Raw genomic sequence first — 57671 nt, forward strand, 5'->3', positions numbered from 1 at the left:
TTAGGCTTTCTTTTTGGCAGCAGCCTTTTTTACCCTTGCAGGGCGGCTTTTTCCGAATGAACCTTTAAAGGTTTTACCTTTTTTCGTTTTTTTATCTCCTCTACCCATGTTATTTGTTTATGAATGTGAATTATTAGTTACGCAAAAATAAAAAAAGCTCCGATACTTCGCATGCAGTAACGGAGCTTTCCTGTGTAAGGCAGTAATTATAATTTAGCCTGCAATTCTTTACCAGCTTTGAAACGGGCAACTTTTTTAGCTTTAATCTTAATCACAGCACCGGTTTGCGGATTACGACCATTGCGAGCTGCTCTTTTTGATACAGAGAAAGTACCAAAACCAACCAGGGTAACTTTACCTCCACCTTTTAATGTTTTGGTAACTGCTTCAATAAAAGAATCGAGCGCAGTGTTAGCCTGTGTTTTAGTGATGCCTGAATCATCGGCAATTTTCGCAATTAATTCAGCTTTGTTCATAGTGTGATTTTTTAAGAATTTATGCAGGGACAAATTTAGCCGGTTTTTGCTTGAAACAAAATTTTTTGGTCGAAAAATTAACATTTGATAAAGTGCTGAAAACCGCTCGGGGCAAGGATTTTAGCAAATTGCAATGTTTTGTAATGTGTTTTGTGAATTGATGTTACACGCTGGAACGCTGTACTGCCTTATGTTTCATGCGATACCGGCTGAAATGCTGATCAGCAAAGGGTTTCATGGAATGCACTATAAGTGTGTGCCGCACGGAATTAAATTTATTATCCACACTCAGTTAACAACCTCCATTACTGTGCGGAATGCTATAAAGCGATCGCCCCACCTGTCAAATGCTTTCTTGTTTAATACAGGTGCAAATTCCTCTATGAATTGATAGTAATTCTCCAATGCAGGTGCAAAAAATTGCATCACAAAGGTCATTCCTTCCGAATCATCCTGCTCCAATAACCTGAACATAGTATGCGCTGTGAACAGTCCCAATGCCATTATCTCGGGTATATGTTGCTGCTGCTGCCATTGCAGCCAGGCTTCTTCTATCGCAGGATCAACCTTATAGGTGATATTATAGGCAATCATGGAAATAGATAAAACAAAAATGAGAAAAAAACGTTGCGTGGAATAAGGTGTAAAATCTACAATTGTCAGGACGGGTGCAGCTCCAGGAAAACCGGGCAGTGATCGCTGTAATTTATGTCATGATATATATCTGCACTTTTTAAACGGCTGCGCAACGGATCTGTAGCGTTAATGTAATCGAGCCGCCACCCTTTGTTTTGCGCCCGTACCGTAGGGAAACGCTGACTCCACCAACTGTACCGGTGCGGTTCGGGATGAAAAGCACGGAAGGTATCGATCCAGCCATTCCGAAAAAATTTGTCCATCCATGCCCTTTCTTCCGGTAAAAAACCAGAACTGTTCTTGTTGCCTTTCGGATCATGGATATCTATATCGGTATGGGCAATGTTATAATCGCCGCACAGGATCAGTTTGGGATGCTTTTTTTTCAGGTCTTGCAGGTACAAATAAAAGTCATCGAGCCATTGGTATTTAAATGTCTGCCGTACATCACCCGATGAGCCCGAGGGGAAATAGGCATTGATCAGCCGGATATCGCCGAAATCGAGCTGAATGATCCTGCCCTCATCATCACTTACGGCGTGTTGATTACCGTATTCCACATGGTCGGGTTTTATTTTGGTAAATACAGCAACTCCGCTGTATCCTTTTTTCGATGCAGAGAACCAGTAATCATGATAGCCGCAATCGGTGACCAATTGGCGGTTCACATTGTCTTTGGTGGCCTTTGTTTCCTGCAGGCAAATGATATCTGCCGGGTCGGTCTTTAACCATTCGCAAAACCCTTTTGTCATGGCTGCTCGGATGCCATTCACATTATAACTTATAATGCGCATGAATTTTTGTTTAATTTGGCTGGCAATTTACATTTTTGATATGGAAGCAGCTTCAGCCAAGAAAAAGATTGAGCCGATAATACCACCCAAGGAACAGGTTTATTTGGAAGGCCCTAAAAGCCGTGGTTATGAACTGGCATTTGCCTGGCGGGTGTTCAAACAATTCATCAAAGGTTTCAGAACCCTTCACTTTGTTGGTCCCTGTATCACCGTGTTTGGCTCTGCCCGGTTTAAAGAAGACCATCCCTATTATGAAAGCGCCCGCGAGTTTGGAAAACGCATTGCCGAGATCGGCTTTACCACGATGACCGGTGGCGGACCTGGCATTATGGAAGCCGCTAACCGCGGCGCCTTTGAAAATGGCGGCGTTTCGGTTGGTTGCAATATTCAGCTGCCATTTGAACAACATGCCAACAAATACCTCAACCGGTCGATTACCTTCGAACATTTTTTCGTTCGCAAGGTGCTGCTGGTTAAATACTCGTATGCGTTCATCATTATGCCAGGCGGTTTTGGCACAATGGATGAATTCTTCGAAACACTTACGCTTGTTCAAACAAAAACCATCACCCAGTTCCCGATCGTATTGTTCGGAAAAGACTATTACAGCAGCTTATGGAACTATGCCGAGTTTATGGCCCAGCAAGGCACCATCAGCCGCGAAGACATGAAACTTGTTTTACTGACCGACAGCATCGATGAGGCGATGGAACATATCCATACGTATATCAATCAAAACTTTAAAGTAAGGCCCCGCAAACGATTCATGTGGTTTGAAAAAAGGTAGGCAAGCAGATCAATGACAATAAGATTCAGCGATCTTGGGATTCAGGGATCTTGAGATTTACCCGGAACTTCGAAATTGAACAAATCACAAGATCGCTAAATCCAAGATCAGCCATTCCGGTTACTTTACCGCTTCTTACCAGGGATCGTAATACCCAGGTTTAAGACAAGCTCGTAGGTACCAAAAGCCTGGCGGGCTCTTCCCTTGTAGATATGCAGGTGAGCATACCTGGCATAATCTACTTTGTGGGCGAATTCGAGATAAACATACCTGAAGAAGGTAGCTCTTACCGCGTTCTCCACACCTGCGTTCCAACCGCCGATCTGAAAATCGGGATCGTTTTTGTCGCCGTCGAAACTGTTCTCGACATGCGGGATCACCGGACCGATACCGGCTTTGCCCAGCAGATCTACCTTGATCTTTTCATTGGGATGCTCGTACAGGTTCCAACGTTTTACAATGTTGAACAATAAGAAGTTGGCGCCGTTGTTCAGGAAATAATAGAAGCCATTGTCTTCAGACCATTCTATCGTTTCATCAACCGGTTTGCCGTCCTTCCTTCCTTTGCGGTGCGCCTGCTGGTGATCGATAATGTACTTGGTGTGATCGAAGTTGATCTCGATGGCGAGATCGTCTTTGAAGAAATAACCAATCCGGTAATTGTACTGGGGAATGGTCATGGCCCGGTCGAAGATCCCTTTATCCCATCCGGGATTATCATGCGCCCGGATGTTTTTAAAGGTGTACTTATTACCAAGCTCGGGTTGATCTACGTGCAGATCGCTCCTGGTGTACCATTCTTTATTATACCCCCAGGAAAAATAAAATTCTCCTTTACGGTTCGAACGGTTGGATTGGGCTGCTACAAATAAGGGCACAAGGGTAACCAAAAATGCTATGGCCGTAATAGCATTTTTACGGGAATTCATCATGACGCTACAGGATTAAAAAGGCATTTTCAAGGGACGAAGCCCAAACGAATATGCTTGTTTTGTTATTGTGAAATCAGGCTTAACAAAAATTATTATGCATCATATTCGAGTACAGGGCGCAGCCAACGCTCAACATCTTCTACGGGCATGTTCTTGCGATTGGCATAATCAATGACCTGGTCTTTCTGGATCTTCCCTAATCCGAAATACTGGCTTTGCGGATGGGCGAAATACCAGCCGCAAATAGAGGAAGCAGGATACATGGCCAGCGATTCTGTTAATGTAATGCCGGTTGCCTGCTCACCACCCAGCAGATTGAACAGTTTATACTTTTCAGTATGGTCCGGACAAGCCGGATAACCGGGTGCGGGCCTGATGCCCGAATATGATTCCTTAATTAATTCTTCATTCGTAAAATGTTCGTCTTTTGCATAGCCCCAGAATTCTTTGCGCACCCGTTCATGCAAGCATTCAGCAAAAGCCTCGGCAAGCCTGTCTGCTAACACCTGCAGCATGATCTTGTTGTAATCGTCGTGATTTTCTATGAATTTCTTTATATGCGGCTCTATGCCCTGTATAGTAACGGCAAAGGCTCCCATGTAATCGGCAGCTTCTTTACTTTTTTCATTGGCAGGTGTTACAGCGGGTTTAACAAAGTCGGCCAAAGAAAAGTTCGGTTGCCCGGCCGCTTTTTTATTCTGCTGGCGTAAATGTTCGAGCCTTACCTTTTCCTGCCCTCTTTCATCATATATAAACACAGAATCTTTTCCGTTGCTGTTAGCCTGCCAGAAACCGATAACGCCCCGGGCCGTTAACCATTTTTCTGCGATGATCTTTTTCAACAGCTCATTGGCATCTTTAAACAATTTCGTAGCTTCTTTACCTACTTTCTCATCCTGTAAGATGGCAGGGAATTTACCGTGTAATTCCCAGGCAATGAAGAAGGGACCCCAGTCGATATAGTTGGTAAGCTCATTCAGATCGTAATTATCAAAAATGCGCGTGCCGGTGAATGATGGAACCGGCGGCGTATAATTCTTCCAGTCGATGGCTACGCGATTCTCCTGCGCCTGTTCAAAAGGCAGGTATTGTTTGGCGGTTTTCTTGCTGCCAAAATCATCGCGTAACTTTTGATATTCCTTACCAATCGTATCCAGGAAACCGGGTTTTTGTTCTTTGCTCAATAAAGAACCGGCTACGGTAACACTGCGGGAAGCATCCAGCACATGCACCACGCCGTTGTCATACTGCGGGGCAATTTTAACCGCTGTATGCATGCGGCTGGTGGTGGCGCCCCCGATCAGCAGGGGCTGGGTCATGTTGCGTCTTTTCATTTCATGGGCCACATGCACCATTTCGTCGAGTGAAGGAGTAATAAGACCACTTAAGCCGATGATGTCTACTTTTTCTTTCTGGGCTGTTTCGAGGATCTTGTCTGCCGGAACCATTACGCCCAGGTCGATAATATCGTAGCCATTACAGCCTAATACCACACCAACAATGTTCTTTCCGATATCATGTACATCGCCTTTTACGGTGGCCAGCAATATTTTGGCGGCGCCCGCACCTTCTTCATTTGTTGTTCCGGCTGCTAAATGCGCCAGGCGTCGTTCTTCTTTTTCCGCTTCAATGTATGGGGTAAGAATGGCCACCGATTTTTTCATTACCCGGGCGCTTTTCACTACCTGCGGCAGGAACATCTTACCGCTGCCGAACAGATCGCCCACTACATTCATACCGTCCATAAGCGGCCCTTCAATGACGTCTAGCGGTTTTGGGTATTTCTGCCTGGCTTCCTCAGTATCCTGGTCTATATAGTCTGTAATGCCGTTTATGAGGGCATGTTTCAGGCGCTCTTCTACTGAATTATTCCGCCAAGCTTCATTCTTTATTTCATTCTTGTCTTTTGCCTTAACTGTTTCCGCAAACTGGATCAGGCGGTCGGTAGCGTCTTCGCGGCGGTTCTGGATCACATCTTCACACAGTTCCCGCAGCTGGGGCTCAATTTCATCGTATACGACAAGCTGGCCGGCGTTTACAATACCCATATCCATACCGGCTTTAATGGCATGGTACAGGAATACGGCATGCATGGCTTCGCGCACCGGTTCATTACCGCGGAAGGAGAAAGAGATATTACTTACCCCGCCGCTTATTTTAGCCAGGGGCATTTTTTGTTTAATGATGCGGGTGGCCTCAATAAAGTCAAGCGCATAATTATTGTGCTCTTCGATACCGGTTGCCACTGCAAATATGTTGGGATCGAAGATGATATCCTGCGGATCGAAGCCTACTTCTTCTGTCAGGATCTTATAGGCCCTTTCGCAGATATCCACCCGGCGTTGCAGGGTATCGGCCTGTCCCTGTTCATCGAAGGCCATTACGACAACCGAAGCGCCATAGAGTTTACAGATCTTTGCCTCGCGAATGAACTTCTCTACTCCTTCTTTCATGGAAATAGAGTTCACGATACACTTGCCCTGCACACATTTCAATCCCGCCTCGATGATCTCGAACTTTGAGCTGTCGATCATGATGGGGATCTTGGCAATATCAGGCTCACTTTGCAACAGGTTCAGATAGGTGGTCATGGCCTTTACGCCGTCGAGCAGGGCATCATCCATGTTCACGTCAAGGACCTGGGCGCCGCTTTCAACCTGTTGGCGGGCTACGCTGAGTGCTTCTTCATACTTGTTCTCGCGGATGAGGCGGGCAAATTTTTTGGAACCGGTCACGTTGGTACGTTCTCCTACGTTCACAAAATTGGTTTCAGGGCGAATGACCAGGGGTTCTAACCCTGCAAGCCGCAAGTATGGTTTTATCGTGTTCGCTGACATATCCTGTTTACATTTTTGGGGGAATTACAAAACCAGCCGGTTCCCGGGCAGGGCAAGTCCTGCACCAGTAATTCCTTTGATATTTTAAAAATTGCCTGTACTCATTATAACGCCGTTTCCAATACCGGTAATGGTCTTGGTTTAAACTGGCGAACATGTTCGGCAATGTGTTTAATATGATCGGGGGTTGTACCGCAGCAGCCGCCTACGATGTTTACAAAACCTTCACGCGCCCATTCTTCGAGGAAGTGAGCGGTTTGTTCGGGTTGTTCATCATACTCACCCATGGCATTGGGTAAGCCCGCGTTGGGATAGGCGGAAGTATAGCAAGCCGCTATCTGGCTTAACTCTTCAATATGCGGCCGCATTTCAGAGGCGCCCAATGCACAGTTCAAACCAATGGAAAGCGGTTTGGCATGCATTACCGAGGTATAGAAAGCTTCGAGGGTTTGTCCGCTCAACGTGCGGCCGGAAGCGTCGGTGATGGTGCCGCTGATCATGATGGGCAGTTCGGCTTTGGCTTCATCACTGAAATATTTCTTAATGGCGTAAATGGCGGCTTTGGCATTGAGGGTATCAAAGATGGTCTCTATCAGCAGCAGATCTACTCCACCTTCCACCAGGCCTTTTACCTGTTCGTAATAGGCACTCATCGCCTCGTCGAATGTTAAGGCCCTGAAGCCGGGGTTGTTTACGTCGGGTGATAAGGAAAGTGTTTTGTTGAGCGGACCGATAGCGCCGGCTACAAAGGCCCGTTCGCGGCCACCTTTATTGGTGGCAGGGTCGGCAAAGAATTCCTGCACGGCTTCCTTGGCGATCCTGGCTGCTGCGAAATTCAGCTCATAGGCCAGCGGTTCCATATGGTAATCGGCCAGCGAAATGCGTTGGGCATTGAATGTATTGGTTTCAATGATATCGGCGCCGGCTTCGAGGTATAATTTGTGAATGCCTTTGATAATATCCGGCTGTGTAAGCACCAAGAGGTCATTATTGCCTTTGAGATCGCTTGCCCAGTCTTTGAACCGATCACCGCGGTAATCAGCTTCTGTAAGTTTGTGCCGCTGGATCATGGTTCCCATAGCGCCATCGATGACAAGGATCCGTTCCTGCAGGCATTGCTGTATTGTTTTCATTCTACCCTCCTTTTGTTTAGCATAGCAAATAAGTAAATGAGCATAACCGGACGTTCCAATGACGATCCAGGACCGCTAAGGCGGACATATACCGCCGGGTGAGAAACCGAACTTGTAAACGTTGGGAAACTGTGAAGAGAGAGTTTCTTATCGTTTATTAGTTCAGTTTTGGCATCTAATGCCTCCCGGTGTCCAGGATCTCAGATGCCGGTTCCTGCTCAGGATGCACAGGCCGAACAATAAACAAATCTGCCTATGCGGGTGCAAATTTACAGCTTGTTATGTTAATTGCAAACTGGGATATTAATAAGGGCTTATAACCGGAGGGAGTTCTGTTACAGGCTGGGGTTTAATGTTGTACATACTTTTCAACCGGCAGGCGATTGGTAATGCTGCGGGCAAGGGTCATTTCATCGGCATATTCCAACTCGCCGCCAAAGGCAATGCCGCGCGCGATGGTGGTGATCTTAACTTGTGATGATTGCAGCTTTTTCTGGATATAGTAGATGGTGGTATCGCCCTGGATCGTAGGGTTCAGGGCAAAGATCAGCTCTTCGGTGTTTTCCTTGTGTACCCGTTGTACCAGGGGTTCAATGGTAAGCTGGTCGGGCCCGATACCATCGAGCGGAGAAATAATGCCGCCCAATACATGGTATACGCCGCTGAATTGCTGGGTGCTTTCGATGGCAATTACATCGCGGATATTTTCAACTATACAAATGATCTCCTGTTTACGAAGGGGATTGGCGCAGATGGCGCAGGTGGTAGTGTCGGCTACATTAAAACAACGTTCACAGAATTTGATCTCCCGGCGCATTTTCAGCACGGCTTCGCCAAATGCATCTACATTACCGGGGTCTTGCTTTAATAAATGCAGCACCAGCCGCAATGCTGTCTTTTTTCCGATCCCGGGCAGTTTGGCAAATTCACTCACCGCATTTTCCAACAAAGAAGAAGAAAATTCCATGGTGCAAAGATACCGAATGGTTTGGGGTTTATGGTTTGTGGTTTGTGGTTATTGCCGCTGATTTTGCTCACTGGCAAATGGCGGCATACATTAATTTCTAATGCTTAATTCCTTACTGGTCACGCCTATTGCCTCGTTGCCTTAACTTTTATGCCTCGTTGCTTCGGGCTTCGCCTCGTTGTCTGGCCTCTTGCCTCGTTTCCTCGGCCCTTGGCCTCGTTACCTCGGGCTTCGCCTTGTTGTCTCAGGCTTCGCCTCGTTGTCTCAGGCTTCGCCTCGTTGTCTCGGGCTTCGCCTTGTTGCCTTGCTTCGCCTCGTTTCCTTGGGCTTGGCTTGTTTCCTTGGTCTTCGCCTCGTTGCCTCAGCCTTTACCTTAATGCCTTCTTCCTCACTTCGTGAGTGTAATGTCTACCAAATTGTCCCAGTTGGCTTTTACGTTCAGTTTACGGTTGATGGGTTGTACTTTTTCGGGCTGGTGACGGTCTTTAAAGAAGGAACCCGGGTCCCAGACGCCGTTCTTATTATCGTCGTATAAAATGCGGAGGTCGTATTCACCGGGCACAAATAATTTGGCATAGAACTCTCTGCCGGTCATGGGATAGGCGAATTTTACATTATCACCCTGTACAAATTGTAGGACGGGGTTTCTGCTGAAATCGAGGCCGATGATACGGAGCCTGAGCAGTCCGTAATCGCTTTGTTTTTTTGAGCGAAAGGCCAGGGTATCGGTACGCGCTATCTTAGCGCCGGCGGTATCCTCGGCAAAATCTTTATCTATGATAAGATTATAGGCGGTGTTTTCGGTCCAGTTATAGGTGAGCGTCACCTTCTTGTTGCTGGTATCTGTGGTGAAGTGATAATTCGGCAGCGGTTCATACTTTTCATTCGTTAGAACAACCTTTGTGCTGTCGAAATATTTGACAGGTGTTTCAAAGCGGAATTCAAATTGGGTTAAGAGGTCCTGCTCATTATTGCTAAGATTGGTCTCGAGTTTCAGCCGGGGTTCCTGTTTGTCATTTTTTCTTGCAGGCCGCACGGCAGGCACTGCCGGTTTTTTCGTTTTGGCCGTATCTTCTTCATCTTTTTCCAGGTAAGCGTACAGCGTAACCGGTTTGGGTGTTGTACTGGGGCTTACCAGCTCATCGGCAAAAGCGAAGAGCTGGGTATTGCTGAGGTAACGGCGCTGTCCGCCTTCATCTTTCAGCGCATACATGGCAAATGAACCGGAAGGCAGGTTGCTGAAGGCGAAATTGCCATCTTTATCGACCCGGGCAATATAGCGGGGCTTTTCTTTGATGACAGCCGAATCATCGGTATTGCTATGCAGCATGACAATCAGGGTGGAATCGGTTTTACCGGTTTCGGCAATGATCACCTTGCCGGTTAGCGCCAGGGAATCGAGGTTTTCACCGGTGGTGAACAGATAGGTAAAATTCTTTAACACATTGCCCTCGTTAATGTCTTTTATGGCGTTGCCAAAATCGATGGAATAGGTGGTGTTGGGTTGCAGGGTATCTTTAACGGTGACGGTCACTGTGCGCAACCTTGAATCAACGATGGGATTTATTTTCGGAACCGGTGAAACCAGCAGATTTTCCTGTACGTTCTCTACCTGAACAAACTCGTCGAATTCGAAGACGATCCTTTTGCCGCTGAAGTTCCTGGCCGAATCGCGGGGATTTACTTTCATAAGCCGGGGCGCCAGGGAGTCGCGGGGGCCGCCCATGGGGGGCACTATATTGGCGCAACCAGTTTGCACCAGGGTAGGCGGAAGCAGCGCAAGGATCAAAAGGAAGGGAGAAACTATCTTTAATATACTAGCATACTTCATAAGGCCGCAAACTTAAGCCGTTTATCGCCAAATGTTGCTTCAAAATCCGTTAAATTAACACCTCTCTTGCCGGTTACCGGTTGCCGGTCACCAGTTGCCGGTTACCAGTTGCCGGTTGCCGGTTACCGGCGTTCCAGGTTCCAGGTTTCAGGTTGCAGGGATTCTGTTCGGCTTATCCTTGTTTCTGCGACCCATCTTCTGGTACCACAAACCCTCTGATGCACTGTTTACAGCTGACATTTAGTTAAGCAGTTTGTGAATAGGGGACCTTGTAACCTGTACCCTGCAACCTGTAACGCAAAGTGTTTAAACGGTATCTTTCAATTGTGAGGTGATACTATTTAAGCCGATCGACACCCTTTAACCTGTACCCTGCAACCTGTAACGCAAAGTGTTTAAACGGTATCTTTCAATTGTGAGGTGATACTATTTAAGCCGATCGACACCCTGTAACCTGTACCCTGCAACCTGTAACACAATCTGTTTAAACGGTAACTTTCAATTGTTGGTTGATCAAGTAATTAAGCCGATCCGTACCCTGCAACCTGTAACGCAACGTTATTAAACGGTATCTTTCAATTGTTGTAATTACTGTAATTGTAAGGCTTACGCTTCCTCTTCAGAAGTCATATCGTGCAGGGCGATCACCAGCTTATTGGTTTTAACAAAATTGCACCAGTGGCAGTCTTCCTTCCCGCAGCCAATGTAAAACTCGCGGTTCTGGATCTTTTCCCATACAGTAACGATCTGCTGGGTAACTGTGGTAATATCTGAAGGTTTTATAATTACTTTTTCCTTGCGGTAGCCCTTCTTTTTATCGGGTTCTATAAAGTCGAATTCGGTACTGATCACCTGCCAGTCACGGCTTTCGTAATTATCGACCAGGATCTTATAAAACACAGCCTGGCGCCAGTAGTCACCACCGTTGGGCTCTTTTTCGCTGGGCGGCTGCAGTTTGGCCTTTGCTTTTTCCGGATCACCGGTCTTATAATCCACGATGTTCACCTGTTTGCCATCGAATTCCAGTTTATCGAGCTTGCCTTTGAGCGGAACGCCGTTCACTTCAATGTTGCGGATATTCCTTTCTACGGTAACAATGCGGTTCCAGGTGAAAATGTATTTGTCGTAATAATTTGACAATACCTCCTGGCCGTATTCCAGCCGGCGATCGAACTGCTCGCGGGTAAAGTTTTCGCGGTGCCGGTGCATGTACCAGTTGAAATCATCCACAAATTCCCGTTTCGACGGAAATACATTGTTGTTCTCCTTCATCTTTTCAAAGAACCGTTGCAGGGCATGGTGAATGGCCGAACCAAATTCGGTGGCTTCGTTCTTAGGGGATGGAATGCGCAGCAGGTTTTTGAAATAGAACTCGAGTGGACATTTCAAATAATTGTTCAACGCCGTTACATTCATCACGAAGCGGTCGAGCAGAGCGGTAATAAAGTCATCTTCTATGCGGCTGATCTCAGGTGCTTCCGTTTCGCCGAACTGAATGATCTGAAAATCGGTAAGCGTTTCATCGCTCATGAATACTTTTTCAACGGGCAACAGGTGTTGTTCCTGTATTTCTGCAAGGAACATGGAAGGTTCCAGTTCTCGGCCATCGTTTTTATACCGGCAATAAGAAATGGTGAGGTATTGTTCAGCGCGGGTGAGTGCCACATAAAACAGGCGGCGCAGTTCCTCAATCTCTGTATCGCTGCGACCGGCTGCATTAACCGGGGCGCCGTCCGCAGCGGAATTGCCCGATGCCAGGGGATAGCTGAAGAACACGTTTTCCGGGATCTTGTAGCCACCGCCGGGTTTGCGTTTCTTTTCCCAGAAAGAAGCATTACAACCGGCAATGAACACATGTTCAAATTCCAGCCCTTTGGAGCCATGGGCCGTCAGGAGGTTTACACCTTTATCGTTACCGCTCACCTGCACCAAAGGCAATGACAAACCTTCTTTCTCCATAAGGTCGAACACTTCAACGAGGTCGTTCAGCTGCAGTAAAGGATTGCGGTGGGTCTCCTCTTTTATAAAATCGAAGAGGGCCGTTAACACCTGCATCATCCAGGCCTTTTCAGGGCTTTGCATGATATTGTTGAGCAGGCCGGTTCGGCGAATGATATTTTCAACAAGCACCAGCAGGGTAACATTGGGAACAATGGCAATTAATTTTTCCAATGCTTTGGTAGCCTGTTGCAGCCCGGGATGTAATCCCCTGCTGAACAGGTCGGCGGGTGGTGTATTGGCTTTGTCGTATAATAAACGGCGCAGGGAGGTTTTGTTATTACCGAACTGGCGGTCGGCCACCTCAATGCTTAGTTTGGCAATTTCCACAGGAGGAACATTGAACCAGTCGAAATGCAGGATCTCAAACAACATTTCATCACCACCGTAGGGTATATCATGTTCGGCGGCGAGGTATTTGATGAGCAGAATGATCTTTTTAGCGAAAGGTTCCTGCAGCAGGTTCAAATGCCGTTTGCTGTATACGGGTATGCCCAGTAGTTTAAAGTACTGGGTCAGTTCCTGGCCATATTTATTTTCTCGGTAAATGATGCTGATCTTTCCCGGTGCTACGCCCTGCGCCAGCAGTTCCTGTACCTGCATGGTGATGCCGATCATTTCATGCCGCTGCGTTTCATATTCTTTGATGACGGGAATAGCGTCGGTAGGTTCCAGCGCAAAAAAGCGCGGGTGCGATGACTTCAGGTTCTTGCTAAGGCCTTCAATTTGTTTCACCAGACGCTCCTGGTTATTGTTGATGAGCGTCATAGATACATCGAGAATGGGTTGGGCCGAACGATAATTGTTGGTCAACACCACGGTGAGCAGGTTTTGCCGGTAAGAATTGGCAAACTGCAACATGTTCTCTACGTTGGCGCCCTGGAAGCGGTAAATACTCTGGTCATCGTCGCCCACTACAAAAATATTGGGCGTTTCCCAGAAGCTGATCAGCAGGTTCACCAGTTGGTTTTGGGTACCGCTGGTATCCTGAAATTCATCTACCAGAATGTATAAAAACTGTTCCTGGTAGCGGTTCAGCAAAGCTGCGTTTTCCTGGAATGCCCTGATCACCCAGTTGATCATGTCGTCGAAGTCGTACCGGTTGCGGTCGCGCATCAACTGCTGAAAGCGGTCGAATTCATTCACCGCTGCCCGCAGTTTTTCCATCTTCTCTTTTTCTTCGTCCAGTTTATCTTTCTTCAGATCACCGGCTTTAAACTGCTTGTAGGCCCGTTTGTAGATAAACTCTTCGCGGGTGGGCAGATCGGCGATCCAGGCATCGATGCATTGGTTGATAAATGCGGGTGACCAGCCTTCGCGTTTCATGGTGCTGAAAAGCGATTGCAGGTTATGAATTTCATAGTATACATCGCCCCGGTAACGCTTGAGCGGATGGTTCTTGGGAAAATTATCTATGAGTTGTTTGAACAGTTCGATTCTTTCCAGGTCGGAAATGGGATCCAGCGCCGTTTTTTCAAACAGGGAGAGATTTTCCTGGATGATATCGTTGCAAAAAGCGTGAAAAGTATAAATGTTCACGCGGTAGGCATCGGGCCCTATGAATTGGGACAGGCGCTTGCGCATGGCCACTACACCGGCATCGGTATAGGTTAAACACAAAATATTCTGCGGCTGGGAGTCTGTATCGAGCAGGATTTTGCCAATGCGGCTGGCGAGGATCTGGGTTTTACCGGTTCCCGGTCCGGCGATAACCATAACCGGCCCTTCAATGGTGTCGACAGCGATCCGCTGCTGCGGATTCAGCTTTTTGTATTCTTCAGTGAATTTCTGGTTAAGGCGTTCCCGGTTCACGCTCATATACCAAAGATAAAGAAGGGTCAATGAATACGACGGCGCCCTAATATGATAACCGGCCAATGTTCAGAAACTGGTTTTAAATGTGCAAAAGTTTTTAGTTTTTTAATCTGGCCGTCTGCCCATTTTGGTCTTTTTTTACCACCTATTACTGCATTTTCGTGTATTTTATACACTGATTCCACTAAGGAGAAACTATTATTTGCTGATAATAAATAGCTTATGAGGGGAAAAGAAATAGTCGATTCGCCGGTGGAAAGCTTCTTTTTTTGGGAATAAAAGTAAATTTCCGTCGTTTCTAATATTACAGATTTTCGCAATAATGAAAAATCAGCACCCTTTAAAGATATTTATACTCGAAGACGATGTTTGGTATGGTTCAATGCTTCAGCATTACCTCGCCCTGAATCCCGACTATGAAGTGAAGCGCTTTCACAACTGTAAGGATTTTCTGAACCAGTTGCATGAAAGGCCTGAAGTAGTAACGCTTGATTACTCCATGCCCGACATGGATGGCAGTGAAGTGTTGAAAAAGATCAAGGAAATTGATCCGGGCATCCAGGTGATCATCATTTCGGGTCAGGAAGACATTAAAACGGCCATCAGCCTCATTAAAAATGGCGCATTCGATTACATTGTTAAAGACGATGATGCCAAAGACCGCCTGTGGAACAGCCTGCTTCATTTGAAGGAGATCGACGGACTGCGCAAAGAAGTGGAGCATTTGAAAGAACAGGTAGGTAAAAAGTACGACTACTCTAAATTCCTGATCGGGAAAAGTCCGGCCTTCGAGAAGGTCTTCAGCCTGATAGAAAAAGCCTGTAAGACGAATATAACGGTTTCCGTTACCGGCGAAACCGGTACGGGTAAAGAGATGGTGGCCCGGGCTATTCACTACAATTCCGAAAAAAGCAAGAAGCCGTTTGTGGCGGTGAATGTGGCGGCTATTCCCAGGGAGCTGATAGAAAGTGAGTTGTTTGGGCATGAAAAGGGCGCATTTACGGGCGCCATTACCCGAAGGATCGGTAAATTTGAAGAAGCGCATAACGGTACGCTTTTTTTAGATGAGATCGGGGAATTGGACATCAACCTGCAGGCGAAGTTGCTGCGTGTGTTGCAGGAAAGGGAGATCACCCGGGTTGGTGGCAATGAAGTGGTACCGATCAATGTGCGCATTATCGTAGCTACACATAAAAACCTGTTGGAAGAAGTGCAGGCCAGGCGGTTCAGGGAAGACCTGTATTACCGTTTGATCGGTTTGCCTATAGCCATACCACCATTAAGAGAGCGGGGCAATGATATTGTCATACTGGCCAAGCATTTTATGGACCAGTTCTGTAAAGAAAATAATACCGACAAAAAATTGCTTTCGCCGGAGGCGCAGCAAAGGCTCCTGCACCATGCATTTCCCGGTAATGTGCGGGAATTGCGGTCGGTCATAGAACTGGCTGTAGTAATGGCCGATGGCGATACCATTTTACCGGAGCATATCACTTTGAATTCTAACTCCTCGGTGAACGACCTGATGAATAAAGAAAGGACCCTGAAAGAATTTGAGTTGCAGATCATACAGCACTATCTCGACAAATACGACAAAGACGTATTGCTGGTAGCGAAAAAACTGGATATCGGTAAATCGACGATTTACCGGATGATCCAGGCCGGTGAATTAAATGTCCGGTAAAACTGCTGCCAGTGAGCGGATGCGTTCCTGTTGGGTACCATAACATGAAACCGTTGAAAAACATACCTGCTGCCAACCAGGCTCATCCGCCCTTAACCGACGGTACCGGGGAAGGCGAAGGTAATGTGCCAAGCACCCTGGCTTCATTTTATGAAGAGGTGCTTATGAATATACCGGCCGACATTGCCGTGTACAATACGCGCGGTGAATTCCTGTTCATTAATTCAGCGGTCATAAAAGAAGCGGCTACCCGCGAATGGCTTATTGGTAAAACCATTGAAGATTACTGTCGCATAAGGCAAAAGCCGCCCGAAATGGCCATCAGGCGGAAGGAAATGATAGAAGAAGCGGTGTTGACCAGAAAGCTGCAAAAATGGGAGGAGCGCTTTGAATTTCCCGACGGGCAGATCAAATATCATATCAGGCATATTCAACCGGTGCTGGATGCGCAGGAGCAGGTAAAGTTCTGCATCGCCTATAGCATTGATATCAGTGATCAAAAGCGGGCCGAGGAGTATATACAATTAAGCGAGAAGAAATACCGCGACCTGTTCAATTACAGTCAGGCCTGGATCTGTACCCATGACCTGAACGGCCGCTTATTATCGGTGAATCCCGCCGCCAGTTTGGCCCTGGATTATACTGCCGGGGAAATGGTTGGGCGGGCGCTTCTCGAATTCATACCTGAAGAAGATAAAGCATTATATGAATTGAACTACCTGCAACCGATCCTGCGTAATGGCAAGTCGGAAGGGGTATTCAGGGTGCAGGGGAAGAGCGGCAAGGTCATTTACCTGTTGTACCAGAATTATAAAATGGATGTGCCGGGCATAGAGCCCTATGTAATAGGGTTTGCGCAGGACATCTCGGATCGTATAAAGGCAGAGCGGGAATTAAGGCAGGCCAAGAAACTGACAGAAGAGGCCGCCCGCGCCAAAGAGGTTTTCCTGGCGAATATGAGCCATGAAATTCGAACCCCGATGAACGGAGTATTGGGCATTGCGGGTTTACTGGCAAAGACTAAACTGGATGCACAGCAGCAGAGTTACCTAAGGCTGATACAGGAGTCGGCCAACAATTTATTGTTGCTGGTGAATGATGTGCTTGACCTGGAAAAGATCCTCTTAGGCAAGCTGCAATTTGAGCATGTGGTATTTTCCCTGGCAGACCGCATGGAACTTTGTTTGCAATCGTTCATTTATAAAGCGGAAGAAAAGGGTATTGGATTGGTGCATGAGAATTTGCTGGGCGAAGACCTGATCGTATTGGGTGATCCATACCGGTTGAGCCAGGTAATGAATAACCTGATCAACAATGCGCTTAAGTTTACCGAAGCAGGAACCGTAACCATTGAAACCCGTTTAATAGAGCGAATTGGTAATGAAGCGTGGATAGCATTTGCCGTGAAGGACACGGGCATAGGTATAACAGAGAGTCAGTTAGGGCTGATCTTTGAGCCATTCATGCAGGCGCATGTAGCCATCAGCCGCACACATGGCGGAACCGGTTTGGGCTTAAGCATTTGCCGGGAATTGATCACCATGATGGGTGGGGAATTGAAAGTGGCCAGTGAGGCGGGAAAAGGCTCATCCTTCAGCTTTGAATTACCATTTGCAATCAGTTCAACTAAACTCAATCAATCAACCGTGGCACAAGACCTGAATTATCAAAGCCTTGGCAGCAGATATATTCTGGTAGCTGAGGACGTGGAGTTGAATCAATACCTTGTTCGGCATATTATGGAGTCGTGGGGCTTTAAAGTGGATGTGGTGAATAATGGCCGCGAGGCTGTAGAAAAGATACAGGAAAATAATTATGACCTGGTGCTAATGGATATACAGATGCCGGAGATGGATGGCATGGAAGCCACCCGCGCCATCAGGCAGTTAGGCGATCCCGTTAAAGCGGCGATCCCGATCGTGGCGCTTACGGCCAATGCGTTGAAAGGAGATAGTGACAAGTATTTAGCTGCCGGTATGAACGATTTTCTGCCCAAGCCATTCAATGAGCAAAAGCTATTCCTGGTAATATCAAATAATTTAAATACCGGTGCAGTGGCACCAGCAAGTAAGCGTATGAGAGAAACAAAAACAACAGTTGCCGATAGCGAGGAAAAATTATATGACCTCGCCATGATACAAACGATTGCTGGCGGTGATGCCGGTTTTGTGAAGCGGATGGTGGAATTGTTTATAGAAACAGTGCCGCCTTCGATGGCAGAATTGCAGAAAGAAACTGCGGCGCAAAACTGGCTGAATGTAAGTAAGCTGGCGCACAAGCTGAAAGCGACTATCGACAGTATGGGCATTATCCGGCTCAGAGATGTGGTGCGAACGCTGGAGTTGAATGGAAAAAAGGGCGAGGGAGTTGATAAGATGCCCGGTCAGGTGCAGGAAGTTATTGATGTATTGCAGGCTTGTATGGAGCAGTTGAAGAGGGATTTTGACTTGTAGGAAGCATGTGAAGTAGGAAGTATGAAGTAGGGAGTATGAAGATGGCGAACAAACGATGCTGGTATTATAAAAGAAGAAGTCGGAGTTTTGAAGATTTTTGATCTTCTTAGCTCCGACTTCTTAATTCTTTGCTTCGCCCGAAGGGCTTAACCCGGCAGGCGGGGAATATGTTTTTCCAATTCTTTGATCTGTTTTACGATCTCGGGGGTGGTCGGCTTCAGGGCCTTGGCCTTGCGGAAGAATTCTTTGGCTGCGCGGAACTCCCGTTTGTTCATCATAATATTACACATTTGGAGGTAGGCGGCAGCTTCATTTTCTTTATCGGGCAGGCCTTCGCGGATAGCCTGGCGAATGTATTTTTCCGCTTGTTTGAAATCGTTCTTTTGTAAGGAGATCATGCCCATCTGCAACATGCTGGCCCCTTTCACTTCTTTCATGGGCGTGCCAAGATCGAGGCCTTTCTTCATGTTTTTTTCCGCGGTATCGAAATCCTGTTCCATCATGGCCAGCTGACCTTTGAAGGTAAAGAAGGCCGAGCGGATGGGTTTGTACAGGAGGTTGGGATATTTTATGGAATTGAGTACGCGTTTGGCGCCATCGAGGTCACCGGCTTCCATATGTTCCTGAATAAGGCGAAGGGGGCCGATGAAAAAGTGACCGGCGATAAGAATGAGGCCGATCAGGTAGGCTGGGAAAGCGGGCCAGAAACCGCTGTAGACATTGGCCAGTACGCCCACAACCAGCAGCGCCAGACCCAGGTACAGGCGGTAACGTATGAGCCATGTATAAAACTTCATAAACCTTTTGATTTTTTTAAGGATGGCAAAGATAGGCTGAAAAAACCAGTTTACCGGTTGCCGGTTGCCAGTTTCCGGTTACCAGTTGGCCGGTTACCGGTTTCCAGTTGCCGGTTACCGGTTACCAGTTGCCAGTCAGCAGTTTCAAGGTTTGCGGTTCCGCTTTTGGAACTTCAAAGTTGAAGCCCTGTAACCTGGAACCAGTAACTTGTAATAAATTATTTATCGTCGTTGATCTCTATCCAATAGCCATCTGGGTCGCGGAAGTAGATCTGTTTTACCCCATCTACCCGTTTGGTGACGGTGTTCTTCTCTCCTGCCCAGTTCTCATATTCCACATTATGTTTTTTAAGGTTGGCGATAAAATCGTTGATGGAGGGAACGCTGAAGCAGAGGTGGCTGTTTTTGTCGTGCGATGTTTTGGTGGCTGCACCGGAAATAATATGAAGGTGGCCGGGGGTGCCCAGGCTGAACCAGGTATGGCGCCCATCGTGAAACGGTTCGGGAATGGTATCGAGGCCGACGACCTGTTGGTAAAACTGAGTGCTTGATTTCAGATCAACGACGTAGATGGCGATATGGTTGATGCGGGGTTTGTTTTGGGCAAAACCTGACAGGCAGACAAATGACAGAACGAAGACCAGAATGCAGACTGCTTTTTTCATATGTATGTGTTTCCAACGGTAAGTTAGTAAAACAGCCTAAACCGGCGGAAAATAAAATTGCGCAGCCCTGGTGGAGCCGCGCAATTAAATTACATGTCATAATATTATGGGCGATCCCAGAAGGCGGGTGGTTCAATACCCAGGCTTCTTAAGTATACATAGCCCTGGCCGCGGTGGTGAATTTCATTGTCGATAGCATAGAAAAGAATAGAGATGCAGGTGCCAGGCCACTGACCAAAAGCTACCGTTTGCTCCTGCCAGCGTTCAGCTGGAATGGTGGGCCAGATCTTATTGATACCATCGGTGGCCTGGTCCCACAAGGCCAGCAATTCCTGTTTGGTGTTTACCTTTTCTGCATCCGCCCATTTTTCCCATTTTTCAGTGGCGATACCTTGCAGGCAGGGTAGGCCCATGCCCAGAAATTCATACACCAGTTCGGCGAAAGGGCGCATACCGCCAACGGAGTAAGTGAAAAGCTTGTCATCAGGGAAAGCCTCGATCATTCTGCGCGTGAGGGCGCGGTGGCCCTGCCAGTGTTTGAGCAATTGTTCCGGCGTAATAATACTGGCGCTAGCGGTTGGTGTTAATTCTTTGGTTGACATGATTATTATTTTTTAAGGATTTGCAATAAGTACAATGCAAACCTAGCCAGGGGCAGTGACAACAGTATGTCAGCAGGATTTCGTGGAGGAAAGATTTTTTTGAGTTTTCCGGCCCAAAGATCGGATTTACATGCTAATGATAGGATTTTCAGGCGATTTAGGCGCCTGGGTTTCGAGGAATATGGGTTTTCTTCTTATTTTTGCCATCCGCCAGAGTACGGCAGTGTTCGTTGCCGATGGTTTGGTCCCGTAGTTCAATGGATAGAATAGAAGTTTCCTAAACTTTTGATACAGGTTCGATTCCTGTCGGGACTACTTGAGATTGTAAAGACAGAAATGTCAGGATTTAAAAACCCGCATAGAATATTGATTTTATGCGGGTTTTTTGTTTTTGGTTGGCATAACCTGACAAATAGTTACCCGCCTATACAACCGCTTTTAGGTGAACACGAGGTGAGCAAGACTGAAATTCTATTTTTGTTCACCTCGAAGTTCTGAAACCCTTGCTGACACTGGGTTCCACCGAATTGAAGTAGTGATGTGGAGGACTTGAGCGAAGGAAACAATATTCGGTCAATTCAAAATGTGTGTTATGAACAAGGGAAATTTAAGCCTGTTTATCTGGTTCCGGCTTGTATCGAACCGGGGCAAAAATGGCAAGATGCCTATTTATTTACGATTCTCCATTAGTAAGAAAAGAGTAGAATTATCAACCAACCAGTTTGTTGATCCCAAGCTTTGGGATGCCGAAGGGCAATTTGTAAAAGGCAAAACGGAAGAAGCGCAAACCATCAACCGCCGCCTGGCGCTTATTAAAGGGGATCTGCACAAAAAGTACCTGCAACTGGAAGCGTTGGGCAAACCCATTACCGCGGAGATCTTAAAGAACCTGTACCTGGGAGTTGATGAAAACCGGAAGACGCTACAGGAGGCGATTGATATTTATTACGACCGGTTTGCTGAAAAGGTGGCCAGCGGGCAGAAATCGAAACACAGTCTGAAATGTGTACACACCACCCGTGAGAAGTTGAAGGTGTTCACAAAACAACAGTACAAAGTAACCGACCTGCCGCTGAAGGAAATAAAACCAGCCATTGCCGGCGACTTTGAACACTTCCTTGTAACTCATGAAAAAGGGTGCAACAACACAGCCATGAAGTACATCCGCATCCTGAAACGGGTACTAAAGTTTGCGGTTGACCAGGGCTGGTTAGAAACAAACCCGGTGGGCCGGTTTAAATGCACGTATGTAGAACCATCCCGCGAGCGGCTGACAATGGAAGAAGTAATGACCCTGTACCATAAGGAGTTTACAGTTGAGCGGTTGGCCGAGGTACGGGATGTATTTATCTTTAGTTGCTACACTGGCTTCGCCGACCAGGATGTGTACAACCTTACACCCGACAACATTGTAACCGGCATCGACGGTGAAAAATGGATAGCCACCGACCGCCGCAAAACCGGTACGCCCGAACGGGTACCGCTACTCCCTATTGCTTTGGAGATCGTCGAAAAATACAAAAACCACCTATGGTGCCGCAGCAAGAACCGCTTACTACCTGTAAACACCAACCAGTGTTACAATGGCTACCTGAAAGAAATAGCCGAGCTATGCGGAATCAAAAAGTACCTCACCACCCACATGGCACGCCACACATTTGCCACCACTATTCTACTGGAGCAGGATGTACCTATTGAAACCGTTAGCCAGCTGCTGGGCCATAGAAGCATACGCACTACACAGATATATGCTAAGGTTAGTCAAAAGAAAGTAAGCCAGAACATGAAGGTGTTGAAGGAGAAGTTGGCGGGGATGAAGGGTGAGGTGAAGGAGGGTAAGGGATAATTTAATTAAAGTTTGCGGTTTGTAATGCAGGCTCTTTTCCATTGAGGGAAGGGGCCTGTTTATGGCCGTATGCATTTGTAATCTCATACACTATTCCTTCACTTAATCATTGCCCGTATGAATCTTGATCATTATCAATTTAAAATAGCACCTGATTATCATGAGTATGAGTTTTATAGTGATGGCCCACGCGGTCGGATTAAAAAGATGGTGGCGTTTAGCCTGGTAAAATGGAAAGGGATATTATTTTATAATCTGGCATTTGGCGATTATATTGATGAGCTTAATAAACTGAATGACGATTCTGTTAGTAATAATGGAGACAGGCAAAAGGTTTTGGCTACTGTGGCCACCATTGTTATTGATTTTACTAATCATTTACCCAATGCTTTAATATTTGCTACAGGAAGTACGCCCGCCCGAACGCGGCTTTATCAAATGAATCTTAATCGGTTATTCGATGAAGTAAAATTGCTGTTTCAAATTTATGGTGTGAAATCAGATGGCATAATGGAGCTGTTTCGAACTAACGAAAATTACCAGAGCTTTTATGCCAGGCGTATTTTACACTAATTAATATTTTGTAACTTTAAATGCCTTAAATATATAAATATGTCAAAAGATAAGAAAACGATCAAGCCAGTATATAAACCCGGTATTATAAGCGATGATGTTAAGGATCTCAGTAATGACCCTTTTGTTTTAAAGAAAAATGAAATGGCTATAAAAATGGTTGAGCGGGTTGGTTTTCCAAAAGAGTTTTTGAAGAAGAAGTAAAAAATTAATAGAAAGACCTGCATTGACGTGCGGGTCTTTTTCATCCATAAAAGTGTTGATAGTATGGCAAAACAAAAGAAGCAGATAAAATCGGTTTATCTACGTGGTACAATAAGTGATGAGGTAGGCGATCATCGTAATGATCCTGTTGTTTTAAAGAAGGTGGAGGCTGCTAAAAAACGGCTTGAGCGTATGCAACTGCCAAAAGAGTTATTAAAGAAGAGATAATACTTAATCCTGCATGTAAAATGCAACCGTTTTAACGTTAGGTTAAACATTTTTTGAGTTACTCATTTTTACACCCTAATTCAATTATGTCAAAATACAAGGAAACTGTTAATCCAGTATATAGGCCAGGTTATAAGTGACGAAGTAAAAAAACTCAATAAGGACCCTTTGGGCCTTTTCTAAAACAATGGTGGAATGTTTAATAGTAATTTAAGGCGTGTTGACTTATCTTTTACTCGGTCGGTGGTTACCAAAATTTCTCTTGGATAAATAATTGCTATTGGAGGAAAACAAATTCGACAATAATTCTTGCCCTTTATACGATGGATGATTCGGGATTTGGCAATATAAAGAATCTTGTCGCATAAGATATTCGAGAAATCTATACAACATGGTTTGTCTTTGCTTGTAATTGTAATAGTTTGCAATAACCGTTTCATATAAGTTCTCATCTGTTATAGGTGTTACTTCCAGCATAGCATACATATATACATAGTCATTGCTTCCCCAAATGTAGTGTTCATGGCCTGCGGGTGTTAACTCAACACGTTTGGCAAAGTTAATATCCGTTATGGTGGGGTCATAAGAACTTATTAGTCGTTTGCCTAATAAATAGTTCAAATGATCAAATGTTATTGATCTTTCAATCCCCATCGCATTGAAATAGTCAAGAATTTGGTCAACATTTAACAAACTGTCCTCAGCTTTTTTGTCAGACTTTTTATCATTTAATACCTGTAGTATTCTTAGGGATAGAATTGGACTTGTGTTTACATTACCTGTTAAATAATAAACATTTTGGACAAAAGAGTGATGGTTTATTGGATAACTGGTATAATTTTTTTTAATTAATGCAGTTTTCACCCTTGTAGGTTTAATTAATAAATCCTCGGTACCGGTTGACGTGTAAGCTCGGAGAAATTCATCAATCGATAGATGCGGTGAAGAAATTAAGTCTTTAGATAAGTCTAGACAACGTCTTGTGTCATAATTCGCTAATGCGCCAATCCATCGGGCAATCTGTTTGTCGTGTAAAAAAATAAGTTGCAGATACCTGGCAAATCCTTCAAGATTTTTTAATTCTAGTTTAATACCCTTCTTTAGGAAATAGTGGCCTTTTGTACTTTTTTCCTTACTAATTTTTTTCTCAATATACTGAATACGTTTTTCAATTACTTTTTGTGGAGGAGGGGTTGGCAGAAATAATGCTTCATTCTCATAAGATTGAATCGCTCCTTGTTTTGAAAGTTGCCAACTTGTTTTGTCAGTTATTGGAACAATAACTAGGCAAACCTCCCTTTCATATATTGCACGAGCATATTGAAAAACTTTCTCTTGAATTTCAATGCTAAAATGGTCTGCATTATCAAAAATTATGCAAGGGATTTTCTTTCGTGATTTTACAATATCACCAATTAATCGCTTGATATATTCTGTTGGTCTTGTTTCCCTCCTATGTTCAATATGTCTTCCAAATTCAATTTTGAATTGCTCTTTATTTTGCTCATATAAGCCTTTCCAAGTTCCAAATCGTAATCGATCATACTCAAAGTAAAATATTCCTTGAATTTCATCATAACTGGGAAAGCCATTGTATAATGTTTTTTCACATTCCTCTAAAAGATTGTTATCGAGCCAATTTGTTATTTCTAATTCATTGCCTTTGTATTCGGCGAGACTAACCTTTATTACTATGCATTCTTCTTTAAGGTTACTAGACAAAACATGATTAAAAAATCTTTCAATGAATGTAGATTTGCCAGCACCTTTTCCGCCAATCAATATTACAAATTCATGTTTGTTTGTAACTTTTATTCTCTCAATAATTTCTTGAATTGCCTCACCTTCAACGGTTTCAATCGATTTAATTTTTGCAAGTAAATCTTCAGATATTCGCGTCAATTGAAATTCTGCAGCTTGGCTTTCCTTTGTTTCTACAAAACAATCAATTAAAAATTCAGCATCATCATCGCCGCTAAGTTTTGAAAAGAATGTTGTCATTACACGGTCAAAATCATTCGAATAACTGCCTGAATCGAAAATTTTTAATGACTCCTCTGTCTTTAAGGTCTTTGAAAATTCCTTCACCCGAATCTGTTGACCTTCCAACTCTTGAAATATCGCTCTAAACTGGTTCTTTGTTATACTTTTTGGAGATAGGAGCTCATAAAATAGTTTAAAATTCTTTTTGATGCCTTCTAGACTGCCGAAAACTATTCCCTTACCCTCTATTACTTTCTTTCCGTCTGCTAATCGGTTAGCCCTAAAAATAATCCATGTTTTTCCATTTGTGAGACACCCTAATTCTATGCTTTCTTGGGACGCATAATAGATTGTTTGATATAACCCCTTAGTAACAATTCCATCAGAAAACACTGGGCCATTTAATAGAAATCCTCGCCCTGAATATGCAGTGTCAATATTGAAATCTAAACCATCTTTTTTTGCTTCAATAACTAGCTTTCCTATTCCATTGATGGAGATTTTATAATCGATGAAGCCTGTGCCAGACGAAGGCTCAGTTTGGACTTGGTCATACTCATAGTTAAAAACTTCAAACATTATCCTATCGATTACTTTAACTCGAGTATCTTGTTCTGAAAATATACTCAAACCATAGGAGTTAATTTCATCTAAAATTTTTGTAAAAGCTAAATACGCTGCATCAATTGCTTCCATTGTAAAGCTATGTTAATTAGTATAGTATGTAATTAAATTGTCGCTGGGAATTTGATTTATTGGAATCGTCTAATAACTGGATATTTCTCCTGTTGGCATCACATATTGTTCGAGGGAGAAAAAACATGGTCGAAACAGGGTTGCGTCGTGTGTACGCATATGCATATAGTACAATGCTTCGCCCGCTCACTCACAGTGAGTGGGAATGGCAGTTGAGCAATATATCAAAAATGTTTTAGTTGGCGATATGAAAGTAAATTATTGCTGGAGGAAAGTTATGAGAGTAGTTCATTCAGCATAGTGATAATCCTTAAGTTTCAATGTTTTATCTTTCCAGGACGTCCCACCTCTTTTCATGCCTTCCCAACGCTTTACTTTGTACGGGTAAACCTATTTGTGAGAACGTAAACAGTGAAGTATGAGTGAGGTAAATGACAAAGCCCCTTTTCTGCTGATTCAGAAACCACAGGAGCTTATTAAATTGTTCGAGGGATTGATTGACCGTAAAATCCGCGAAATAGGTGTTCTGGCCGCACCGCCATCCGCCAGCGCAAACGGTGAATCTCCCTTCCTTTCCACTAAAGAAGTTCAGAAGATTTTCGGTGTCAGTCGGCAGACGATAAACGACTGGCGTAAGTCTAGATTGCTGCCATCCATTAAGATCAAATCCCGGCGGTATTTTATACGCGATCAGGTGCAGGCCCTGCAACAGAAATGGAAGTCGCCTGGTGATCAGTAATTCATCTAGAGCATGTACATTTTACGCGTATGGCTATGTGTTCCCTGCTTGTGATGATGCCCAAAAAACGACATGGTGCTGTAGCTGGTCGACCCAAACTATCGGTCCCAAAGCAGGCGATGCGGATTATTGTTGCTTGTTACCGGGCCGGGGTTAAAAAGATGCTTTTATTTATGGCGAACCGAAAGCTGTCGCTTGCGACGAAACTGGTGCCAGAGTAGATGGGGATCTTACAAAAAGTTGTACCCGTTTTACAGCCCATATGAGTACGCTTTATCACGCCGTTTCTACGGCTAACCGAAACAGATTTTCTTTTTCTTTTGGCCCCGCAAAAACTGGTCTTAAAAAATGAGTTGCAGCCTTCTAACTGGCACGCATTTCGGCTGGCCAAAAGAAAAAACAGAGCAGCAAAATTGTGATTGTTGGTGACCTTTTGATGACTTCAAAAATGTTTTCAACAGGCGGTAAAAAGGAATGCATTCAGGTAGAAATTGCGGGCCTTTTTTGCCGTATAATTAACTCCTGCTTGGTCCATAAAATCACATTTAAATCGGTTTCCAAAACAACTGATATGAGCAAGCTACGTAGGCAAAATTTCAACGGCCGTAGGGCTGTAAAAAGCAGCTTATTTAACGATGACGGCCAGCGTCAATAGCGTTGTTAAATGGTTGTTTTAGTTTCATAAGTTGATAGGCCAACCACCAAACGCGGAATTATTCACTGACAAATTTTCCGCGCCAAACTGATTTCTTTTTGGGAAAGTGTCGGTAAAAAGTGAAGAATCATCTACAACTACACCAGTATGTAATCATGGTGCCGCCACCGTAAAGCATGCCCGAAGGCTAGGAAATGAAATAAGGAGAAGTGCGTGAATCGACACCAGATCACATGAACATGATAAGCATTTAAATAAATGCCTTATCATAACAAACACAATCTAAAGCAAAGCCTTAGACCGGGAAGACTACTTTGAGATTTTAGTAGCTAGCTATGGTTTTGTCGGACCAAAACCTTTTTTCCCTCATCCGCCTACCGGCGGATTCTGGAACAGTCGACTGCAAATCATTTTTAAAATCAAAGTGAAGAAAGATCATGAGGCAAGAGAATCAAGTTATCAAAAACAAGGGCGGACGCCCAAAAAAGACCATTAAAAAGGATTGCAGGGTAAGCGTTAGGTGTTCTCTTATTCAGCGCAAAGCTATTCAGTCTAAAGCAAAATCAGTGAATTATTCTGTATCGGAATACCTTTTGAAAATGGGACTTACCGGTAAAATTGACAGGCGAGAAACTGTGTTGCCGAAGAAAGTTTTACAGTTTACCGGAACGCTGAATCACCTTGCTGCAAACCTCAATCAGATCGCCAAAAAGCGAAATGGAATTGAACCGTTAACCGCTTTTGACCGGGCCGATTTACTCGTTCAAAGTAGGTCTTTAAAACAGCTAACCGAATCAATTAAAAACTATCTGAAATGATCGGCAAAGTTGTTACCGGAAACTCCTTTTATCACTGTTTCAAATACTGCCTGGAAGATAAAATCAATTTGACCGAAGAACAGAAATTACACCTGTCGAAAAAGGACAATGTGCAACATAAAGACCGGGCTGAAGTACTGTTTTATAATAGCTGTTTTGGCAACGCAAATGAGCTGACCAGCCAGTTTAGTGAAGTAAGCAAATTAAGCCGCCGGGTAGAAAAACCGGTGCTACATTTTACACTGAGCCTGGCACATGGTGAAAGCCTTTCAAAGAATCAATTGATAGAAATGGCCCAGGCCTGTACGGAGGCATTTAAAGTAGATCAAAATCAGTTTGCGGTGGTGCTGCACAAAGATACCCGTGCCCAGCACATTCACATTGTTGCCAACCGGGTGGGCTATGATGGCAAAGTGGCCAGCAATAGTAACAGTTATTTGCGGATGGCTAATCTGTGCCGGAAATTGGAATTAAAGTATCACTTAAAGCAGGTGCTTAATCCGCGTGCTTTCTTATCAAAAGAACAGCGGATGATTCCCCGGCAAAATGCCCGGATGGATAAGTTGAAAGAGAGCATCCGGCAGGTTTTACAGCAGGTAAAAACATTGGAACAGTTTGAGCACAAAATGAAATCTCTGGGCTACCAGGTATTAAAGGGCCGGGGCATCGCTTTTATCGATGATAAAAAAGTGAAGTTCAAGGGCAGCGAAGTTGGGTATTCTCTAATGACTATTGAAAGAATACTGAGCCAGAAACAAACACAAAAACCGGTAATAGAAAACGAGATAGATGTATCCAGGCAGATGCTCAAAGAAAAGCGGTCAATTGATACCAGCTGGTCAGGAAATGGTGGTCAAAAATTCGTTGACAAGACACATGAAAAAGAAAAGGAAATCGCTACGCCCGGCACGGACAAAAATTACTTATTGGAAAAGCTTCTGAAATCTGAGCAGATGTATGAACCCGACCCATTTTTACCCAAAAAGAAAAGGAAGAAAAAGCAAAAGCCGCGGCAGGATCTGTAACACATTAGTTAATTCTACAAAATTATTATTTATGCATGAAGATAAGCTTGAAACAATGGAATTGGCCCTGAAAGAACAGGCTGAAGAACAGGCAAAGACCAATCAGCTACTACGGGATCAAACGGCAATGATACACCTGTTAAGAACCGAGGTAAGCACATTTTCTGAAAAACTCGATAATCAAAGAATAACGGTAAATACAGACACCTCGCCAATTCAGGAAATCATGAAGAGGGGAATTTCAAACATAAATTTTGTAGCTGAAAAGACACTGGATAAACAGCGTTCAAATATCTGGCACATATTTTTCCAGTCCGATGCCAAAAAATGGGCTGTTATATTGGTGGTTGCTATCACATTTCTCACCTATTTGTATTTGTTCTGTTCAAATTGGTTGCGAAGATAATTGCCGGATATATTTGATAATTTTTAAAGCCCCGGTGTAGACACATCGGGACTTTTGGTTATGGCTTTGATTAGTAGCATTGTTTAAACAGTTCACGAGTCTTTTTTGACTACATTATTAGTATTTGTTTCTAGAATTTCTTCATCCGGCAAACCGGTTATTTCCCGGATTACCTGCATAGCAACAGCTTTCGTCAAATTGTCGCTATTTTTTTGAATATACCGGGAAATCGTAAATTCAGTACAACCGAGCACATCCATTAGACGGCGGCGGGTGACTGGATTGTTTATGGCTTTAAGTACTTTTTGAGTAACTTTCATAATTGGATAGGTTATGATTAATACTTAATTATTGCTGCCCTTACTTTAAAAATGGCTTCAATCTGATCCAGGCTTATTTCAATTGGCGGATATTTTAGCTGGTCGGGATTATCTGCCACTAAGCACAAGCTGTTCTCGTCATCTGCTTTGTAAACACGCCTTACTATGCCATGCCAGTTAGTATCGATAATGTAATAATTTAAGCCCCAATGAAGATTTCTGTAATCTTTCAGACGGGAAATAACTATCCGGCAGCCATTAACATATGTAGGCTCCATGCTTTGGCCCACAACTTCCACCACCCCTTCTGCAGCACCAAGGAATGGTGCTGTAATTCTATCAACAATTAGTTGGGGTTCATCATCGGCGATAGCAATTGTACCGGCAGCCGCTTTACCATCCGTTTGAGGGGGCGCAGGTTTTCCGCTTTTTAAGGGAAGCTTAAGGGTTGCAGGCTTCTTATCTTCCTGGTCAAGTCTTTCAATTTCCAGCTTGTTTTCCGTCATGTCGATGTATGACTTTAGCTTGAAATACTCTGCAATGTTGCTGGGTCGGGTGCCTTTTTCCCATTTATATAACGTTTCTTTTGCAATACCAGTTGCGGCAGCAACCGCAGGCATTTTAATATTTGTTCTTAGTCTCAATTCCCGTAACCGGCTACCGATCATTATTATTTCACCTTGAATCATATCATGCCGTTATTGGATATATAAGTCGGTGGGCTGATCTTATTAGGCATAATACATTACGGTATGTATATAATGCCTGTAATTCGTTCATGTTATCTGGATAGGTGCCAGCAAAGCAAATCGCGGCTTCCAGCCAGTCATTTAATTCGCGGATACAGTAGTATAAAGGGAATTTGTCAAAGAAAGCAGTTACCACCTTCATTGGATTGGCAATCTGATCGTGAGTAAGCAGCTGGGGTTGATCATTTTCCCGGCTTTCGGACTTCATTACTGCATGGTTTCCCTGTTGAGTATAAATTATAAAAAGAGCTTCTATTAATACCAGTAGCTGATCCTGGAACGAAAGCAATTGCCCGCGTTGTTCCGCATCCTCGTAAACAGAACAGTCAGCCGATATTGCTACAGTTAGCCAATTCTTCATTTGATCACGGAGCAAATACAGGGGTTCAGTTTTGAACACCTCTACTATTACACCTATGGGGGTTTCATCTACATATTCAATAAGTTGCGCAGGCTTGCCGTAGGTTTCTCCAAAATCTACCGATTTAATATCTGTTATAATATTAATTGTATTGTTCTTGTTTATTATCGGAGACTGACTTTCTTTCGACCGATTAATTTTTGTAAGTCTTTTTTCTTTCTTTCTACGACGTTTTTGAATCTTGTTTTTTAGAATAAATGCAGCCTCTATTATCCCTTCTATTTTTTCATAGAAGTAAATGTGATTATTACGGTCAAGCGGTTCAATGGCTATGCTGCGCTGACTGGAAAGGACTTCCGTTAGCCATTCCCACAACGTTTGCCGGACTTCATTTAAATGGTAACATTCAAAAAAATCATCAAGAACCGGCAAAGGATCACGCTTTTGTTCCTGGGTGAGGCGGAGAGGCTGGTTGTACCACTGAGGATGTTTGTTATTAGTTTTACCCGAAAAGGCTATCCCGGGGCGGGACATGGTTAAAGGCTCATTCATGTGAAAGAATTTAAGGTTAATGAATTTGATTATGAGCCTAAAAGAAAGGAAGGTTCCGGGGCGGATTATAACGGGCCATGATAATTATTAATACAATAGGGCTGGAACCCGCCTGCCTTTTGTCACAGAGGCCCTGAGAAGCCTGCTACCTTTCGGTAGTGGACACAAAAGACATAAGCGAGCCCAACCCTATAGTAAATATAGGGCTTGGGCATTACACTTACGTTCTCGCGTCCGAAATTCTCAGGTTCCTGTGGCGAGAAGCTCATAAGTTAATACCTAATATGAATTACTGACTTGTCCAGTAATATCGTACTGTAAATATAGGGAAGTTTTTTTGAATGCGGACAGCTGTCCGCATGTTTTAGACGAAAATATTTTCTTTTTGTTTGATGGACAGGCTTAACGAACGGATATGCTTATACATTAATAAGAATTGGATCAAGGATATGACCAATAGAGCCTTTGCCATTGCTAACGATATCGACGAGAAAACAGTAAGAAGAATTAAAGAAATAAAAGAACAAGATTACTCCATATCTATTGAGACCCTTAAAAAGATCTGTTCGGCACAAGGAGTGAAATTATCTGACTTCTTTAAAATGATAGGTGAATAGCTATGTTGATTAATCCCAGCCGTTTTCCCTTTTAACTAATTCCAACTCCTTTATTTTTTTATCGGCAGCATTTACCAGAGGTCGAAATTCTGATATTCGTATTTTGTTTGATAAGCCGGTAATGTCCTTAATTAGCTGATTTAATTCTCCTTTTCCCTTATAGTAATATAAACCCTTATCCTTATAGTCTTTAATTTCTTCCTCCCAGCTGGATTTACTCTTGCCATTCAGGGCATGAAACAATTCTGCCATCACTGTAAACTTGTTGGATTTAGAGTAATCAATTGGTTTTATCTCCGCCTTCGCAAGAAGATCGAAAAGGATTAAAATTTGCTTTTTGGAAAGCACTCCGGCTTCCTTCCCAGTTAACTTATTTGTTGTGGAAAGAACGGTACCGTTATATTCAGTAAAGTAATGGCAAGTATTGTTGTATACTTTTTGTTCCAGGCGGTTTTGAATGAAGGTTATTTCCGGGATTACCTTATTGTCATAGCAATTTATCTGATCAATTGCGTTATGAAGTGCTTTTTCAAAATTGCACTCAGCGTTGGTTAGAAATTCCTGCAAGATGCCAAACTGCCCATAAATGAGTTGTTTGTTTAACTGTTCCACTGGTAAGGGATGGTACCGGTCACCCAGGGCGAAAATGTAATACAAAACAGCCGTTATGCTGGAAAGGGCATACTTTATTATGTGTAAGATGCGATAGTGTGTGATGTACGCCACTGGCAAAGAAAGCTGAGAATCACCCTGGCTTTTAGCTTTGAAGAGTTGGTAAAGCCTGTAGTGGCCTAATAATCGCTGCGAGATGTTTTGGTTATACCACCCTGACCATTCGAGAAACCGGCACCCGAGCGGGCTGGTTACACCATTCAATTTATCCTTCATCGTGTAATCACGGTCCTGTGATTTCACGGCATGCAACACACTTAAATCCATACTTCACGATTTTCTGATTGAATTTACGGAAACTTGTGTGAATATGCGTACTTGAGCTCAAAATTGTAAGGTTATTAATTATTGCTAATAGTTAAGATGCCTAAAATCATATAATAATGTTGATTTTACAATGCTTTAGTATTATATTTATGTATTAGGTAATACTTGCCTTTCACTAAAACCCCCTTGCTCCGCCTGATTATACCATGACTAATCTGTTAGGTAATATACTTTATACCCTAGTAGCTAACGGATTCCATGTAAGTAAGATTGATAGGCTTGCCCATAATAACACTATTTTCCATATATATAAATATGACCGGCTTGGTGCAAAAGTCACATATACCTTGTTGCTAACAGAAGATACAACTGAGGGTATTGTTGTAGAAACCCTTTTGGCTCAATCTCAAATTCACTATTCAACACCTGTTATTATTAACGATTACTTTGTTTCTTCTAAATGTAAAACATACACCAAGGCTGTTTTTTTTGATTTTTTTGGTGGCATTATGAATACTGGGCTCATATTGGTTCCAGGTTTGCCTGAAATTATGGACAAGCTAGGGCATAATTCGTTGCCTGATGGTTTGATTGGAAGGCCACATGATTTGCATGAAGTTTATGTGAAGGAAAGTTTTCAATTTATCATGGAGTCTCCCACTAGAAGGTATGGTATTGATCGCTCTTTTGAATCATTGCCAGATGGAGTGGTTCTTGCCAGACAAGGTTTCATGTTATTATTGGATTCCAAAGCATTTGCAGAAGGGTTTGAATTTACCGCAGATGACATTCGGAGATTTGAACGGTACGTCAATGACTTTCGTTACCGGTATAGTAATTTCTTTGGGCAAATATTTTCATTTGTAGTTATTTCTGGGCATTTCAAAGATTCCCAAAAAGCTATAGCGGGGCGCTCAAAGGAGCTGTATAATTTATGCAATTGCACTCTTTCCTGTATTCAAAGTAATGTGTTAGGGAGAATAATTCGATTACTTCTAAGTCATCCTGTTGAGAAAAGTTCAATTGACTGGAAAAACGTATTTAATAACTCGATGATTGACGTTAAAGATGTAGAAAAGGAACTATCCCGTATTAAAAAAGATAAAATTCACTAATTTATATGGGTACCTCAATAAGTCAAGCTTCGGAGAGAAATACAAACTGGAGGCCTGTTCACCTTGGATATGAAAAAAGCTCTATTCCTGAAAATAGAATAATCAACGAAATATGGAGAGCTTCAGAAAATGAACCTATCCCAATGTCTCAGGAGCTTAAAAGCGATGCCGTTTATAATTGTTTTATAGCAGTTAAAAGTTCAGATTCATTCACGGAAGCTTGGCAAAAGGCAAATGCTGCTATTTTTTCAGATAAAAATAATAATCTAGTTGCAGAATTTGCTAAGAGAGTAATACCGGCCGCTTATCAATCACAACAACCCATAGGTACCTGGGCTGGAAAGTTCTTTTCGGAAGTGACAAATTATGTTGTTTCGAGAGATGCTTCTGGTTTTATAGGACAAAAATATCGGATTAAATCGATTCGGGAACTTATCAGTTTCAAGAAAAGCATTGTTGAAAGAGTTAGGGAGGCTATTGAAAGTCAATCAATGAATATTAATAATAAGCGTGAGTGGAATACATTTATTGACTCTTCCATTAGTGCACTTAAGAAATTATGAAATGAAAAGAATAAAAGTATCAATTGGTGTCAATAATAGAAATTCAGATGTTCATCTTGTGCCTGGTAAAAATCTTTACACAGGCATTCAAAAATATGTTGATGAATTCGGCGAAGCGAATTCAATGGAAGAGGATTTAATAAATCTAGCTGCGGGGATCTTTGGATGCGATCTTGCGGTTAAACGAGATGATAGGGAACATTATATCCGTAGTATTGAGTTATGTGTTGAGGTTGTCAACCTACATGCATTTGAGCGAGTAAAAGCTGTAATTGAAAATGCATTATATGTTGTTAGCAAGGACAACTGGACTGTCTTTTTTTTCCAAAAGCCAGGTATTCCCGTAGCAGATTTTAATTGTTTAGATAAAGAAGGTGCTGTATTACTATTTTCTGGAGGTATTGATTCCATGTGCGCGGCTTCGGAGTTTATTAAAGAAAAAAAATCACTTGTGTTAGTAAGCCATAATTCTCATGCAAACCATGTGGTCGAAAAGTGTCAAGAGAATGTTCACTCTGCATTAGAAAGTTATTATAAAACAACTATTAAACATGTCAATATTAAAGTTTATGGTAGAAATCAGGCACGTTATCCATTTCCCAAAGACGACTTAAGAGAGAATACACAAAGAACCAGATCATTTTTGTTTCTGACTTTGGCCGCACTTGTGACTAGGAAAAGTGGTTTTAAGAAGGTCCTATTTATGGCGGAAAACGGTCAGTTCGCTATTCATTTACCATTAAACTCTGCAAGAGTTGGACCTTTTTCGACCCATACTGCAGATCCTGAGTTCGTAAAACTTATTCAGCAAATCTTTAGAACATTATTCAATAATTCCTCTTTTGAAATTATAAACCCTTTTTTGTATAAGACAAAAGCGGAGGTCTTTGCTGTTCTCCCTGAAAAGCTTAGAAAAGATGCTGAATTATCCGCGAGTTGTTGGATGATATCCCGCATACCCGAAAATAAACATTGCGGTTACTGCATCCCCTGCTTAACAAGAAGGATTGCAATGGAATACAATAATATTTTCATTAAAGAGTATCATGTCGATGTTTTTAAGACAGATGTAACTAAGCTTGCTGATACCGATGATAGGAAAAGAAACTTGGTGGACTATTTGGAATTTGTAACAAAATTTAACAATGTAACCAATGCAAATAAGCACGAATTATTGAGTGAATTTCCTGAGTTGTACAACCCATCATTTGATATGGAAGCTGCGGTAAATCTTTACAAAAGGGTAGCCAAACAATCTTTTGAGGTTTTTAAAAAATATCCAAAAGTATTAAAATTGCTATGAGTAGTTTTTCTATAACTCAACTTGAAGTAGCCAGGAGGGACCCTGCTGCATTTGCTAAAATAATTTCTTCCTCCAAAGAAGATACGCCATCATTTAATCGATATCCACAATCTATGAGATGGTTAAACGCAATAAGTAAATATCACGATACAAATGATATCGATAGTGCTATTAATTATATCGAGAACTGGTTCGATAAAAGAAAAGACAATTCTGTTAATAGGCGGGCATTAAGAAAATGGATCCTGTCGTTGGGCAAATATGAGGAGACAATTACTGCGAAAGGATACAACCTTGTCAATAGCCGGGAATCTATAAACATAGAAATGCGATCTATAAGAATTGGAGGAGTAATACCTGTCATTTTTATGAAACCTTCAGAAGGTTTTGCAGCATATTTTGTATCTAAGCCAAACAGTATTTGGGAAAAAGAACTTAAATATCCAGTTATTCAGAATTACTTATCTACTAGTGTATTTAATACGGATCAAGCCAATATTGATGTTGGCTATATTGACTTTACAACAGGCGATTTTTATGAAATCTGTTATAATAAAAAGCAGATAAAAGAAGCCAAGGATGAATTGACAAATATAACAAATATAATAATTGACAATTTATGATGTTTTGTGGTTAATGAGTTCTTAGCTGCACAAAGTGGTTGAGAATTTCATGAATTAAAAACTTAAATTTTTAAAAGAGTTGGCTATGCATCGAGAATTCTTCACGGCACGGCGATTTCGCGGTATTCAACATGTTTTAAACCACTATACTTTACGGTTTTCTGATCAAATTTAATTTTTTGACTGATGACGCACTACAACGCTCAAGTGATACCCTTGCCACCTAAAATACTTCAAAGTAGTAAAGGCAAAACGATTACCCCTGAAGTCTTTGAGGCAATATTAATTGTAAACGCCAAGAAATATGATGCAATGGCATACGCATTTATTGTTTATGACTTCAATAACCCCTCTATAAGAAAAGTATTAAACGATAAACATTATTTACAAGACTTAGATCAACTAACCGGAAAATATATCTCATTATTCTACATAAATTCACAAGAAAAGAAATATAAAAATAACTTAAGGTATCCTATCTTATCTCCCTTTGTAAAAGCAAATGAGTTATTACGTCAACAATTCTGCATCGATGCCAACCTTGAGACGCCTTTTGTCATTTTTTTTCAAGTTGACGACGATAAAATCATTGAACATTTTATAATAAAATTGAAAGGGGAAAAAATAGAAGAATCTTATTTTGAGTTTAGAAATAACTTAAGAGATGCTGTTAAATCATTAAAGCACGTTACTAAGGAAAATTTGCAAAATAGAAAAGAGATATTCGAATTACTAGTAACCGAGTTGAGAAGTGCTAAATTCTATAAGTTTATTGGAAAGAAAATAATAGCAAAGATGGGGGTTGGCACTCTTATATCGTTTGTGAAGGCCTTTTTTTAGTAAAATTGAATTAACAAACTTTATTCAAACTAATTTTTCTCTACCTTCAAGTCACTCAGGAACTCCCCCACACACCCAAGTTTCAAGGGGGCGCCGGGTGAGCAGCGAAAAGCGCTTAATGTAACAGGTTGATATTATGCGGGTTTGAAAATAAAAAGTGGTCCTGTCGGGACTACGCAACCGGAAAGACACGAAATATCGCTGTTTTTCCGGTTTTTCATTTCGTTGAAACCCGCGTCCAGACTAAATATTAGCTGAACAGCTTCGTTAAGCATTCGAACCAATGATCTGGCGCTTTTCTGTTATTGTTCCTTCTTCATATAATATGTCTAAAGCGGAAAGATTGCTAATCGCTTTATTCAATAACCCATCAATGTTATTTCCCTTTTGAGAAAGGCCGGTAAGTTTTGCTTCCAGCTCGTTTATTTTGGTGGTGCATTCTGCTTTTAACTCCCGGAAATCATCCGGGTCTAATTTCTCATCTGCAACCATTTCCCTTGCATTTTTCAGCCGGGTATTAAGATTGTCTAACTGGGAAAGTATTTGAGTGCGGTCACTCTTCAGGTTTTAGTTCCCTGTCTGATCTTCCTTTTTCGTCCTTCCAATACGTCCTGCACTTCATAAAAAAAGGATTCTGAAATAATAGGTTCAAGTTGACCTTGTACCAAAACAGTTTCTTCATCTTTAAACTTTGGAATGGATATTTTGCCACAATAGACAGGATTTCGATAGCATTCCAGAAATTGGCCACGTCAGGCCGGAGATTTACCGCCTGCTTCCTTCAGATTCCTCCGCGCGGAGGACACCCTTGCCTTTGGTTAACGCTTCCCACTATCAAGGCGCGTTCGGGACTTACAACCTGGAGTTTGCGCCCATGCCGGCGCACATAAAAAACCGGAAAAACAACGCGTGTCTTTCCGGTTTTGTAGTCTGACAGGACTGCTTTTATATTTAAATGGCGCCCTGGCTTTTTGTATATAGTCTTTAATTAATACTAAGCACGGTAGAATCTGAACTCCAGGTTTGGTTAAGTTTCAAAGAGTAATCGCCACCGCCCGGATTTAAGGGTGCTCCGTACAAATAACCGGAGATAATTGTTTTTTTATTAGGAGCGATGGTAACGTTAGTAAATGTTTTTGACATGGGTGCTCCTGTAACTTTGTCTTTCCAGTTTAGATTAATGTTAACTGTATATCCGGATTGACTCACCAAAAAGTCTTCCCAGGTTGTTTGGCTTGTTCTTCTCAATGTTAAACGGTATGAGATATGAGGTTGTGTACCTTGTTCGTTCGAGATTGTAAAGCTTCGACACACGTTCGTAACATAAAAATCTACTTGCCCGTTAGGGTCTGATGCGGGTAAAGCGTCTTTGAAATCTAACTTAACTAATCCCACCTTGCGCTCTAAAGGTACTTCAATGGCTGAGGGGTTATCACCAGCGCTTATGGTAACAGTCGTCATTTTATGAAAGAACTCACCCATTCGATATTCATCACCAGTTTTAGCGCCAAGGTATGACTGGGCATATATCCACTGCCCCTGCCCGAATACGGTAAGTTTTTCTGTAGTGGCGGCTAAGGAAATCGTATAAGTGCCTGGGGCCAGGGAGTCGGATATAACTCCAAAATTGGATTTGTTATTCACGGTATCCTGGGAAATGTAACTTACGTTTGTATTTTCATAGTTACTATTGACTTTGTAAGCCATATAGTAAATATTCGAAAACCTCTTAAGTGATGTATCGGTTTGTACGCGTCCATTTTCGCTCATATCTTCTTGTGACAACAGTAAATTTTGCACACTAAATTTAACAGGTACTTTCGTATCAGAAGCGGGTTCATTTGATTCAGCATTTTTCTCTTTTTTACAGGCAAACAGCACGCATGCCAGTAATAGGGCAGGAATTGTTTTTTTCATGACTGATTTTTAGGCGGTATTTAGATTTTTTGAAAATATCAGATTTTATAGCATAAAAATAGAAAATATATTTTATAGTTACAATTGCGGCTAACGCTGCGCATGCGTATTTTTAATCAAAAAATGTGAAAAAGTCTCTGTGCAATCAATTTTACTTAATATTCGATATAAGGAAATACAAACCGCTACTAATACTATCGGCCATTTTGTTCCTCTAAAAGAGTTTCACATTCTGCCCAATCGTTACTACATTTTTCCGCTGCTTTCATTTCATTTTACAACTTGCTTTGCAATAACTGCAGCAAAATCATCCAGGCTTACCGTGCCGGTATTGCTTAAAATAATGATGGTTGAATTGTTCTCCAGCACATGGAACAGCATCGCTTGTGCCCCCATGATTGACCCGGGCCTTTTTACAATCGTGTACATTTTTCCGTTTATATTATAGTCTTTATATACCCATACTCCTAGACCATATTCATTCAAAGCAGGTGTGAACATTTGCTTTAGGACTGGTTGCTTCAATATTTTTTCCGCAAATAAGGCGTCCGCGAATTTTCCAATATCATCCACCGTCGAGTACATAGCTCCTGCGGCGTACCAGTTGCAGAAATATACAGGCAGATCATTTGACATCATTTTCAAATCATCCCTGTAAAAGTAAGTATCTGCTAATTTTTCAATTATTTTTTCCAATTTTAACAGGCCTGTGTTATCCATTTGCAGGGGTTGCAATATTTTTTCTGTCAGGGTTTGTTCGTATGTTTTTCCTGTGATTTTTTCAATAATTTTCCCGAGTATTATATATTCTGCATTATTATAATCCCATTGGGTTCCTGGCTGATTTAGCAGGCTGTCGCTGCTATATTTCGCAAGCATTTCGTCTGAAGTATGTGGTAGTTGGTATTGCGGTGCACCACGCTGAAGTGCCGATTCAAAAGTCAATCCCATATCCATATTACGCATGCCGGATGTCATATTGAGTAACTGCCTGATGGTAACCTTATCTCCAGCGGGCCCCTTGTATTCGGGCAGATAAGTGATTATTGTTTTATCAAGGTCTAATCTGCCTTCCTGGTACATTTGCAGTATCAAAACCGAGGTAAAGGCTTTCGTGATGGACGCCACTTTATATTTCGTGTCGGTTGTATTAGGCACCTTAAAAGGGATATTGGCCAGGCCAAAACTTTTTTTATAAACCTCCCTGGAATTTTGCCTGATAAGAATTGTTCCGTTAAAATTATTTTTCTTCGAAAAGTTACTAATGAATGTGTCAACACCTGAGTGTTGTGCTGACGCTACAAACGATATGAATATTGATAAGAAGACAAGGGTTATTTGCTTCATGTTTATATTTTGGACGGAAATACCACAAAAAATGCCAAAGATCAAACAATTGATCCTCAGGCGAGTAATTATAGTTTCCTTCTTTATTTATGCATTTTTGATACAGACACTGTTCTTTTTTGTTACAATGCTATACCCCATTACGAAGTTCCTTTTTTATCCTGCTCAACGATTCTCTCGTTATACCAAGATAAGATGCGACCTGTGCCTGGGGTAACTGTCGTTCAAGATGACCATATATCGAGTGAAACTCCTGATAACGCTTCTTTGCTTCTTTTTGCATCCATAAAATTCTGCGTTGCTGTGCCGCAAAACTACGTTGAAAGATGACCATAAAATATTTTGCAAGCGGAGGCACCTCCAGGAAAAGGCTTTGCAAAATTTCGTAATCGAATTGTAAAACCTGGGAAGCGTCCAACGCTTCAATGTAATAATAAGAGGGTTGTTGATACAAAATAGAATACCAGTCGCTGATCCACCAGTCGGCAAAAGCAAACTGAACTACATGCTCTTTCCCCTTCTCATCGACGAAGTACTGCCTTAAGCAGCCATCTAACACAAAAAAGTCGGCATGGCAACGATCGCCTTCATGCAGTAACAACTGGTTCTTTTTCAAACTCCTTTTCCTGCCGGCTGAAAGAATGGCCGCAGCCTCAATGTCAGTAAGCGGAGCTATTTGGTTGATATGTGCTTTTAGCGGATGCTGATCCATGCTGTAATATAACGATCCGTTTTTCACAATTGTTAAATCAATGTGATAAATGATACACTTTAATTGTGTCTTATATCATTGTTGCCATTTGGTAAACCTATGAACTTTGCACATTTAAATCTTACATATATGAAAAGATGGTGGAGCCTCCTGTTTTTTTTTGCCCTAGCCTGTTCTCAGCCAGGCAATAAGCAGCGTCAACAGAATGAAAAGATTGCACTTCTTTATTTTGAAGAGGTATGGAACAAGGGAAATGTAGACCTGCTGGACAGCCTCCTGACATCCGATTACATCAATCATACACCCAGCGTGCCTACCACTGCAGGACCCAATGGGCTGAAGCCCATTGTTACCGCCATCAGGAAAGCTTTTCCAGATCTTCAGTTTATTATTAAAGACGTTATTGCAACGGATGACCAGATCACCGTCCGCACCATCATGACCGGTACGCAAAAAGACAGCCTGTTCGGTATCCCCCCTACAAATAAGCCGATTGAGGTAAATCAGATCAATATTGAGAAAATACGGGAAGGCCGGATTGCCGAACACTGGCGGGTTACCGATGAACTCACAATGATGCGTCAGCTCGGTTTGGTAAAGTAATTCTATGTCAGGTAATACACTGAGGCTAGGCCACCTGGTGGATTACTGCAAGGATTCCTGCAAACGTTCATCTAAAAACATCGGGGTACCAGTTAACTGGTACCCCGAAGGCTATCTAAAATTGTACAAATGGACCTTACTTCCAGTAAGGGTTCTGCGTCAACTTAGGATTCAACAAAATCTCTCCTGAAGGAATCGGATACAGGTAATCTTTTGTTTCGTCGAATTTTTTCGTAATGTTTTTATTGATCACCACATTACCGCCATTGACTCCATTTTCCAGGTCAATATCGGTACCCAGTTTGAGATAATGATATCCGGGATCGGTGGGTTTTGTGCCGGTGTAGATCCAGATGTCGTCCTTAGCATCTCCATCCAGGTCGTACTTTCCGGGGCCTGGAAAATACATGCCTTTAAATTGATCCTCGAGCAGTTTTCCTTCCTTCCATCGCATCAGATCGTTCCAGCGGAAGTTTTCCATCACCAGTTCAATTCTTCTTTCACGGCGTATTTCAAGAATGACGCCTTTGTTGGAACCGGTTACATTTTTATATTGGTTAGCCAGGTATGGATCGGGGTTGGCATTCGCAGCGGCCATATTCAGATTGGGCATACCAACGCGATCACGCGTAAGACGAATGGTCTTATCGATATCGCTTTGCTGCAGCGTACCCAACTCTGCTTTCGCTTCTGCCAGGTTCAGCAATACTTCTGCATAGCGGAAGATGACCAACGGATTGTACGATTTGGTGAAACTGTCATCTGCTTCTCCGGTCACATACTTGGTAACCTGGTAACCGGTAACCGTGGCGCCAAAATCAGGGAAACGTTTCACGGTACTGCCTATACGGGTATAACCGGGGGTACGAATGGTTTGCGCCAAACGGGGATCGCGGTTCAGCGTTTCCTCGGCAAACTGCATGGTAGCATAACCGGCTTTATCGGTAAAACGCGTACCATCTTTCATGAGGTAACTGTTCACAAATTTCTTCTCCAGACCCGGTTTGCCATAAGAGGGAGTGATCGTATAATAATTCACGTTGTGGAAGATCTGAAGCGCGGTGCTGTACTGGCGCGCCAGCAACACTTCGTTGGGATTGGCATTATACGAAGCAAACAGATCCCGGTAAGGCTGATCGCCGGCCTTAGAGATCGTATAACCTCCCCTGGAGATCAGCTCTTCCGATGCCTTCACGCATTCTTCCAAAAACTTGTTGGCATTGGGTAGGTTAAGCTCCGTGTGGTATTTTCTAAATGTTCCTTCAAACAAACAGATGCGTGATTTCAGTGCCAGGGCTGTCCATTTGGTGATCTGATCGGCGCCATTATCCTTAGTGGTACTGGCATTTGCGATAGCGAAATCGATATCTGCCAGTACAGAATCCATTACCAATGTTCTGGGATCACGGGGTTTTTGCAGGCTGGCGCTGTCGCCCGCGCCAATGACCTCTCCATACCAGGGCACATCCCCAAACCGTGCTACCATATTATAATAAAAGTAAGCGCGGAAAAATTTTGCCACCGCCAGGTATTTGTTGGTAATAGAAGGATCGAGACCACCCCGCCGGTGGTTCTGGATGAAATAATTCACATTACGCAACTCGCTCCAGTTCCATCCGCCTCCGCTAACAGGTATAGTGCGGTTACCGGTAAGCTCTACCGGGAGTGAATTTTTGATGATGTTATCGATGCCTTCATTGTACAGGCTAAAACCCTTGTCGTCGTTATCTGCATTGGGCAGCATCCGGTCGTAAAAAGACTGCGTATACAATCGCAGTTCTGCTTCTGAACGAAAGGCTGTGGAGGGAGCGATCTGCGATAAGGGTTGACGGTCGAGGAAATCCTTTTTACATCCGGTCGCTATCCCAAGGATCACAGCTAACAGTGTATATAATAAGTTCTTTTTCATGATAAACGATTTTGAATTGATCAGAAAGAAAGGTCCAGTCCGAACGCGTAGGATTTCATAAATGGATATACGCGTCCGTTTGTTTCCGCACCGGCCTGTTCAGGATCGATGTAATCTGTTTCGAGTTTGGTGAGGGTGAAAAGATTCTCACCTGTTACATAAAACCGGCAATTACTGAATCCTAACCGTTTCATCAAAGACAAAGGGATCGTATACCCGATGCTCAGGTTCTTCAGGCGGATATAGGCCAGGTCTTGCAAGTATTTATCAGTAGGTTGACGCAAAGTGCCTCCGTCGTTCAATGCTTCGTAGCTTCTCAAACGTGGGAAATAGGCGTTTGGATTTTCGGGGCTCCAGATCTTATCCAGGAATCCATTAGGCGTGAAAGAATAATACGCTCTTGAATACGGTCCCCAGAATTTATCGGCATTATTACCGGGATACCATTGTTGTTTACCGATGCCCTGGAAAAAGAAAGACAGATCGAAATTATTCCATGCAGCACTGCCGGTAATGCCAAACGAATAACGTGGCAGGCTGTTACCGATGATGCGCATATCACCAGGATCTCCAAGGGTATTGTTTCCATTATTTATAATCGAGTCGCCATTCAGGTCCTGAAATTTCAGGTCACCGGCGCGCAAGCGGTTCCATTCGCCCGAACCGCCTCTGATCTGTCTGTACACCAGGCTTTGGGCTACTTTATCCTGTCTCCATTTCGACGCTTCTTCATCCGATACAAAATAACCATCTGTAATAAAGCCCCAGATCTCGCCTACCTGTTTACCTGCGTAATGATCGTTCAGACGGAAAGTAGGATTGTTAAAACGGGTGATCTCGGATGTATAATCAGACAATACGCCGCCAATGCTCCAGCTCAGGTCTTTGCCGGCAACCTTGTTGGTTTGCTGCCAGGTGAGCGATATTTCAAAACCTTTTGTCAACAGATCGGCCGCATTTTGTTGTGGTGAGGCGGCGCCGAATACTGCTGCCAGTGTGGGTCCCGGATTCAACATGTCTTTCGTGGCGCGGCGATATACATCGAACGAGCCCAGTAATCGATTGCGAAAAAGACCCAGATCGATACCAATATTAGTAGACGTGGTCTTTTCCCACGTAAGATCAGCGCTTAACGGAGTAGGCGCGCTTAAGAACTGGGCGCGGTTGCCATCGATCAGCCAGTTGCTCTGACCGTTACCCATCACTTCGGTAGCGGGATAGCTGCTGTTTGTTTGCTGGTTACCCAATGAGCTAAGAACCTCTTAACTTAAGGTCCGATACAACAGCTTTCAATGGTTCGAAAAAGCTTTCATTACTGATGCGCCAGCCAGCCGATATCGAAGGGAAGAAGCCAAAGCGTTTGCCTTTGGGAAAACGTGAGGTGCCGTCATAACGGCCATTTACTTCCAACAGGTATTTACCATCGAAGTCATAGTTCAAACGGCCGAAGAAACCCATCAGGGCCCATTCGCTGGAATTACCACCAGATACCTGGCCAGCGGTGCCCAGGTCCAGTTCATTCAGATCTTCGGATAACAGGTCTGTTCTTTCGCCGCGCAGCATTTTAAAGGTGCGCAGTTCCTGGTTATAACCGGCCATGGCTTTAAAAGAATGGCGTTGTATACTTTTTTCGTAGGTGCCGTATAAATTGATCACATGGTATTGATCCAGCCGCAGCACCTCGGTAAACTTATCGTTGCCCACATAGCTGATGGTACCAGGATATATGCTCCAGGGCGCCATCGTCCTTCTCAATCGCTCGTGTGTATATGTATTAGTGTTGGGTGTAACCGGGTTTAATTCATAGGTATAATTGGCGGTGATGTCGAATCCTTTTGCCACTTTAAAAATGCCACCAACGGTATTGGTCATATTATAGTTACGGTTCTCACCCTTCGATTTTCCATACAACAGGTCGGCATAGATCCCATCTCCGATCGTATAATTATTCAGCTCCGTGCGGTAGGTGGCTGTTCCATCAGGGTTCACCGGAACGTAAGATGGTAACGCATGCACGGTGATGGAGACAAAATTGTTGTTGATACCCCAGCCCGGAAAAGTATACTTGTCGATACTGAGCTGGGTATTGGTGTACAGCGTAAGCCAGTCGGCTACTTTTGCATTGATCTTGGCGCGGAAGTTATAGGCATTGTACTCGTCCTGGTTGATCCGCAACATACCTTTTTGCTTCATAAAACGGCCCGACAGATAATAATCCACTTTATCGCTCCCGCCGGAAACACTGATGGAGTGTTGCATCGAAGGCATATAGTCGCGGAACATGGTATGCCACCAGTCGGTGTTCCCATAATAGATGTACATATCCTTGCCATTTCGGTTATCCACTACTACCGATGGCAGTGATTTATCGGTTTGTCTTTTTTTCAGCTCCTCGTAATCTTTATCCGTATAGCGGGTATAGGTGTTACCCGTAGCGCGTAAAAAGGCTTCGTCCATCATCATGGCCACATCGTATCCGTCGGTCATGAAATCGGTAGATACCGTAGGTGTTTGCCAGCTAAAATTGTTGCTGTAGCTCACAGTTACTTTTCCCTTCTTTGCAGTTTTGGTAGTTACGAGTATTACACCAAAAGCAGCCCTGGCCCCGTAAATGGCAGCAGCAGAAGCATCTTTCAGTACCGATATATTGTCGATATCGCGCGGATTGATAAGGTTGATATTACCAGGAACCCCATCTACCAGGACCAGCGGTGCGCCGGAGCTGCCCGAATTAAGTGTAGCATATCCTCTGATGTTCAGGTTACCGCCCGCTCCCGGATGACCGTCGCCAAACGTGATGTTTAGTCCAGGCACCCTGCCCTGCAGGGCCTGCGTTGCATTGGCCACCGGCCTGTCGCGAATGGCTTTGGCATCTACCCGGGCCACGGCGCCGGTAAAATTGGCTTTCTTTTGTGTACCATACCCTACCACTACCACATCCGACATTTGGGAGCTGCTGCTGCTGAGCTGCGCGTTCAATGTGATGGGTTGACCAGACTGAAAGTTGTATCCTTTCATCTCTTTTCGTTCATAGCCCTGGTAGGTGATCACAAAGTTGTAAGGGCCACCTGGTGCCAGATTGGAAAAAGAAAAATTACCCTGGTCGTCTGTTTGCGTTACGGCGGAAAAATCAGCACTTTTGTTTTCCACTGTTACCGTAGCACCAGCCAGCGGGTCGTTCTTTTCATCGCGCACCGTTCCTTTAACCGAAACAGTTTGCTGTGCCTGTAAAGCGCTGTTGAGCAGTAAACAGCCCAGCAGACATAAGCGTGTTAGCAGACGAGTCAATTTTCTTGTCATGGATTTAAAAAGAGCATGGCTGAAAAAGAAACCATGACAGTACTATAGAACGATAAAGCATGATACATGTCTTGTAAATTGAAAAATCCGCCCTTTGCTCATGAGCTCAGGAAGCAACTTTACGGCTTGTATGCTCAGGCTTTCTTTGTGATATCATCAAAGCAATTCCACAAAATGCCATGCAGGTAATTACACCGATAAAGTTTTCCCCCTCTTTCCATTGCGGGAATCGAACCGCATAATAAAGGTGCAGTGATAGTAGCCAGATAAATAATACGCCTGCCAGCAACAGCGTTATTTTTTCCGTTTTGATCCTGGTGAAGATGGAAATGGCTGATCCCATCAAGGCGATACCGCCCATGATTGTCCAGAATTGGGGAAACGGGAGATATTTCGGAACCAGGGTGCTTACTCCATTCAGACCAGCAAAATGTCCCACCGAAAAGTTATATAACATGATTGCAAATAAGTAGCTACCTATTGGCGCCAGCTTATAAAGAGATAGCAAAATCCTGTTTCCAGGCTTTGGAGCATTGATTGTCGAGATCAAAAAAAAGCCTCCGCTTAATGCCAGTACCTTATTCAAATTTACCCAAAGATCACTGTTCTTAGGACCTGCGGATAAAAATACAGGCAAGTGTGCGAACAGCAGCAATGCTAAAAAGATCACTCCCATGATTAAGGAGATCGTATGAAATTTTTTGCCAATAACAATCAGCAGACCTGTGATAATTAAGATCAAAGCCGTCAGGTATACAATCCAGTATAATCCGGCAGCGACATTCGTCAGATCAGGTATAATGATGGGCCGGATGCCGGGAAATAAAAAATGAAGGACGCCAATACCTGTTATACAAATGCCGAAAAATATACGGCCGGTAGCTAATAGATGCTTCACAATTTGAATATTTAATTTAGAAATAGTTTGCGGAGCTTTAGATTTAAATACATGGCAAATAAGCGTTTGCGAAAGAGCGGCGCAAACTAAAAGCCCGGCAAAAGCCAACAAAAACCAACAAATTGAATTTGAGTCGGCTGGTGGGAGATTTTTGCTAAGTTGAACGCCCACATCTGCTAACAAGAAAAGCTAACTTTATCATCTATCTAATTATCATGAATGAACGAGACCTGGTAAAGGATGTCATTTTAGAGATTTTTAGCAAAAGCGGCTATGCCAGTACCGCTCAAATGACCCAACGCGACTTTGACTTCATCTCATCTGAGATCGAGAAAAAATCGGGCATACTGATCAGCGGCACCACGATAAAAAGACTTGCGCTGGGAGAATTTAGCCGGCTTCCGCAGATCGCAACCCTCAATGCGATTGCCAATTACTTTGATTATAAAACCTGGCAGGATCTAAAAGCTTCCAGGTCGAAGGTCATAAAGCCAGAGAAAGAGATTTCTTCTTCCATTACCAGAAAGGATCGATTCAGGGTCCTAAAAAACAAGCTGGTTTATTTTATGCCTTCTTTACTCCTGGTAATTGTGATCTTGGGACTTTTTCTATTTAAATCAAGGCCGCACAGTATTTTGAACGCGGATACCGCCAAATTTTCCTGCCAAAGAACCACCGCGAACGATTTGCCCAATACGGTAATATTTAATTATGATATAGACCAGGTACAGGCAGATAGTTTTTTTATACAGCAGTCATGGGATAAAAACAGAAGGAAAAGGATCTACAAGAATACGCATACCATTACTGATATCTATTATGAACCTGGCTACCATATTGCCAAGCTGATCGCCAATGATTCGATCATCAAGGCCATCGATGTGCACATCCCGACAGACAGGTGGTTTTTCTATGCCATAGATAATGTTGTGAATTACATGCCTGAGTATATAAAAACAGCTAAGTATTTAAATAATGGCATATTAGGATTAACTACACAACAGGTAAAGGAAAACAATATAGATATCACCAAAGACAAATTATATCATTACACCTATTCCCCCAGTGAAATGACGGTGCGATCAAACAATTTCAGGCTTAAGACAAGGATAAGAATGAACGAAGTAAGGAATAGTTTATGTCCTTACATTACCCTTGAACTGTTTTGCCAGGGCTATTTCATCCTGATGAAGATGACCAATAAAGGATGTGCCAACAAGGCTGCCCTCATACTTGGCCGGGAAATAAAAGGAAATGAAGCCGACCTGACGGCATTGACCTTTGATGTAAGTCAGTGGGCAGATGTTGAAATTGCCTGCAATAATAATATTGTCAGTATGTATATTAATAGTAAAAAAGTTTTTTCTGCACCCAGCTTCGATCGTATCAAATATATTTCGGGCTTCGCGTTTATTTCAAACGGGTTATGTGAGGTGGATAACCTGGAATTAACCGGGCTGGATGGGAAAGTTGGATATAAAAGTGAGTTTTGAGATGGCGTTCACCCTTACCGTTACTCACCAGAGCCGCCCTCCAATCATAATATTAGTTCCGGTGACCAATGCTCCATGGATCTTATATCAATCTGAGGACGATCCATAGAGAAAAATACTTTCGCCACTGTAGTTTAGGAGCACAAAAGAATATTCCCGAAAAACCGGGTAACCCGGAATGCCTTCTAGAATAAAGGCTAATTCATTTAACAGGTCTTAATTCATTTCGCCCACCTAAATTTGGCATCTCTCGTCAAATTGCTTTTGTCAATATCAAGGTCGGTACTGAAAGTGTCTGTTATTATTTCTAAGACTTCTTTTTTATTTACTGTTCCTTTTTTGCGCCTTATATCAATGTAATTTTCCCTTGACAATTTTTCTGTCAGATCCCGGACGGTTTGTACGGTGAAGTCGTTGGCATAGTGGTCTGCTATTTTCATGAATAAATAAAAAAATACAAGACCAGACAATGCAATTTTCCAATCGTAGAAAAAGGCCAGAAGTGATAATAAAAATACAATTACTAATGCCAGGGCAATCCGATCAGGATAAGTCAATAGGCGTGTTTCTGTCTTTAAGCAATTTTTAAATTCTTTTACTTTCTTCCTTCGATTTTTCTCGGGAAAAAGATCACTAAGCAGTGCGTCTAATTTTATTCCATCTTCAGCAATACCCTGTGTGACGCTGATCGCCTTCCGGACGCGATAAAACGCTTGCTGTTTTGTACAGTCGTCGAAATGCTCATGACTCATGTAACTTTTAAAAACGTCGCACAAGTCGCCGAATGTATTAACATGTTGAAAGGCATCCTGTTTAAACTCTAAGCCAAATGACTTTTCGAGTTTTACAATGATGTCACCGATATCTTCATCATTGTATTCGTCCAATGTTGCTATTTCATCGCAGTAAGTCATACGTTTGTTTTCATGTGCATTAAATATACAAAGGACGGATAAATGTTCAAAACGCCTAGTCGTTTTATTCAGCTACCCTGGAAGGGCATGGCCCTTGTCAACATCAATTACGATAATTACTGAATACATAGTTTTTTCGCGCACTATGGCAGTTAAAACATTGTCTTTGTACCGTACTATTGGCATTGCGTTCCGTTTTACTATCGCCGTTAAACTCTTCATAGCCCCAACCACCGGTAGCAGCATATTTAATACTGTCTTTGATCATTACATCAATATGCCGCCTTTTTCCTTCCTCCATATTGCTGTTTTGCTGTATATGTGCTTCCAGCGCATCGGCTACGATAACAGCGCCCTCCGGAAAATGCCCGGTTAAATAACCCTGCATCGCTTTTTCATTTGCATAAATGTGATGAAAGCCGCCGTTCACTTTGAAGGTTGGATGTTGTGGGCCTACGATCGAAGTTTTGATATGCGTCCATTTGCGGTAACCCTCCGGGTAGGGCACTTCATTTACTGGTTGTTTGGGTAGAATCGTATACGCAAGACATGACGCTGTCAGGGTAACAATAATGATTATTTTTTTCATGGCTATAGTTTATTTCGCTTTCTGATTTTCGGTAAATCACCGTACAATGTCAAAAACGAATTTGGGGATTTCAACAAACTAATAGAGATGCGAATCGGCCAATGCTGCTCCTGATCGTCGTGCGTAGTTGGTCGTATTACATCGCAGTTCGTCTAAATGCATGACCCGGCCAAAACGCCCTACGTGTGATTGAAAGATTTTCAGTTTGCAGAATGTTCCGCAACACTGTCATGCAAACAAGGCTATTCAACAAGTTTGTCCAAATCAACCCACCATAATGTCTATCCTGCCACCGGTGCTTTTATCATAGAGATCCTAGTTTTGTACTATAGCCACCACAAGATTCAGCAGGCATCACTATGTGAGACCGGCCTTAAAAACTGTTAATCATACAATCATGATAGAGAATACCACCATAAGTCAACAAGACATACTCATCAAAATGGTGCTCGATGCCTGGCATGCAAAGGTTAGCCAGCTCGATAAACTGTTAACAGCATTATCTGATGAACAATTACTGCAAGAAGTGGCGCCCGGCAGGAACAGGGGCGTCTATCTGCTTGGCCATCTTATCACTTTAGCCGATTCCATTCTGCCCTTATTAGGCTATGAGAAATTGGCTCCACATCTATGGGAGCCGTTTGTACATACGCCGGATAAGAAAAATGGCGATCTGCCCGGTGTAAATGAGCTGCGCCATGAATGGGTGAAAGTAAAAACAGCAGTAGCCGAAAAAATCACAGCGATCAGCCCAAACGAATGGTTTCAGAAACACACTGCTGTATCAGAAGCGGATTTTGCAAAGGAGCCCCATCGCAACAAACTGAATGTCGTATTAAGCAGGCTAAGCCATGTGGATTATCATTTAGGGCAACTACAATTTTTAAAACCGAGATAATATGATGAAAGATCAGGATTTCACTACCACCGTTTTGGTGAAGCAAACACCGGCACAAGCCTATAAAACCATCTTAAATGTGAGAGCATGGTGGTCGGGCCTGTATAGTGAATCATTTGAAGGAAGCTCCGATAAACTGGGCGATGAATTCAGTTTTCTTGCGGGCGGCGGCGTTCATTATACTAAACAAAAATTGGTAGAACTGGTACCAGATAAAAAAGTAGTCTGGCTTGTAACGGAAGCCAATCTCAGTTTTGTTGACAAAACAGACGAATGGAAGGGAACCAGGATCAGCTTCGAGATCTCTGAGGAATCGGGCAAAACAAAGATCGTGTTCAAACACATTGGATTGGTTCCTGCGTTTGAGTGTTATGAATCATGTGCGCCGGCATGGACGCAATATATGCAGGAAAGACTGGTGGATGCAATAACTAACTTAAATTAGTAAGACAGAGAATAGCATTGCTTTGGTACTCCCGGACGAAGCATTGAGGAGCTTCATTGAGCTTACATGCCGGCCTTCCTATGCGTTCGCGGCGGCATACCGCGACAAATGAAAACCCGTTTTCGAAACCCTGTGTTTTACCAGATCAGATACCATTCCTTCAAACACAACTTGTCCGCCTTCCGAGCCTCCGCCCGGCCCCATATCGATGATCCAGTCTGCCTGGGCAATTACATCCAGGTTATGTTCCACAATGATAACGGTGTTGCCGCGGTCGGCAAGCCGGTGGAAGGTAGCCATCAGTTTTTCTATATCTGCCGGGTGAAGGCCCGTTGTAGGCTCATCAAAAACAAAAAGCTGGCCCTGCTCATCAAATTCCATCGCCAGCTTCAACCGCTGCCTTTCTCCCCCGGAAAAGGTACTGAGCGGCTGCCCTAAGGTCATGTAACCAAGCCCCATGTCTGCAATGCGGTTTAATAACGCTTTGTCTGCCCCTTCAAAAAGCACGCTTGCTTCTGCAACAGACATCTTAAGGATCTGAACGATATTCTTTCCGTTCCATTTATAGTCCAATACTTCCTGGCGGTACCCTGTGCCCTGGCATAAGTCGCAGGTTTCTTCCACCTCTTCCATAAATGCAAGATCAAGCCTTATTATACCCAGGCCTTTGCATTGAGGGCATGCTCCCTGTGCATTGGCACTGAAAAGCGACGCACTCACCTGGTTCGTTTTTGCGAAGATATTCCGCAACTCGTCAAAGATACCTGTATAAGAAGCAAGATGCGAGCGCCTTGATCCCCGCAGAAATCCCTGATCGATCAGTTTTGCCTGGGGATACTGGCGGGGCAGCTCATGATTGATCAGGGAGCTTTTGCCTGAACCGGCAACACCGGTAACGACCGTGATCACATGCAGCGGGATCTTCACCGTTACATTTTTTAAATTATGCAGCCGGGCATTTTTTATTGTTATGAAGGCTGTTGCTGACCGGCGGTTCTTATCGACTGTCCTTTGCAAACGCCAGAATTTGCCGGTAAGCGTGTCTGCATGTTTTAATTCTTTCAGCGGTCCGCTGAAAACTATATGTCCGCCGTCTTTCCCTGCGCCCGGGCCCATGTCTACAACATGATCGGCCATTTTAATAATATCAGGGTCATGTTCAACAATCAGCACCGTATTCCCCTTATCACGCAGCTGCCGAATTATATTTGTAAGCCGGTCAATGTCGTTGGGATGGAGGCCGATACTCGGTTCATCAAAAATATAAAGCAGGCCGGTCAAACTGCTTCCCAAATGTCTTACCATTTTAATGCGTTGCGATTCTCCCCCCGATAGGGATGCTGTTCCCCGGCTTAGTGAGAGGTAAGCCAGGCCTATGTTCTCCAAATGGGTCAGCCTCGCGATCAACTCATCCAGCACCGATCTTACCTGGTTATTTTGAATCGTTTTCAGAAATTGGATGAGATGACTTATCTGCATGTCAGAACAGTCGGCAATATTCTTTCCCTGGATCTTGCAACGAAGCACTTCTTTATTCAACCGCGCACCTTTACATTCCGGACAGGTTTGCCTTTGTAATATTTCGCGTAGCGCTTCTTCATTCCGTTTAAACTCTTTGGTCTCCTTTTTTAAGAAGCTGCGTTTGATCCGCGGAATGATGCCTTCATACAACATCGTCTTACCCCATTCCTTTGTTGGATTTTTGGGTTTATGCTCCGTTGCATACAGGAGCATCTGCAACTCATCCTTTGAGAATTTTTTTAACTTTTTATCGTTGTCGAAATAGCCGGAGTTCACATAGCGCGTCCATCGCCAGCCACCTGGCTGAAAAGCAGGGAACCGGATCGCCCCTTCATTTAAAGACTTGTTTTTATCGATCAACATATCCAGGTTAATGTCGGTAACCGTTCCCAGACCTTCACAGGCAGGACACATCCCTTTGGGATTGTTAAAGGAAAAGACCATGGAATAGCCTACAAATGGTTCTCCTATTCTTGAAAACAAAAGACGCAGCAGCGTATAAATATCGGTAGCCGTTCCCACGGTTGACCTTGCATTACCGCCCAACCTTTTCTGATTTATAATGATGGCTACATTCAAATTTTGGATGGAATCGATCTCTGGATGTCCATAATGTGGCATTCGGCTTCTCAGGTAACTATCATATGTTTCATTAAACTGCCGCTGTGCTTCGGCGCCAATAGTTTCAAAGACGAGCGATGATTTTCCAGAACCTGATACGCCGGTAAAAACGGTGATCTTATTTTTGGGAATATCAATCGATATATTTTTTAAATTGTTTTCACGTGCACCCCTGATCCTGATAACGTCCATGAATGATTATTTTTCTGCAATCGTTAAAAAATTATGCCCGGCGGACCCTTCGCAACTATTCATGCAGGACAGTTGCTTATAACTGCATCTCCATCCGTTAAACGCAAAACGTAGCTTTATTGTTTAAAAACACTATCTTCCAATACCAATACTTACAGCCATGCCTGATTTTCTTCGCGTCATATTAAACATTGTGCTTATTAGTTCAGTTTGTTTATGCCCCGGTAGAACAGTAAAGTCACAAACGGTATCCGGCCAGGCATTGATCAGGATAGATTCTTTTCTTCAATCGCAGTTCAAAGCGCAAAACCTGCCGGGCATCGCAATCGCCATTATGAGCGGAGACCGCATTATATTCAAGAAAGGATTTGGTGTGACGAATATTGTAACACGCAAGCCATTGCAACCCTTTCATAATTTTCATGTAGCTTCTATCTCCAAAACTTTCACGGCGACGGCCGTTATGCAGCTGGCTGAAAAAGGCAGGATCGATATCAATAATACACTGACCACTTATCTGCCTTATTTCAGGATGAAAGATGAGCGCTACAAGATCATTACTATAAAGCAGCTGCTCAATCATACTTCAGGCATGCCTGATGTTGATGATTACGAGTGGGAAAAGAACGTTACCGATGAAGGCGCTGCGGAACGGTATAGCCGCAGTCTTGCAGATTCAATGTTGATCAGTGAACCTGGTAAGGAATTCCATTACAGTAATATTGCATTCGATATCATGGCCGACCTGGTGGCAAAAGTGTCAGGTCAGTCATTTGAGACATATGTTAAAAAAAATATTCTGCTACCGCTTGGGATGAAGAAAAGCAGCTTCTTTTATCCTGAGATCGATACTTCGCTCCGTACCAGTCCGCATACCGGTAACCCACCACAGCTTAGCCCGGTTTATCCGTATAACCGCATGCATGCACCCAGTTCCACCCTGAATACAAGCGCAGAAGAGCTTGCTTATTGGGCCATGGCTAATCTGAATAACGGCAAACGCAATGGTAAAGCCATCTTAAAAGCTGCTACCTTACAAGAAATGACGACCCCCACTTTTATTTCCAATAAAGAGCGCAATGTATCCATCGGCCTTAGTTGGTTCTCATACCCGTATAGGAACTCTACCAATATCGAGCATGCCGGTGGCGACCTCGGTTACAGGTCATTGCTCACGCTCATTCCGGATAAGAAACTGGGCATTGTGTTACTTTGTAATACTGATAAGGTAAGGATATATGATATCCGTAATGGCATCCGCGATATTTTACTCGATGCCACCAAAGAATAGTTGGCGAATAATCATCTTCCGAAAAAGAAGAATGCATGTTGTACCAGGAATACAAACCATCCAAAGAATTAGCCGATTTTATTGAGTGTTACTGGCTGTTTAAATGCCCGGCAGATCATGCTGCTACCAGGGAACTGATCATTCCGGGTGGCCGGGTTGAAATACTGTTCAACATAGGCACACCTACCACCTATGTGAGCAGTGCAGGCAGGTCTTTTGCGTTAACAACGAATATGTATATTCTGGGGCAACGAAATACTTTCTTTACCACTTACATTTATCCCGGTAATTACATCTGGGGCATTCGTTTCAGGCCAGCCTGCTTCTCTTCGTTCGCTGCTATTCCGGCATCTTATCTTTTAAATGAAGTAGTAGAAGCAACAGACATATTTAGATCCATAGATGCCAGCAACCTGTGTGAAAAACTGATCACCGGTTCGGGAGCCTGCATACAGGCGTTGGAAGCTTTTTTAAAAGATCTGTTGCATACAAAAATACCCAACGATGGTCTGGTTCAAACGCTCAGCCTGATAAGGAGAACACATCAAGCTGGATCGGTATATGAGTTTTGTGCCGAAAACAGGTTATATTATAAAAAAATGGAAAGGCAGTTCCTGCAATGTGCGGGATATACTCCGAAAGAATTTTTTAATGTACGCAGGTTCTACAAGGCCGTCCAATTAATGTACCGGTCAAACAGGAGCCTCACAGATATATGCCACGAACTCGGTTTTTATGATCAGTCGCATTTTATTAAAGCGTTCAAAAATTATACTTCCCTGCCGCCCTTACAATTTATAAAACGGGGATACCAGATCCCGCGATTGATCGCTTCCTCCACTGCTGTCTAAAATTTACAATTTTCAGAAAGCTGCCTGTCGTTACTTTGCAGAAAGATTGTAAAGCATATGAAGATACCAATTCATTACAGGGCGCTTGCTGCCTTTATACTTGTCCTCCTGTTATTACAAACGCCTTTTGTGAGTGGCCAGCAAAAAAGAAAAACATCTTTTAACAGTGCTGACAGCGAATTTGCGGTGGCGCAGCCGGCAGCGGTTGGCTTTGATACAACCATACTCAATAGGATCGATACGGCCGTCAGCAACGGCAGTTTCCCCAATATCCACAGTGTACTTATTGCAAAAGATAACCGGCTGGTGTATGAAAAATACTGGAAAGGCAAAGATGAAATATGGGGCAAGGATGCTGGCATAAGAGACCAGGGAAAGGACAGTTTGCATGATATAAGAAGCATTACGAAAAGTATTGTGTCCGCCTGCTTCGGCATTCTTTTGCAACAGGGAAAAATAAAGAGCACCTCGCAAAAGATCTTTGATTTTTTTCCTGAATATAAAAAGCAGGATACCGGCCTGAAATCTTTATTGACCATCGAGCACCTGCTCACCATGACCTCGGGATTGAAATGGAATGAAGATGTTCCATACAATAATCCCGAGAA

General features: G+C 43.2%; 54 protein-coding genes and 1 tRNA gene (1 of these 55 only partly in view). 25 read left to right on the forward strand and 30 right to left on the reverse strand.

Features of this window, described 5'->3' with window-relative positions:
* From JT717_RS28885 to JT717_RS20995, 4 genes are all read right to left on the reverse strand, one after another.
* Positions 1 to 108, reverse strand: a complete 108-nt coding sequence (locus tag JT717_RS28885) for a 30S ribosomal protein THX (protein ID WP_205512998.1) — start codon at positions 106 to 108, stop codon at positions 1 to 3.
* Between the two features lie 98 nt (positions 109 to 206).
* Positions 207 to 560: an HU family DNA-binding protein gene (locus JT717_RS20985; RefSeq protein ID WP_255553019.1), complete on the reverse strand. Its 354-nt coding sequence runs from the start codon at positions 558 to 560 to the stop codon at positions 207 to 209.
* 204 nt (positions 561 to 764) lie between these two features.
* On the reverse strand, positions 765 to 1070 hold the full coding sequence (locus tag JT717_RS20990) for a DUF4286 family protein (RefSeq protein WP_205513000.1): 306 nt from the start codon (positions 1068 to 1070) through the stop codon (positions 765 to 767).
* Between the two features lie 65 nt (positions 1071 to 1135).
* Positions 1136 to 1906 (reverse strand): exodeoxyribonuclease III, encoded by a 771-nt coding sequence (locus tag JT717_RS20995; RefSeq protein WP_205513001.1) that lies wholly within the window; start codon positions 1904 to 1906, stop codon positions 1136 to 1138.
* Between the two features lie 40 nt (positions 1907 to 1946).
* Between JT717_RS20995 and JT717_RS21000 the strand changes: the two genes are divergently transcribed.
* On the forward strand, positions 1947 to 2693 hold the full coding sequence (locus JT717_RS21000) for an LOG family protein (RefSeq protein ID WP_205513002.1): 747 nt from the start codon (positions 1947 to 1949) through the stop codon (positions 2691 to 2693).
* Between the two features lie 125 nt (positions 2694 to 2818).
* Here the strand turns inward: JT717_RS21000 and JT717_RS21005 are convergent, their stop codons facing one another.
* The 6 genes from JT717_RS21005 to JT717_RS21030 all read right to left on the reverse strand — a co-directional run bounded on the left by JT717_RS21005 (position 2819) and on the right by JT717_RS21030 (position 14209).
* The gene (locus tag JT717_RS21005; RefSeq protein WP_205513003.1) at positions 2819 to 3625 is read right to left on the reverse strand and encodes a hypothetical protein; all 807 of its coding nucleotides are present in this window, start codon (positions 3623 to 3625) and stop codon (positions 2819 to 2821) included.
* Positions 3626 to 3717: 92 nt separating this feature from the next.
* On the reverse strand, positions 3718 to 6462 hold the full coding sequence (gene metH, locus JT717_RS21010) for a methionine synthase (protein WP_205513004.1): 2745 nt from the start codon (positions 6460 to 6462) through the stop codon (positions 3718 to 3720).
* Between the two features lie 104 nt (positions 6463 to 6566).
* A complete protein-coding gene (locus JT717_RS21015; RefSeq protein ID WP_205513005.1) occupies positions 6567 to 7595 on the reverse strand; it encodes a homocysteine S-methyltransferase family protein in 1029 nt (342 codons plus the stop codon).
* 349 nt (positions 7596 to 7944) lie between these two features.
* Complete coding sequence (gene recR, locus JT717_RS21020; protein ID WP_205513006.1) at positions 7945 to 8562, reverse strand: recombination mediator RecR; 618 nt, start codon at positions 8560 to 8562, stop codon at positions 7945 to 7947.
* A gap of 388 nt (positions 8563 to 8950) precedes the next feature.
* A complete protein-coding gene (locus JT717_RS21025) occupies positions 8951 to 10393 on the reverse strand; it encodes an Ig-like domain-containing domain (protein WP_205513007.1) in 1443 nt (480 codons plus the stop codon).
* A 606-nt stretch (positions 10394 to 10999) separates the two neighbouring features.
* Positions 11000 to 14209, reverse strand: coding sequence for an ATP-dependent DNA helicase (locus JT717_RS21030; RefSeq protein WP_205513008.1), 3210 nt, complete (start codon positions 14207 to 14209; stop codon positions 11000 to 11002).
* A 319-nt stretch (positions 14210 to 14528) separates the two neighbouring features.
* Between JT717_RS21030 and JT717_RS21035 the strand changes: the two genes are divergently transcribed.
* Both JT717_RS21035 and JT717_RS21040 read left to right on the forward strand, forming a co-directional pair.
* Positions 14529 to 15890 (forward strand): sigma-54-dependent transcriptional regulator, encoded by a 1362-nt coding sequence (locus tag JT717_RS21035; protein WP_205513009.1) that lies wholly within the window; start codon positions 14529 to 14531, stop codon positions 15888 to 15890.
* 53 nt (positions 15891 to 15943) lie between these two features.
* Positions 15944 to 18343 (forward strand): PAS domain S-box protein, encoded by a 2400-nt coding sequence (locus JT717_RS21040; protein WP_205513010.1) that lies wholly within the window; start codon positions 15944 to 15946, stop codon positions 18341 to 18343.
* 146 nt (positions 18344 to 18489) lie between these two features.
* Here the strand turns inward: JT717_RS21040 and JT717_RS21045 are convergent, their stop codons facing one another.
* From JT717_RS21045 to JT717_RS21055, 3 genes are all read right to left on the reverse strand, one after another.
* Positions 18490 to 19140, reverse strand: a complete 651-nt coding sequence (locus JT717_RS21045) for a tetratricopeptide repeat protein (RefSeq protein ID WP_205513011.1) — start codon at positions 19138 to 19140, stop codon at positions 18490 to 18492.
* Between the two features lie 218 nt (positions 19141 to 19358).
* A complete protein-coding gene (locus JT717_RS21050; RefSeq protein ID WP_205513012.1) occupies positions 19359 to 19805 on the reverse strand; it encodes a VOC family protein in 447 nt (148 codons plus the stop codon).
* A 104-nt stretch (positions 19806 to 19909) separates the two neighbouring features.
* Positions 19910 to 20407, reverse strand: coding sequence for a DinB family protein (locus JT717_RS21055; protein ID WP_205513013.1), 498 nt, complete (start codon positions 20405 to 20407; stop codon positions 19910 to 19912).
* A gap of 243 nt (positions 20408 to 20650) precedes the next feature.
* Between JT717_RS21055 and JT717_RS21060 the strand changes: the two genes are divergently transcribed.
* The 5 genes from JT717_RS21060 (at position 20651) to JT717_RS21080 (ending at position 23258) form a co-directional block, all read left to right on the forward strand.
* Positions 20651 to 20722: transfer RNA gene (locus JT717_RS21060), tRNA-Arg, on the forward strand.
* A 277-nt stretch (positions 20723 to 20999) separates the two neighbouring features.
* A complete protein-coding gene (locus tag JT717_RS21065) occupies positions 21000 to 22253 on the forward strand; it encodes a site-specific integrase (RefSeq protein ID WP_205513014.1) in 1254 nt (417 codons plus the stop codon).
* 117 nt (positions 22254 to 22370) lie between these two features.
* The gene (locus JT717_RS21070; RefSeq protein ID WP_205513015.1) at positions 22371 to 22826 is read left to right on the forward strand and encodes a DUF6934 family protein; all 456 of its coding nucleotides are present in this window, start codon (positions 22371 to 22373) and stop codon (positions 22824 to 22826) included.
* Positions 22827 to 22865: 39 nt separating this feature from the next.
* Positions 22866 to 23030: a hypothetical protein gene (locus JT717_RS21075; protein ID WP_205513016.1), complete on the forward strand. Its 165-nt coding sequence runs from the start codon at positions 22866 to 22868 to the stop codon at positions 23028 to 23030.
* Between the two features lie 63 nt (positions 23031 to 23093).
* Positions 23094 to 23258 carry a hypothetical protein gene (locus JT717_RS21080; RefSeq protein ID WP_205513017.1) on the forward strand — a complete coding sequence of 55 codons (165 nt, stop codon included), beginning with the start codon at positions 23094 to 23096 and terminating at the stop codon, positions 23256 to 23258.
* A gap of 225 nt (positions 23259 to 23483) precedes the next feature.
* Here JT717_RS21080 and JT717_RS21085 read toward each other — a convergent pair whose 3' ends face one another.
* Complete coding sequence (locus JT717_RS21085; protein WP_205513018.1) at positions 23484 to 25937, reverse strand: AAA family ATPase; 2454 nt, start codon at positions 25935 to 25937, stop codon at positions 23484 to 23486.
* A gap of 418 nt (positions 25938 to 26355) precedes the next feature.
* Between JT717_RS21085 and JT717_RS21090 the strand changes: the two genes are divergently transcribed.
* From JT717_RS21090 to JT717_RS21105, 4 genes are all read left to right on the forward strand, one after another.
* Complete coding sequence (locus tag JT717_RS21090) at positions 26356 to 26676, forward strand: helix-turn-helix domain-containing protein (RefSeq protein WP_205513019.1); 321 nt, start codon at positions 26356 to 26358, stop codon at positions 26674 to 26676.
* 1092 nt (positions 26677 to 27768) lie between these two features.
* Positions 27769 to 28149 carry a plasmid mobilization protein gene (locus tag JT717_RS21095; RefSeq protein ID WP_205513020.1) on the forward strand — a complete coding sequence of 127 codons (381 nt, stop codon included), beginning with the start codon at positions 27769 to 27771 and terminating at the stop codon, positions 28147 to 28149.
* Complete coding sequence (locus JT717_RS21100) at positions 28146 to 29174, forward strand: relaxase/mobilization nuclease domain-containing protein (protein ID WP_205513021.1); 1029 nt, start codon at positions 28146 to 28148, stop codon at positions 29172 to 29174. The genes JT717_RS21095 and JT717_RS21100 overlap by 4 nt, the downstream gene beginning before the upstream one ends.
* A 31-nt stretch (positions 29175 to 29205) precedes the next feature.
* Complete coding sequence (locus JT717_RS21105; protein WP_205513022.1) at positions 29206 to 29580, forward strand: hypothetical protein; 375 nt, start codon at positions 29206 to 29208, stop codon at positions 29578 to 29580.
* 92 nt (positions 29581 to 29672) lie between these two features.
* Here JT717_RS21105 and JT717_RS21110 read toward each other — a convergent pair whose 3' ends face one another.
* From JT717_RS21110 to JT717_RS21120, 3 genes are read right to left on the reverse strand one after another with little or no spacing between them, the layout of a single operon-like run.
* Positions 29673 to 29900, reverse strand: coding sequence for a hypothetical protein (locus JT717_RS21110; RefSeq protein WP_205513023.1), 228 nt, complete (start codon positions 29898 to 29900; stop codon positions 29673 to 29675).
* Positions 29901 to 29917: 17 nt separating this feature from the next.
* Positions 29918 to 30589 (reverse strand): LexA family transcriptional regulator, encoded by a 672-nt coding sequence (locus JT717_RS21115; RefSeq protein WP_205513024.1) that lies wholly within the window; start codon positions 30587 to 30589, stop codon positions 29918 to 29920.
* Between the two features lies 1 nt (position 30590).
* Positions 30591 to 31562, reverse strand: coding sequence for a hypothetical protein (locus JT717_RS21120; RefSeq protein WP_205513025.1), 972 nt, complete (start codon positions 31560 to 31562; stop codon positions 30591 to 30593).
* A gap of 449 nt (positions 31563 to 32011) precedes the next feature.
* Here JT717_RS21120 and JT717_RS28890 point away from each other — a divergent pair, with 449 nt between their 5' ends.
* The gene (locus JT717_RS28890) at positions 32012 to 32179 is read left to right on the forward strand and encodes a helix-turn-helix domain-containing protein (protein WP_205513026.1); all 168 of its coding nucleotides are present in this window, start codon (positions 32012 to 32014) and stop codon (positions 32177 to 32179) included.
* Positions 32180 to 32188: 9 nt separating this feature from the next.
* Here the strand turns inward: JT717_RS28890 and JT717_RS21130 are convergent, their stop codons facing one another.
* Positions 32189 to 33118 carry a hypothetical protein gene (locus JT717_RS21130; RefSeq protein WP_205513027.1) on the reverse strand — a complete coding sequence of 310 codons (930 nt, stop codon included), beginning with the start codon at positions 33116 to 33118 and terminating at the stop codon, positions 32189 to 32191.
* A gap of 206 nt (positions 33119 to 33324) precedes the next feature.
* Between JT717_RS21130 and JT717_RS21135 the strand changes: the two genes are divergently transcribed.
* The 5 genes from JT717_RS21135 to JT717_RS21155 all read left to right on the forward strand — a co-directional run bounded on the left by JT717_RS21135 (position 33325) and on the right by JT717_RS21155 (position 37562).
* Positions 33325 to 34233 carry a restriction endonuclease FokI C-terminal domain-containing protein gene (locus JT717_RS21135; RefSeq protein WP_205513028.1) on the forward strand — a complete coding sequence of 303 codons (909 nt, stop codon included), beginning with the start codon at positions 33325 to 33327 and terminating at the stop codon, positions 34231 to 34233.
* A gap of 5 nt (positions 34234 to 34238) precedes the next feature.
* Complete coding sequence (locus JT717_RS21140; protein WP_205513029.1) at positions 34239 to 34796, forward strand: hypothetical protein; 558 nt, start codon at positions 34239 to 34241, stop codon at positions 34794 to 34796.
* 1 nt (position 34797) lies between these two features.
* Positions 34798 to 36099, forward strand: coding sequence for a 7-cyano-7-deazaguanine synthase (locus JT717_RS21145; RefSeq protein ID WP_205513030.1), 1302 nt, complete (start codon positions 34798 to 34800; stop codon positions 36097 to 36099).
* Positions 36096 to 36722 (forward strand): hypothetical protein, encoded by a 627-nt coding sequence (locus JT717_RS21150; protein WP_205513031.1) that lies wholly within the window; start codon positions 36096 to 36098, stop codon positions 36720 to 36722. Before JT717_RS21145 ends, JT717_RS21150 begins: the two co-directional genes overlap by 4 nt.
* Positions 36723 to 36908: 186 nt before the next feature.
* On the forward strand, positions 36909 to 37562 hold the full coding sequence (locus tag JT717_RS21155; RefSeq protein ID WP_205513032.1) for a hypothetical protein: 654 nt from the start codon (positions 36909 to 36911) through the stop codon (positions 37560 to 37562).
* A 267-nt stretch (positions 37563 to 37829) separates the two neighbouring features.
* Here the strand turns inward: JT717_RS21155 and JT717_RS21160 are convergent, their stop codons facing one another.
* The 5 genes from JT717_RS21160 to JT717_RS21180 form a co-directional block, all read right to left on the reverse strand.
* The gene (locus JT717_RS21160) at positions 37830 to 38054 is read right to left on the reverse strand and encodes a hypothetical protein (protein ID WP_205513033.1); all 225 of its coding nucleotides are present in this window, start codon (positions 38052 to 38054) and stop codon (positions 37830 to 37832) included.
* Between the two features lie 68 nt (positions 38055 to 38122).
* Positions 38123 to 38302 carry a recombinase family protein gene (locus tag JT717_RS28895; protein ID WP_205513068.1) on the reverse strand — a complete coding sequence of 60 codons (180 nt, stop codon included), beginning with the start codon at positions 38300 to 38302 and terminating at the stop codon, positions 38123 to 38125.
* 244 nt (positions 38303 to 38546) lie between these two features.
* On the reverse strand, positions 38547 to 39479 hold the full coding sequence (locus JT717_RS21170) for a FimB/Mfa2 family fimbrial subunit (RefSeq protein WP_205513034.1): 933 nt from the start codon (positions 39477 to 39479) through the stop codon (positions 38547 to 38549).
* Positions 39480 to 39749: 270 nt separating this feature from the next.
* Entirely contained in the window at positions 39750 to 40826 is a 1077-nt protein-coding gene (locus tag JT717_RS21175; protein WP_205513035.1) for a serine hydrolase domain-containing protein, read from the reverse strand.
* A gap of 130 nt (positions 40827 to 40956) precedes the next feature.
* Complete coding sequence (locus JT717_RS21180; protein WP_205513036.1) at positions 40957 to 41565, reverse strand: Crp/Fnr family transcriptional regulator; 609 nt, start codon at positions 41563 to 41565, stop codon at positions 40957 to 40959.
* Between the two features lie 102 nt (positions 41566 to 41667).
* Here JT717_RS21180 and JT717_RS21185 point away from each other — a divergent pair, with 102 nt between their 5' ends.
* The gene (locus JT717_RS21185) at positions 41668 to 42141 is read left to right on the forward strand and encodes an ester cyclase (RefSeq protein WP_205513037.1); all 474 of its coding nucleotides are present in this window, start codon (positions 41668 to 41670) and stop codon (positions 42139 to 42141) included.
* Between the two features lie 136 nt (positions 42142 to 42277).
* Here the strand turns inward: JT717_RS21185 and JT717_RS21190 are convergent, their stop codons facing one another.
* The 4 genes from JT717_RS21190 to JT717_RS21205 form a co-directional block, all read right to left on the reverse strand.
* Positions 42278 to 44050, reverse strand: a complete 1773-nt coding sequence (locus JT717_RS21190) for a RagB/SusD family nutrient uptake outer membrane protein (RefSeq protein WP_205513038.1) — start codon at positions 44048 to 44050, stop codon at positions 42278 to 42280.
* A 20-nt stretch (positions 44051 to 44070) separates the two neighbouring features.
* Positions 44071 to 45297: a SusC/RagA family TonB-linked outer membrane protein gene (locus tag JT717_RS21195; protein WP_205513039.1), complete on the reverse strand. Its 1227-nt coding sequence runs from the start codon at positions 45295 to 45297 to the stop codon at positions 44071 to 44073.
* Positions 45298 to 45301: 4 nt separating this feature from the next.
* On the reverse strand, positions 45302 to 47350 hold the full coding sequence (locus tag JT717_RS21200; protein WP_205513040.1) for a SusC/RagA family TonB-linked outer membrane protein: 2049 nt from the start codon (positions 47348 to 47350) through the stop codon (positions 45302 to 45304).
* A gap of 106 nt (positions 47351 to 47456) precedes the next feature.
* On the reverse strand, positions 47457 to 48431 hold the full coding sequence (locus tag JT717_RS21205; RefSeq protein WP_205513041.1) for a hypothetical protein: 975 nt from the start codon (positions 48429 to 48431) through the stop codon (positions 47457 to 47459).
* A gap of 32 nt (positions 48432 to 48463) precedes the next feature.
* Here JT717_RS21205 and JT717_RS21210 point away from each other — a divergent pair, with 32 nt between their 5' ends.
* A complete protein-coding gene (locus JT717_RS21210; protein ID WP_205513042.1) occupies positions 48464 to 49741 on the forward strand; it encodes a hypothetical protein in 1278 nt (425 codons plus the stop codon).
* Positions 49742 to 49962: 221 nt separating this feature from the next.
* Here JT717_RS21210 and JT717_RS21215 read toward each other — a convergent pair whose 3' ends face one another.
* Complete coding sequence (locus JT717_RS21215) at positions 49963 to 50655, reverse strand: hypothetical protein (RefSeq protein ID WP_205513043.1); 693 nt, start codon at positions 50653 to 50655, stop codon at positions 49963 to 49965.
* A gap of 103 nt (positions 50656 to 50758) precedes the next feature.
* The gene (locus tag JT717_RS21220; protein WP_205513044.1) at positions 50759 to 51244 is read right to left on the reverse strand and encodes a cytochrome P460 family protein; all 486 of its coding nucleotides are present in this window, start codon (positions 51242 to 51244) and stop codon (positions 50759 to 50761) included.
* Between the two features lie 397 nt (positions 51245 to 51641).
* Between JT717_RS21220 and JT717_RS21225 the strand changes: the two genes are divergently transcribed.
* Both JT717_RS21225 and JT717_RS21230 read left to right on the forward strand, forming a co-directional pair.
* Entirely contained in the window at positions 51642 to 52142 is a 501-nt protein-coding gene (locus JT717_RS21225; RefSeq protein ID WP_240348325.1) for a DinB family protein, read from the forward strand.
* A 1-nt stretch (position 52143) separates the two neighbouring features.
* Positions 52144 to 52587 (forward strand): SRPBCC domain-containing protein, encoded by a 444-nt coding sequence (locus JT717_RS21230; RefSeq protein WP_240348327.1) that lies wholly within the window; start codon positions 52144 to 52146, stop codon positions 52585 to 52587.
* 78 nt (positions 52588 to 52665) lie between these two features.
* Here JT717_RS21230 and JT717_RS21235 read toward each other — a convergent pair whose 3' ends face one another.
* Positions 52666 to 54921: an ATP-binding cassette domain-containing protein gene (locus JT717_RS21235; RefSeq protein WP_205513045.1), complete on the reverse strand. Its 2256-nt coding sequence runs from the start codon at positions 54919 to 54921 to the stop codon at positions 52666 to 52668.
* 160 nt (positions 54922 to 55081) lie between these two features.
* On the opposite strand from JT717_RS21235, the gene JT717_RS21240 reads away from it, so the two are divergent.
* The 3 genes in view from JT717_RS21240 to JT717_RS21250 are tightly spaced (at most 57 nt apart) and all read left to right on the forward strand, a layout consistent with a single transcriptional unit that may run on beyond the window.
* Positions 55082 to 56212 (forward strand): serine hydrolase domain-containing protein, encoded by a 1131-nt coding sequence (locus JT717_RS21240; protein WP_205513046.1) that lies wholly within the window; start codon positions 55082 to 55084, stop codon positions 56210 to 56212.
* Between the two features lie 35 nt (positions 56213 to 56247).
* Positions 56248 to 57063: a helix-turn-helix domain-containing protein gene (locus JT717_RS21245; RefSeq protein WP_205513047.1), complete on the forward strand. Its 816-nt coding sequence runs from the start codon at positions 56248 to 56250 to the stop codon at positions 57061 to 57063.
* Between the two features lie 57 nt (positions 57064 to 57120).
* Positions 57121 to 57671, forward strand: the start of a protein-coding gene (locus JT717_RS21250; RefSeq protein WP_205513048.1) for a serine hydrolase domain-containing protein. The gene runs 613 nt beyond the window's last position; 551 of the gene's 1164 nt are visible here — the first part of the coding sequence; its start codon is at positions 57121 to 57123; its stop codon lies beyond the right edge, outside the window.

Source organism: Longitalea arenae (assembly GCF_016924755.1).
In the GTDB taxonomy this organism is placed as follows: domain Bacteria; phylum Bacteroidota; class Bacteroidia; order Chitinophagales; family Chitinophagaceae; genus Niastella; species Niastella arenae.

Bases quoted from the DNA above. Each gene is read 5' to 3' on its own strand.
- JT717_RS21230 (WP_240348327.1), top strand. From the start codon at position 52,144: ATGATGAAAGATCAGGATTTCACTACCACCGTTTTGGTGAAGCAAACA.
- JT717_RS21050 (WP_205513012.1), bottom strand. From the start codon at position 19,805: ATGAAAAAAGCAGTCTGCATTCTGGTCTTCGTTCTGTCATTTGTCTGC.
- JT717_RS21035 (WP_205513009.1), top strand. From the start codon at position 14,529: ATGAAAAATCAGCACCCTTTAAAGATATTTATACTCGAAGACGATGTT.
- JT717_RS21000 (WP_205513002.1), top strand. From the start codon at position 1,947: ATGGAAGCAGCTTCAGCCAAGAAAAAGATTGAGCCGATAATACCACCC.
- JT717_RS21110 (WP_205513023.1), bottom strand. From the start codon at position 29,900: ATGAAAGTTACTCAAAAAGTACTTAAAGCCATAAACAATCCAGTCACC.
- JT717_RS21150 (WP_205513031.1), top strand. From the start codon at position 36,096: ATGAGTAGTTTTTCTATAACTCAACTTGAAGTAGCCAGGAGGGACCCT.
- JT717_RS20990 (WP_205513000.1), bottom strand. From the start codon at position 1,070: ATGATTGCCTATAATATCACCTATAAGGTTGATCCTGCGATAGAAGAA.
- JT717_RS21235 (WP_205513045.1), bottom strand. From the start codon at position 54,921: ATGGACGTTATCAGGATCAGGGGTGCACGTGAAAACAATTTAAAAAAT.
- JT717_RS21105 (WP_205513022.1), top strand. From the start codon at position 29,206: ATGCATGAAGATAAGCTTGAAACAATGGAATTGGCCCTGAAAGAACAG.
- JT717_RS20985 (WP_255553019.1), bottom strand. From the start codon at position 560: ATGTTAATTTTTCGACCAAAAAATTTTGTTTCAAGCAAAAACCGGCTA.
- JT717_RS21190 (WP_205513038.1), bottom strand. From the start codon at position 44,050: ATGAAAAAGAACTTATTATATACACTGTTAGCTGTGATCCTTGGGATA.
- JT717_RS21045 (WP_205513011.1), bottom strand. From the start codon at position 19,140: ATGAAGTTTTATACATGGCTCATACGTTACCGCCTGTACCTGGGTCTG.
- JT717_RS21065 (WP_205513014.1), top strand. From the start codon at position 21,000: ATGAACAAGGGAAATTTAAGCCTGTTTATCTGGTTCCGGCTTGTATCG.
- JT717_RS21095 (WP_205513020.1), top strand. From the start codon at position 27,769: ATGAGGCAAGAGAATCAAGTTATCAAAAACAAGGGCGGACGCCCAAAA.
- JT717_RS21100 (WP_205513021.1), top strand. From the start codon at position 28,146: ATGATCGGCAAAGTTGTTACCGGAAACTCCTTTTATCACTGTTTCAAA.
- JT717_RS21175 (WP_205513035.1), bottom strand. From the start codon at position 40,826: ATGAAGCAAATAACCCTTGTCTTCTTATCAATATTCATATCGTTTGTA.
- JT717_RS28890 (WP_205513026.1), top strand. From the start codon at position 32,012: ATGACCAATAGAGCCTTTGCCATTGCTAACGATATCGACGAGAAAACA.
- JT717_RS21070 (WP_205513015.1), top strand. From the start codon at position 22,371: ATGAATCTTGATCATTATCAATTTAAAATAGCACCTGATTATCATGAG.
- JT717_RS21210 (WP_205513042.1), top strand. From the start codon at position 48,464: ATGAATGAACGAGACCTGGTAAAGGATGTCATTTTAGAGATTTTTAGC.
- JT717_RS21140 (WP_205513029.1), top strand. From the start codon at position 34,239: ATGGGTACCTCAATAAGTCAAGCTTCGGAGAGAAATACAAACTGGAGG.
- JT717_RS21015 (WP_205513005.1), bottom strand. From the start codon at position 7,595: ATGAAAACAATACAGCAATGCCTGCAGGAACGGATCCTTGTCATCGAT.
- JT717_RS21115 (WP_205513024.1), bottom strand. From the start codon at position 30,589: ATGATTCAAGGTGAAATAATAATGATCGGTAGCCGGTTACGGGAATTG.
- JT717_RS21245 (WP_205513047.1), top strand. From the start codon at position 56,248: ATGTTGTACCAGGAATACAAACCATCCAAAGAATTAGCCGATTTTATT.
- recR (WP_205513006.1), bottom strand. From the start codon at position 8,562: ATGGAATTTTCTTCTTCTTTGTTGGAAAATGCGGTGAGTGAATTTGCC.
- JT717_RS21080 (WP_205513017.1), top strand. From the start codon at position 23,094: ATGGCAAAACAAAAGAAGCAGATAAAATCGGTTTATCTACGTGGTACA.
- JT717_RS21120 (WP_205513025.1), bottom strand. From the start codon at position 31,562: ATGAATGAGCCTTTAACCATGTCCCGCCCCGGGATAGCCTTTTCGGGT.
- JT717_RS21160 (WP_205513033.1), bottom strand. From the start codon at position 38,054: ATGGTTGCAGATGAGAAATTAGACCCGGATGATTTCCGGGAGTTAAAA.
- JT717_RS21215 (WP_205513043.1), bottom strand. From the start codon at position 50,655: ATGACTTACTGCGATGAAATAGCAACATTGGACGAATACAATGATGAA.
- JT717_RS20995 (WP_205513001.1), bottom strand. From the start codon at position 1,906: ATGCGCATTATAAGTTATAATGTGAATGGCATCCGAGCAGCCATGACA.
- JT717_RS21200 (WP_205513040.1), bottom strand. From the start codon at position 47,350: ATGACAAGAAAATTGACTCGTCTGCTAACACGCTTATGTCTGCTGGGC.
- JT717_RS21170 (WP_205513034.1), bottom strand. From the start codon at position 39,479: ATGAAAAAAACAATTCCTGCCCTATTACTGGCATGCGTGCTGTTTGCC.
- JT717_RS21145 (WP_205513030.1), top strand. From the start codon at position 34,798: ATGAAAAGAATAAAAGTATCAATTGGTGTCAATAATAGAAATTCAGAT.
- JT717_RS21025 (WP_205513007.1), bottom strand. From the start codon at position 10,393: ATGAAGTATGCTAGTATATTAAAGATAGTTTCTCCCTTCCTTTTGATC.
- JT717_RS21135 (WP_205513028.1), top strand. From the start codon at position 33,325: ATGACTAATCTGTTAGGTAATATACTTTATACCCTAGTAGCTAACGGA.
- JT717_RS21055 (WP_205513013.1), bottom strand. From the start codon at position 20,407: ATGTCAACCAAAGAATTAACACCAACCGCTAGCGCCAGTATTATTACG.
- JT717_RS21075 (WP_205513016.1), top strand. From the start codon at position 22,866: ATGTCAAAAGATAAGAAAACGATCAAGCCAGTATATAAACCCGGTATT.
- JT717_RS28885 (WP_205512998.1), bottom strand. From the start codon at position 108: ATGGGTAGAGGAGATAAAAAAACGAAAAAAGGTAAAACCTTTAAAGGT.
- JT717_RS21240 (WP_205513046.1), top strand. From the start codon at position 55,082: ATGCCTGATTTTCTTCGCGTCATATTAAACATTGTGCTTATTAGTTCA.
- metH (WP_205513004.1), bottom strand. From the start codon at position 6,462: ATGTCAGCGAACACGATAAAACCATACTTGCGGCTTGCAGGGTTAGAA.
- JT717_RS21030 (WP_205513008.1), bottom strand. From the start codon at position 14,209: ATGAGCGTGAACCGGGAACGCCTTAACCAGAAATTCACTGAAGAATAC.
- JT717_RS21225 (WP_240348325.1), top strand. From the start codon at position 51,642: ATGATAGAGAATACCACCATAAGTCAACAAGACATACTCATCAAAATG.
- JT717_RS21185 (WP_205513037.1), top strand. From the start codon at position 41,668: ATGAAAAGATGGTGGAGCCTCCTGTTTTTTTTTGCCCTAGCCTGTTCT.
- JT717_RS21085 (WP_205513018.1), bottom strand. From the start codon at position 25,937: ATGGAAGCAATTGATGCAGCGTATTTAGCTTTTACAAAAATTTTAGAT.
- JT717_RS21005 (WP_205513003.1), bottom strand. From the start codon at position 3,625: ATGATGAATTCCCGTAAAAATGCTATTACGGCCATAGCATTTTTGGTT.
- JT717_RS21155 (WP_205513032.1), top strand. From the start codon at position 36,909: ATGACGCACTACAACGCTCAAGTGATACCCTTGCCACCTAAAATACTT.
- JT717_RS21090 (WP_205513019.1), top strand. From the start codon at position 26,356: ATGAGTGAGGTAAATGACAAAGCCCCTTTTCTGCTGATTCAGAAACCA.
- JT717_RS21220 (WP_205513044.1), bottom strand. From the start codon at position 51,244: ATGAAAAAAATAATCATTATTGTTACCCTGACAGCGTCATGTCTTGCG.
- JT717_RS21130 (WP_205513027.1), bottom strand. From the start codon at position 33,118: ATGGATTTAAGTGTGTTGCATGCCGTGAAATCACAGGACCGTGATTAC.